The organism is Mucilaginibacter gotjawali (genome assembly GCF_002355435.1).
Classification (GTDB): Bacteria; Bacteroidota; Bacteroidia; order Sphingobacteriales; family Sphingobacteriaceae; genus Mucilaginibacter; species Mucilaginibacter gotjawali.
Map to the genome: position 1 here is coordinate 2244017 of NZ_AP017313.1, position 56805 is coordinate 2300821.

At 42.8% G+C, this 56805-nt stretch carries 56 protein-coding genes (2 of these 56 only partly in view); 22 read left to right on the plus strand and 34 right to left on the minus strand.

Annotated features, from left to right (window positions below):
* Together MgSA37_RS10225 and MgSA37_RS10230 are read right to left on the minus strand one after the other, a co-directional pair.
* Window positions 1-486: the 5' portion of an NAD(P)-dependent oxidoreductase gene (locus MgSA37_RS10225; RefSeq protein ID WP_096351691.1), read on the minus strand. It extends 156 nt beyond the left edge of the window; the window shows 486 of its 642 coding nt (coding positions 1-486); it begins with the start codon at window positions 484-486; its stop codon lies off the left edge, out of view.
* Between the two features lie 52 nt (window positions 487-538).
* A complete protein-coding gene (locus MgSA37_RS10230; RefSeq protein ID WP_096351693.1) occupies window positions 539-946 on the minus strand; it encodes an Rrf2 family transcriptional regulator in 408 nt (135 codons plus the stop codon).
* A gap of 576 nt (window positions 947-1522) precedes the next feature.
* Here MgSA37_RS10230 and MgSA37_RS10240 point away from each other — a divergent pair.
* Complete coding sequence (locus MgSA37_RS10240) at window positions 1523-1864, plus strand: helix-turn-helix domain-containing protein (RefSeq protein ID WP_096351696.1); 342 nt, start codon at window positions 1523-1525, stop codon at window positions 1862-1864.
* A gap of 18 nt (window positions 1865-1882) precedes the next feature.
* Here MgSA37_RS10240 and MgSA37_RS10245 read toward each other — a convergent pair whose 3' ends face one another.
* The 9 genes from MgSA37_RS10245 to MgSA37_RS10285 form a co-directional block, all read right to left on the minus strand.
* Entirely contained in the window at window positions 1883-3001 is a 1119-nt protein-coding gene (locus MgSA37_RS10245; protein ID WP_096357392.1) for an N-acetyltransferase, read from the minus strand.
* Between the two features lie 90 nt (window positions 3002-3091).
* A complete protein-coding gene (locus MgSA37_RS10250) occupies window positions 3092-3286 on the minus strand; it encodes a hypothetical protein (RefSeq protein ID WP_096351697.1) in 195 nt (64 codons plus the stop codon).
* Window positions 3287-3446: 160 nt separating this feature from the next.
* Entirely contained in the window at window positions 3447-4007 is a 561-nt protein-coding gene (scpB, locus tag MgSA37_RS10255; protein WP_096351699.1) for an SMC-Scp complex subunit ScpB, read from the minus strand.
* Window positions 4008-4149: 142 nt separating this feature from the next.
* Entirely contained in the window at window positions 4150-5274 is a 1125-nt protein-coding gene (locus MgSA37_RS10260) for a CofH family radical SAM protein (protein WP_096351701.1), read from the minus strand.
* Between the two features lie 262 nt (window positions 5275-5536).
* Complete coding sequence (locus MgSA37_RS10265) at window positions 5537-6262, minus strand: SH3 domain-containing protein (RefSeq protein WP_096351702.1); 726 nt, start codon at window positions 6260-6262, stop codon at window positions 5537-5539.
* 4 nt (window positions 6263-6266) lie between these two features.
* The gene (locus MgSA37_RS10270) at window positions 6267-7772 is read right to left on the minus strand and encodes an ATP-binding cassette domain-containing protein (protein ID WP_096351704.1); all 1506 of its coding nucleotides are present in this window, start codon (window positions 7770-7772) and stop codon (window positions 6267-6269) included.
* Between the two features lie 110 nt (window positions 7773-7882).
* Window positions 7883-8095: a hypothetical protein gene (locus MgSA37_RS10275; protein WP_096357394.1), complete on the minus strand. Its 213-nt coding sequence runs from the start codon at window positions 8093-8095 to the stop codon at window positions 7883-7885.
* Window positions 8096-8220: 125 nt separating this feature from the next.
* Window positions 8221-8442 carry a hypothetical protein gene (locus MgSA37_RS10280; RefSeq protein WP_096351705.1) on the minus strand — a complete coding sequence of 74 codons (222 nt, stop codon included), beginning with the start codon at window positions 8440-8442 and terminating at the stop codon, window positions 8221-8223.
* A 113-nt stretch (window positions 8443-8555) separates the two neighbouring features.
* On the minus strand, window positions 8556-8798 hold the full coding sequence (locus MgSA37_RS10285; RefSeq protein WP_096351707.1) for a hypothetical protein: 243 nt from the start codon (window positions 8796-8798) through the stop codon (window positions 8556-8558).
* A gap of 249 nt (window positions 8799-9047) precedes the next feature.
* On the opposite strand from MgSA37_RS10285, the gene MgSA37_RS10290 reads away from it, so the two are divergent.
* Together MgSA37_RS10290 and MgSA37_RS10295 are read left to right on the plus strand one after the other, a co-directional pair.
* Complete coding sequence (locus MgSA37_RS10290) at window positions 9048-9617, plus strand: RNA polymerase sigma factor (RefSeq protein ID WP_096351708.1); 570 nt, start codon at window positions 9048-9050, stop codon at window positions 9615-9617.
* 12 nt (window positions 9618-9629) lie between these two features.
* Entirely contained in the window at window positions 9630-10736 is a 1107-nt protein-coding gene (locus MgSA37_RS10295) for a S1C family serine protease (protein ID WP_096351710.1), read from the plus strand.
* A 197-nt stretch (window positions 10737-10933) separates the two neighbouring features.
* On the opposite strand, the gene MgSA37_RS10300 is transcribed toward MgSA37_RS10295, so the two are convergent.
* The 4 genes from MgSA37_RS10300 to pdxH form a co-directional block, all read right to left on the minus strand.
* Window positions 10934-12058: an NADH-quinone oxidoreductase subunit D gene (locus MgSA37_RS10300; protein ID WP_096357396.1), complete on the minus strand. Its 1125-nt coding sequence runs from the start codon at window positions 12056-12058 to the stop codon at window positions 10934-10936.
* A gap of 404 nt (window positions 12059-12462) precedes the next feature.
* Complete coding sequence (locus MgSA37_RS10310) at window positions 12463-13320, minus strand: cupin-like domain-containing protein (protein WP_096351713.1); 858 nt, start codon at window positions 13318-13320, stop codon at window positions 12463-12465.
* Window positions 13321-13485: 165 nt separating this feature from the next.
* The gene (locus MgSA37_RS10315) at window positions 13486-13983 is read right to left on the minus strand and encodes an NADH-quinone oxidoreductase subunit C (RefSeq protein WP_096351714.1); all 498 of its coding nucleotides are present in this window, start codon (window positions 13981-13983) and stop codon (window positions 13486-13488) included.
* A complete protein-coding gene (pdxH, locus tag MgSA37_RS10320) occupies window positions 13980-14627 on the minus strand; it encodes a pyridoxamine 5'-phosphate oxidase (protein ID WP_096351716.1) in 648 nt (215 codons plus the stop codon). The genes MgSA37_RS10315 and pdxH overlap by 4 nt, the downstream gene beginning before the upstream one ends.
* Window positions 14628-14855: 228 nt before the next feature.
* Between pdxH and MgSA37_RS10325 the strand changes: the two genes are divergently transcribed.
* On the plus strand, window positions 14856-15362 hold the full coding sequence (locus MgSA37_RS10325; RefSeq protein WP_311732842.1) for a YqgE/AlgH family protein: 507 nt from the start codon (window positions 14856-14858) through the stop codon (window positions 15360-15362).
* A gap of 213 nt (window positions 15363-15575) precedes the next feature.
* Here the strand turns inward: MgSA37_RS10325 and purE are convergent, their stop codons facing one another.
* Genes purE through MgSA37_RS10340 form a run of 3 tightly spaced genes read right to left on the minus strand, consistent with a single transcriptional unit; the run spans window position 15576 to window position 17931 of the window.
* Window positions 15576-16070, minus strand: coding sequence for a 5-(carboxyamino)imidazole ribonucleotide mutase (gene purE, locus MgSA37_RS10330; RefSeq protein WP_096351719.1), 495 nt, complete (start codon window positions 16068-16070; stop codon window positions 15576-15578).
* A gap of 4 nt (window positions 16071-16074) precedes the next feature.
* The gene (locus tag MgSA37_RS10335) at window positions 16075-16731 is read right to left on the minus strand and encodes a hypothetical protein (protein ID WP_096351720.1); all 657 of its coding nucleotides are present in this window, start codon (window positions 16729-16731) and stop codon (window positions 16075-16077) included.
* Between the two features lie 60 nt (window positions 16732-16791).
* On the minus strand, window positions 16792-17931 hold the full coding sequence (locus MgSA37_RS10340; RefSeq protein WP_096351722.1) for a 5-(carboxyamino)imidazole ribonucleotide synthase: 1140 nt from the start codon (window positions 17929-17931) through the stop codon (window positions 16792-16794).
* Window positions 17932-18287: 356 nt separating this feature from the next.
* Here MgSA37_RS10340 and MgSA37_RS10345 point away from each other — a divergent pair, with 356 nt between their 5' ends.
* Both MgSA37_RS10345 and MgSA37_RS10350 read left to right on the plus strand, forming a co-directional pair.
* Window positions 18288-18812: a fasciclin domain-containing protein gene (locus MgSA37_RS10345; RefSeq protein WP_096351723.1), complete on the plus strand. Its 525-nt coding sequence runs from the start codon at window positions 18288-18290 to the stop codon at window positions 18810-18812.
* Window positions 18813-19058: 246 nt separating this feature from the next.
* Complete coding sequence (locus MgSA37_RS10350; RefSeq protein ID WP_096357398.1) at window positions 19059-19535, plus strand: low affinity iron permease family protein; 477 nt, start codon at window positions 19059-19061, stop codon at window positions 19533-19535.
* An 8-nt stretch (window positions 19536-19543) separates the two neighbouring features.
* Here the strand turns inward: MgSA37_RS10350 and MgSA37_RS10355 are convergent, their stop codons facing one another.
* The 3 genes from MgSA37_RS10355 to MgSA37_RS10365 form a co-directional block, all read right to left on the minus strand.
* Window positions 19544-20446: an alpha/beta hydrolase gene (locus tag MgSA37_RS10355; RefSeq protein ID WP_096351725.1), complete on the minus strand. Its 903-nt coding sequence runs from the start codon at window positions 20444-20446 to the stop codon at window positions 19544-19546.
* 95 nt (window positions 20447-20541) lie between these two features.
* Window positions 20542-21060, minus strand: a complete 519-nt coding sequence (locus tag MgSA37_RS10360; RefSeq protein WP_096351726.1) for an NADH-quinone oxidoreductase subunit B — start codon at window positions 21058-21060, stop codon at window positions 20542-20544.
* Window positions 21053-21670, minus strand: a complete 618-nt coding sequence (locus tag MgSA37_RS10365; RefSeq protein ID WP_096351728.1) for an NADH-quinone oxidoreductase subunit A — start codon at window positions 21668-21670, stop codon at window positions 21053-21055. Before MgSA37_RS10365 ends, MgSA37_RS10360 begins: the two co-directional genes overlap by 8 nt.
* Between MgSA37_RS10365 and MgSA37_RS10370 the strand changes: the two genes are divergently transcribed.
* The gene (locus tag MgSA37_RS10370; RefSeq protein WP_096351730.1) at window positions 21669-22883 is read left to right on the plus strand and encodes a BaiN/RdsA family NAD(P)/FAD-dependent oxidoreductase; all 1215 of its coding nucleotides are present in this window, start codon (window positions 21669-21671) and stop codon (window positions 22881-22883) included. The genes MgSA37_RS10365 and MgSA37_RS10370 overlap by 2 nt on opposite strands.
* 304 nt (window positions 22884-23187) lie before the next feature.
* On the opposite strand, the gene MgSA37_RS28195 is transcribed toward MgSA37_RS10370, so the two are convergent.
* On the minus strand, window positions 23188-23898 hold the full coding sequence (locus MgSA37_RS28195; RefSeq protein ID WP_157750523.1) for a hypothetical protein: 711 nt from the start codon (window positions 23896-23898) through the stop codon (window positions 23188-23190).
* 41 nt (window positions 23899-23939) lie between these two features.
* Between MgSA37_RS28195 and MgSA37_RS10390 the strand changes: the two genes are divergently transcribed.
* The 3 genes from MgSA37_RS10390 (at window position 23940) to MgSA37_RS10400 (ending at window position 25733) form a co-directional block, all read left to right on the plus strand.
* Complete coding sequence (locus MgSA37_RS10390) at window positions 23940-24959, plus strand: threonine aldolase family protein (protein WP_232010834.1); 1020 nt, start codon at window positions 23940-23942, stop codon at window positions 24957-24959.
* A gap of 203 nt (window positions 24960-25162) precedes the next feature.
* Window positions 25163-25387, plus strand: a complete 225-nt coding sequence (locus MgSA37_RS10395) for a hypothetical protein (protein WP_096351736.1) — start codon at window positions 25163-25165, stop codon at window positions 25385-25387.
* A complete protein-coding gene (locus MgSA37_RS10400) occupies window positions 25380-25733 on the plus strand; it encodes a type II toxin-antitoxin system RelE/ParE family toxin (RefSeq protein WP_096351738.1) in 354 nt (117 codons plus the stop codon). Before MgSA37_RS10395 ends, MgSA37_RS10400 begins: the two co-directional genes overlap by 8 nt.
* A gap of 67 nt (window positions 25734-25800) precedes the next feature.
* On the opposite strand, the gene MgSA37_RS10405 is transcribed toward MgSA37_RS10400, so the two are convergent.
* Both MgSA37_RS10405 and MgSA37_RS10410 read right to left on the minus strand, forming a co-directional pair.
* Window positions 25801-26826 carry an aldo/keto reductase gene (locus MgSA37_RS10405; protein WP_096351740.1) on the minus strand — a complete coding sequence of 342 codons (1026 nt, stop codon included), beginning with the start codon at window positions 26824-26826 and terminating at the stop codon, window positions 25801-25803.
* Window positions 26827-27069: 243 nt separating this feature from the next.
* Entirely contained in the window at window positions 27070-27507 is a 438-nt protein-coding gene (locus MgSA37_RS10410; RefSeq protein ID WP_096351741.1) for a GNAT family N-acetyltransferase, read from the minus strand.
* A gap of 114 nt (window positions 27508-27621) precedes the next feature.
* On the opposite strand from MgSA37_RS10410, the gene MgSA37_RS10415 reads away from it, so the two are divergent.
* A complete protein-coding gene (locus MgSA37_RS10415; protein ID WP_096351743.1) occupies window positions 27622-28707 on the plus strand; it encodes a DNA topoisomerase IB in 1086 nt (361 codons plus the stop codon).
* Between the two features lie 70 nt (window positions 28708-28777).
* Here the strand turns inward: MgSA37_RS10415 and MgSA37_RS10420 are convergent, their stop codons facing one another.
* Together MgSA37_RS10420 and MgSA37_RS10425 are read right to left on the minus strand one after the other, a co-directional pair.
* On the minus strand, window positions 28778-30679 hold the full coding sequence (locus MgSA37_RS10420; protein ID WP_157750524.1) for a M56 family metallopeptidase: 1902 nt from the start codon (window positions 30677-30679) through the stop codon (window positions 28778-28780).
* A 4-nt stretch (window positions 30680-30683) separates the two neighbouring features.
* Window positions 30684-31046: a BlaI/MecI/CopY family transcriptional regulator gene (locus MgSA37_RS10425; protein ID WP_096351746.1), complete on the minus strand. Its 363-nt coding sequence runs from the start codon at window positions 31044-31046 to the stop codon at window positions 30684-30686.
* Between the two features lie 176 nt (window positions 31047-31222).
* Here MgSA37_RS10425 and MgSA37_RS10430 point away from each other — a divergent pair, with 176 nt between their 5' ends.
* The 3 genes from MgSA37_RS10430 (at window position 31223) to accC (ending at window position 34170) form a co-directional block, all read left to right on the plus strand.
* Window positions 31223-31696, plus strand: a complete 474-nt coding sequence (locus MgSA37_RS10430; protein ID WP_096351747.1) for a c-type cytochrome — start codon at window positions 31223-31225, stop codon at window positions 31694-31696.
* A 59-nt stretch (window positions 31697-31755) separates the two neighbouring features.
* Window positions 31756-32277 carry a GNAT family N-acetyltransferase gene (locus MgSA37_RS10435; protein ID WP_197706117.1) on the plus strand — a complete coding sequence of 174 codons (522 nt, stop codon included), beginning with the start codon at window positions 31756-31758 and terminating at the stop codon, window positions 32275-32277.
* Window positions 32278-32688: 411 nt separating this feature from the next.
* The gene (gene accC / locus MgSA37_RS10445; protein ID WP_096351752.1) at window positions 32689-34170 is read left to right on the plus strand and encodes an acetyl-CoA carboxylase biotin carboxylase subunit; all 1482 of its coding nucleotides are present in this window, start codon (window positions 32689-32691) and stop codon (window positions 34168-34170) included.
* A gap of 18 nt (window positions 34171-34188) precedes the next feature.
* Here the strand turns inward: accC and MgSA37_RS10450 are convergent, their stop codons facing one another.
* Entirely contained in the window at window positions 34189-34644 is a 456-nt protein-coding gene (locus MgSA37_RS10450; RefSeq protein WP_096351753.1) for an NUDIX domain-containing protein, read from the minus strand.
* Window positions 34645-34724: 80 nt separating this feature from the next.
* Here MgSA37_RS10450 and MgSA37_RS10455 point away from each other — a divergent pair, with 80 nt between their 5' ends.
* A complete protein-coding gene (locus MgSA37_RS10455; protein WP_096351755.1) occupies window positions 34725-35204 on the plus strand; it encodes an SRPBCC family protein in 480 nt (159 codons plus the stop codon).
* 71 nt (window positions 35205-35275) lie between these two features.
* Here MgSA37_RS10455 and MgSA37_RS10460 read toward each other — a convergent pair whose 3' ends face one another.
* Window positions 35276-35668, minus strand: a complete 393-nt coding sequence (locus MgSA37_RS10460) for a hypothetical protein (protein ID WP_096351756.1) — start codon at window positions 35666-35668, stop codon at window positions 35276-35278.
* Between the two features lie 122 nt (window positions 35669-35790).
* Here MgSA37_RS10460 and MgSA37_RS10465 point away from each other — a divergent pair, with 122 nt between their 5' ends.
* Window positions 35791-36375 carry a riboflavin synthase gene (locus tag MgSA37_RS10465; protein WP_096351758.1) on the plus strand — a complete coding sequence of 195 codons (585 nt, stop codon included), beginning with the start codon at window positions 35791-35793 and terminating at the stop codon, window positions 36373-36375.
* On the opposite strand, the gene MgSA37_RS10470 is transcribed toward MgSA37_RS10465, so the two are convergent.
* Window positions 36372-37520 (minus strand): tetratricopeptide repeat protein, encoded by a 1149-nt coding sequence (locus tag MgSA37_RS10470; protein WP_096351760.1) that lies wholly within the window; start codon window positions 37518-37520, stop codon window positions 36372-36374. The two genes, MgSA37_RS10465 and MgSA37_RS10470, sit on opposite strands and share 4 nt — an antisense overlap.
* 93 nt (window positions 37521-37613) lie before the next feature.
* Here MgSA37_RS10470 and MgSA37_RS10475 point away from each other — a divergent pair, with 93 nt between their 5' ends.
* Window positions 37614-37904, plus strand: a complete 291-nt coding sequence (locus MgSA37_RS10475; RefSeq protein ID WP_096357399.1) for a hypothetical protein — start codon at window positions 37614-37616, stop codon at window positions 37902-37904.
* A gap of 65 nt (window positions 37905-37969) precedes the next feature.
* On the opposite strand, the gene MgSA37_RS10480 is transcribed toward MgSA37_RS10475, so the two are convergent.
* Together MgSA37_RS10480 and hscA are read right to left on the minus strand one after the other, a co-directional pair.
* Window positions 37970-38953: a hypothetical protein gene (locus MgSA37_RS10480; RefSeq protein ID WP_096351762.1), complete on the minus strand. Its 984-nt coding sequence runs from the start codon at window positions 38951-38953 to the stop codon at window positions 37970-37972.
* 44 nt (window positions 38954-38997) lie between these two features.
* Complete coding sequence (hscA, locus tag MgSA37_RS10485) at window positions 38998-40854, minus strand: Fe-S protein assembly chaperone HscA (RefSeq protein WP_096351763.1); 1857 nt, start codon at window positions 40852-40854, stop codon at window positions 38998-39000.
* Window positions 40855-41036: 182 nt separating this feature from the next.
* Between hscA and MgSA37_RS10490 the strand changes: the two genes are divergently transcribed.
* Window positions 41037-43883, plus strand: a complete 2847-nt coding sequence (locus MgSA37_RS10490; protein WP_096351765.1) for a TolB family protein — start codon at window positions 41037-41039, stop codon at window positions 43881-43883.
* 178 nt (window positions 43884-44061) lie between these two features.
* Window positions 44062-45612: a long-chain-fatty-acid--CoA ligase gene (locus MgSA37_RS10495; protein WP_096351766.1), complete on the plus strand. Its 1551-nt coding sequence runs from the start codon at window positions 44062-44064 to the stop codon at window positions 45610-45612.
* 122 nt (window positions 45613-45734) lie between these two features.
* Here MgSA37_RS10495 and MgSA37_RS10500 read toward each other — a convergent pair whose 3' ends face one another.
* Window positions 45735-48173: an ABC transporter permease gene (locus MgSA37_RS10500; RefSeq protein WP_096351768.1), complete on the minus strand. Its 2439-nt coding sequence runs from the start codon at window positions 48171-48173 to the stop codon at window positions 45735-45737.
* A 213-nt stretch (window positions 48174-48386) separates the two neighbouring features.
* Between MgSA37_RS10500 and MgSA37_RS10505 the strand changes: the two genes are divergently transcribed.
* A complete protein-coding gene (locus MgSA37_RS10505; RefSeq protein WP_096351769.1) occupies window positions 48387-49094 on the plus strand; it encodes a dienelactone hydrolase family protein in 708 nt (235 codons plus the stop codon).
* Between the two features lie 65 nt (window positions 49095-49159).
* Here MgSA37_RS10505 and MgSA37_RS10510 read toward each other — a convergent pair whose 3' ends face one another.
* Both MgSA37_RS10510 and MgSA37_RS10515 read right to left on the minus strand, forming a co-directional pair.
* On the minus strand, window positions 49160-50227 hold the full coding sequence (locus MgSA37_RS10510; protein ID WP_096351771.1) for an OmpA family protein: 1068 nt from the start codon (window positions 50225-50227) through the stop codon (window positions 49160-49162).
* Between the two features lie 181 nt (window positions 50228-50408).
* On the minus strand, window positions 50409-51740 hold the full coding sequence (locus MgSA37_RS10515) for a sensor histidine kinase (protein WP_096351772.1): 1332 nt from the start codon (window positions 51738-51740) through the stop codon (window positions 50409-50411).
* 268 nt (window positions 51741-52008) lie between these two features.
* Here MgSA37_RS10515 and clpB point away from each other — a divergent pair, with 268 nt between their 5' ends.
* A complete protein-coding gene (clpB, locus tag MgSA37_RS10520) occupies window positions 52009-54615 on the plus strand; it encodes an ATP-dependent chaperone ClpB (protein WP_096351774.1) in 2607 nt (868 codons plus the stop codon).
* A gap of 431 nt (window positions 54616-55046) precedes the next feature.
* Window positions 55047-56805, plus strand: the 5' portion of a protein-coding gene (locus MgSA37_RS10525; RefSeq protein ID WP_232010835.1) for a SusC/RagA family TonB-linked outer membrane protein. Its footprint extends 1457 nt past the window's final position; 1759 of the gene's 3216 nt are visible here — the first part of the coding sequence; it begins with the start codon at window positions 55047-55049; the stop codon falls past the right edge of the window.

Genomic DNA, 56805 nt, shown 5'->3' on the forward strand with positions numbered 1-56805 from the left:
GGGGTGCAGGTTAATTGCGGGGCTTAAAAAAGTCCAGTCTAAATCATTTTCGTTATACAAAATATTTAAAAAGTCGCGGGCGGCTGTAGCGCCTGCTTTGTATTCGGCCGGAAATTGAGGCCCGTCTACCAATTGTGCGCCATTAATCCTGAGGCTGCCTGCACCACCGACAACCAACAAGCGTTTTATACCTGCTTTTTTTACGGCTTCGCGGATTGATTCAGAACCTTTTATAAAGTCGCTGTAGATTTCAGGATTGGTCCACCCCGGGTTGTAAGCGCTGATCACCGCATCGTTGCCTTTAATCAGTTCGGCTAATTGCCCGGTGTTAAATATATCAGCTGCTACGGTGGTTAAATTTTCACTTTTTGCAGCAATCTTATCCGGGTTGCGCACAATTGTGGTCACCTGGTGTCCGCGGTTTAATAATTCCCCTAAAACCGGGGTTCCTACAAAGCCTGATGCGCCTATTAATACTACTTTCATGTTGGTTTTTTTTAATTGTAATTAAATATGTTACAGTTTTATTTAAATTTTTTTAGTCAAATTGACCGGTAAACTCAGCAAGGGTTTTAGTCACCAGCTTTTCGGTCAGGGTGTCTTCAACTTCTTTATACAAAGTATCCAGGTGTTGGTTTATTTGCCTGCCAACCGGGCAGGCGGGGTTGGGCAAATTTTTGGCCTGCCCTAAAATGGATTGCTGTTTAACGGATTGGTAAATATCCGAAAGCCTGATCGACGTCGCATCTTTGCCAAGCGTATAGCCGCCTGTAGCTCCTTCTTTGCTTGAAATCAAACCATTGTTTCGCAAATTGCTCAGTTCCTTCCTCACCAAAGCGGCATTTGCATTGATACTGGAAGCAATAAATTCGGAGGACAGCAATTCACCTTCCGCTTTGGTAAGTAAGGTCATGATGTGAATTGCTATGGAAAATCTTCCGTTCATTTGTAATAAAAAAAATTACAGATCAAATGTAGTGTTTTTGCCTGTCTAAATCGATTTTTTTAATGATTTGTTTAATTTATTACCGGATGATGATATAACTCGGGCGCAATTCATTTATCAAAAGGCCAATGCCACCGGGTAGTGAATTTAACCAGGTAGAAAAATATTAAAGTTTGTCGATGATTAATTTCCATCCCATTTTATGAGTATACTGGATATTATTTGTACAAATATAAACTGTAATATGCTGGGCGCACAGCCGGATCAATTCAGGGCCATTATAAATCCAGGCACGTTATTGGCCAAACTATGTTTTGGAAAATACGGATTTGAACATAATTTTAGTTGGAAGCGCCTGATCGCAGGTAAAGTGCCGTGCCTTTCAAAAGAATAAGGATTTTTGGGTATCCTGGTGTTGTATTATAATACAAATATAGCTTAGTTAATTGCCTGTTAATAAAAAGATTGAGTGATTATAAAAAAATATTATTCAAAATAGTTGATAATTAGGTATATATTAAATATAATTGTAACTTTATTAACCTATGGGAAACCTATACCCTTAGTTAGACAGACATGAAGACACTAGGAAAAAAAATTCGGTTATTACGTCATCAAAAGGGATGGAGCCAGGAAGATGTGGCAAAGCGGTTAGATATATCTATTCCGGCCTTTTCAAAAATTGAAACAGGTATTACTGACATCAATTTATCGCGGCTTGAACAGATCTCCGCTTTGTTTGAAATGTCGGTAGTGCAATTGCTTACCTTTAGCGATGCTGAACAGGACCAGAAAGTTATTAATGAACTGGAGGTGATTAACAAAAAGTTAATGGACCGCGAAACGGAAGTGATTGACCTGCAAAAGAAAGTTATTGAACTTTTTGAAGAATTGCGCCACAACCGTATTATTGCTTAATACAGCTTTTTGCCGCTATTAAAAAATGCAGCGCATGGTTAAATGTTTTTTCCCGAAAGCAACTCCCATGGCTGCGTGCATAGCCAGCATTTTGTCATTAAAGTCGCCCACCCATGATAATTCCAGTTCTGTGTATTTTTTCAATGGCAAAACGTAATCGCCCAGGGTTATAAATAACGCCGATTCGATACCGTGATTCTGGAATTTTTGTTTTGTGCCCATTACTATGGCCCTCATCCTGGTAACAGCGGTATATTTCATATACAAAAACTTAAGTTTCCCCAACAAATTCAGCTTTCCTTTTAAAGGTTTCAGCATTTGATTGGCATCCGGTAAAATGATCAGGAAAGACGCCGGCTCACCGTTTACATAGGCAAACCAGATCAAATTTTCGTCCATCAATGGCTTCATTTTCTTGAAGCTTTCGAGTATGGTGGCGTAGGTTATCGGTACAAAGTTTTCAAAATCCCGCCAGGCATCGTTGTAAATTTCCATAAAATCGGCCGCAAATTTGTCAATCTCTTTTGCTACCAGGTGTTTAAACTCATAGCCAGGCTTTTTTGTCACCCATTTAGCTATTTTATAAAAGCGCTCCGGAAATGGTTTATATACCTCCAGGTGATTAGTGATCTGGGTATAAAGAATTGTAAAGCCGTAGTTTTCAAAAAACGCCCGGTAATAAGGCGGATTATAATTCATGCCATAGGAGGGATGGGTGAATCCCTCCACCAGCAGGCCCCAAAAAGTATCGTTTTCGCCGAAGTTTATAGGGCCATCCATGGCCTGCATGCCATTTTGGGCAAGCCAATTTTTTGCGGTATCAAACAACAGGAAAGCAGCAGCTTCATCATTTATACATTCAAAAAAACCAATGCCACCGGTAGGCTGTTCGTAGTTGTAAGCTTTTTTATGATTGATGAATGCGCCAATACGACCGATCAGTTTTCCATTTTCATCTGAAAGGATCCAGCGGATGGATTTCCCGTTTTTGTGAAAATTATTTTTCTCCGGGTCGAACACTGCTTCGATATCATTGTCAAGCGGACAAACCCACACTTTGTCATTTTTGTAAATAACGCGTGCTACATCTAAAAAGGCCTTTTTGGTTGATTTATTGTTTACTTCGCTTATGGTCATCTGCTCCCCGGGGAATGTTTTTGATAGATAAAAAAAAGCATCCAGAGGCATAATCTGAATGCTTTACATTAGAATGTATGAATTAAATAATTAATAGTCGTCGTCGTCGTCAAAATCGTCAAAATTCTCGTACCCCAGATCATCTAAAGGCCCGTCGAAATCATCATCATCATCTTCAATCTTCTTTTTCGGTTTTTGATCAAGTGTGCTATCATCATCTTCTTCATCCTCGCCCGTGTTTTTAGAATCGACTTTCTTGTTTACAGGTTTTTTTGGAGTTCCCATTGCTATGAATATTTAATAAATTTTTTTCCAATTATAAATAAATGCGCCTGAAATGCAAACAAACTTTTTTTATTTACTTCATCTATTTATTAGTAAAAATAATCAAAATCATTTTCAGTAAAAACAAGATTTAAAAAAAAATAAATTAAAACTTTTTTAATTATTCCGACTGATCGCCGATTGATTGGCTGTTATCTGTAAAATCCTTTATTTGAGGTAGTTCGCTAATGTTGTTGATGCCGAAATAGTCCATGAAAACAGCACTGGTACCGTAAAGGATGGGTTTGCCAAGGGCCTCAGACTTACCGACAATAGAAATTAGCTCTTTTTCGAGCAACTTTTGGACTGAATAGTCGCAGTTTACGCCGCGGATTTGTTCAACGTCTGTTTTAGTTACAGGTTGTTTGTAGGCAATAATAGCAAGGGTTTCCAGCGCGGCCTGGGTAAGCTTCTTTTTTGAGCGCTGAGCCTGCAGCAGGCTGATGACCTGGTGGTATTTTTTCTTGGTTAAAAACTGGTAGCCATTGCTTAGTTTAACCAATTCAATAGCGAAGCTTTCGTCCTGGTATCTTTTGCTGATATTGCCGATGAAGGTGTTAATTTCATCAATCGTAAAATCCTGTTCAAAGGCCGACTGCAAACAATAGATGATCTCCTCCGTACGGATGCTTTGTTCTGATACAAATATTAACGCTTCAATGTATTGTTCTATGTGTTCCATTTACTCTGAGGGTCGAAAGTAAAGAAAATTGTCTGAACCCGAATTTATAGAATTAAAGAATTAATAGAATTCTCTTAATTGAACAATTCAGAAAAATTCTGGCAATTCCGTAAATTCGATCAATTCGAGTTCAGACACTCTTCTAATAATTAATCACCTGTTCCTCAATTTCTACGGGCATTTGGCGCCATTCGTATTTTTGGGTGCGGAGCTGGGGTTCAAAACCGGCTTCTATGATAGATTGCTGGATGCCTTTGGCGGTAAATCTGTGCGGAGCACCAGCAGCGGATACCACATTTTCTTCGATCATAATGGAACCGAAGTCATTAGCGCCTGCATGAAGGCAGAGTTGTGCCACCGGTTTGCCAACCGTAAGCCATGAGGCCTGGATATTTTTGATATTGGGCAGCATGATGCGGCTCAGCGCTATCATCCGGATATATTCGTCGCCGGTAACGTTGTTGGTAATGCCGCGCACTTTACGCAGCAGGGTACCGTCATCCTGGAATGGCCACGGGATAAAGGCGATAAAGCCGTAATGCCCCTCAGGCTTTTCGGATTGCACCTGGCGGATCCATACCAAATGCTCAAAACGTTCGTCGATAGTTTCAATATGGCCGAACATCATGGTGGCGGATGTTGGCAGGTTGAGTTTATGCGCTGCGCGCATTACATCCAGCCATTCCTGCCCACCGCATTTGCCTTTGCTGATGAGCCTGCGCACACGGTCGTTCAATATTTCGGCACCAGCGCCGGGGAGTGAATCAAGGCCGGCGGCTTTCAGTTCCCGCAATACATCAATATGGCTCATGCCTTCCAGTTTGGCCACGTGTGCAATTTCCGGCGGGCCTAATGAATGTAGTTTGAGGGTAGGGTATAGCTCTTTAAGTTGCCTGAAGGTATCAGCATAAAACTTTAAACCCAGGTCCGGGTGATGGCCGCCCTGTAATAAAAGCTGGTCGCCGCCCAGGCGGAAGGTTTCTTCAATTTTTTGTTTATACGTTTCAATGTCGGTTATGTAAGCATCCTCGTGGCCGGGACGGCGGAAAAAGTTACAGAACTTGCAATTGGCGATGCAGACGTTGGTGGTGTTAACATTGCGGTCAATCTGCCAGGTAACCTTGCCATGCGGCACCTGGATCTTGCGCAGTTCGTTAGCGGTATACATCAAATCGGCCGTTGAGGCATTATGATACAGGTAAACGCCTTCTTCCTGGCTTAAAAATTCAAACCGCAAAGCGCGTTGCAACAGATCGGCAGTATTCATGGTACAAAGATACGATTTGGTAGATTGATTTTAAATGGGATTGAATAATTGACAATCAGATGTGCAGATTTTGTAGAGGCGCGATGCTTCGCGTCTCCTGTTGTGTATATTGGGCTTTAAATCCGGGGAATAATTAAATTTTAGAAGAAAAATTGCTATCTGTGCGCCGTCGCAGAGACGTGATGCATCACGTCTCTACATCACCTATTTATAAATCATTTGATAATGGTTTATAAAGATGAGCGTGCAATGTTGCATGGTCTTAATCCAAACTATCGTCGATATACCGGGTGTAATATTTGTAGTCCTTAAAAATCCATACGATGCCATATGCCCCTGCGCCATCACTGTTGGACATACTAACGTAAATAGTATTTTCCGGGCCATAACAAACACTCAATGTCTCGAAATTAGGCTCATATAGGTCATTGAAAGCACCGGCGGGTATAATGATAGATTTGCCGTTTTTTACCACCATTAATTTAGAAATTGATTTTTTTGGTATTTCCCCATCCGTACCCCAGAAACCTTTGCCATCAATCAGCTCCAGTTCCTGTTTCGCCTTTAATAATTTATGTTTGGCAGGATTAAAAGATTTCTTTTTAACAGATACAATCAAACTATCAGTTTTGAGGACACAATTGTCAGGATGGATATTTTTTCGATTGATCTTTTTCCAGGTAGAAAGTAATGTTACCCTATTATTGTATATATAACCTTCAAGCCAACTGGATTTATGATGATTGTCATATTGAACCTGTAAAACTTTCCACCAATTTGTTTTATTCACTTCACAGTTAAAAACATTGTATTTGTAAATTTTGCCAACAATAGGTGACGAGGTATTTGGCGACTTTCTGATGTTAACATAGCCATCGGTGTCTTTAATAACAGCATATGTTAAGTCATCACCTAAAGTAAATTCGGTTTGTGCAAATGCGACATATTTCAGGCCTGATAGTAATATCAATAAAAATATCTTTCTCATAAAACTAAGATATATTTTTTCCTCTTTCCAACCTCAACACCTTCGTCACGCTTTCCGGTATCTCCTGCTGGTAATGGCTTACGTAGATGAGCGTAACATTGCTCATGCTGCAAATGGTATCCACCAGGGTTTTAAAATGGTGCTGCTGGTGCGCATCGAGGCCCTGGCAGGGTTCGTCGAAGATCAGCAGGTCGGGGTTTTTGATGAGGGCACGGGCCAGCAGGCACAGGCGCTGCGCGCTTGCCGGGATGTTTTTCAGCAGTACACGGGCATATTGCTCAATTTCCAGGGCTTTCATCCAGCGCAGCGCGGTATCGGCTTTCGTTTTTTGTGAAAGCCGGAATAGGCCAAGGGTGTCATAATAGCCGGATTCAATCACCTGCAAACAACTGTTATCTGTCGGGAAGTATTGGTGCAGCTCGGGCGAAACGAAGCCGATTTTGCTTTTAATATCCCAGATACTTTCGCCGGTGCCGCGTTTTTTATCAAACAAAATAATGTCATTGGCATAAGCCTGCGGATTATCGCCGTTGATTAAACTGAGCAAGGTTGATTTGCCGGCGCCGTTGGGGCCCAGCAGCGCCCATCTTTCGCCGGGTGTTATTTGCCAGTTAATGCCATCAAGAATAACCTTTTCGCCGTACTGAATGTGTACCTTATTCATCTTAACGATGAATTGATACGGTATTTTGTTTGTGCCTTCATTTAATAAGGCTTTTAGTTCCTTATTATCTACTTCATCTTTATCATTCTGCAAAAACAGTTCGGCGTTAAACAGCTCTTTCGGCAGCGCTTGAATGATGGCGCCATTTTTTAAAACAGCCACATGGGTAATGGCCGCCGGGATCTCGTAGGGGGACGTAGCCATAATTAAGGTAACCCCGGATGCAATGATTTCATCAATAACGGCATTAAAAGCCGCCCGCGTTTGTACATCCAGCCCGGTTAAAGGGCTATCAAGCAATAACAGCGCAGGGTTTTTTAGCAACGCGGCGGCGATCATCAGGCGTTTGGTTTCGCCGTTTGATAATTTAATAATCTGTTTTTGCAGCAGTTCACCCAATTTTAACAGGGTGGTTGTTTTTTCGTAGGTCCAATAAACGGGTTTGCCATGCGTAGGTTTTACGGTTGCCAGGTATTGTTCAACCGTTAACGCATCTTCCGAATCGGAGGAGTTATAGCGTTGCTGGTAGTAAAAATCGGCAGTGTTGGACAGGTTCCTGAAATGATGTTTGGGCTCAACCAGGGCCACCAGCTGGTGATAGGTGAGCAAGGTTTCGGGCTGGCCATGATCTTTTACAAATTCATCAAAGAAATAATGGTCGACAGCGCCGCCGGTAATATTAAACCTGCCGGCTATGGTATGCAGTAAAGCACTCTTCCCCGAACCACTTTCGCCAATGAGCGCCCAGTGTTCCCCTTTTTTTACTATAAAATTTAAACCGGTAAAAAGGGTGTTGTTTAAATATCGGACGGTGATGCTATTTATGGAAAGAAAAGAATGGGGCATGCTTGCGGGTTTGCCGGCAAAAATAAATTTTTATGCTGAAAGGAGGGCAGATAAAACAAAAAAGCTCCGGGTGGATACCCGAAGCCTTTTTGTTTTTCGCTAAGAAAAAATTATTTTTTCTTAGTAGTGTCTTTTTTAGTTGTGTCAGCAGCCATTTTCTTAGAAGTATCTTTCTTAGAAGTATCAGCAGCCATTTTCATTGAAGTGTCAGCTTTTTTAGTGGTATCAGAATCAGAGCTACCAGCAGAACCTTTACCTTTGCAAGCCGCGAAAGAAACAGCGATAGCTAATGCTAATGCGCCAACTTTGAAATAATTTTTCATGTTAATTTTTTTTAAGTGATTAAATAGTTTGGTAGTTAATACCGCAAACAACAAAAGGTAACCCAAATTTTTAAAAAAAATTTAAAGTTACCTTTCGAAAAAAAATTAACAGAAAAACCTAAGAATTATTTTTTCTTGGTAGTGTCTTTTTTGGTTGTGTCAGCAGCAGCTTTCTTAGAGGTATCAGCAGCTACTTTTTTAGATGTATCAGCTTTAGCAATAGAATCTTTTTTCAAAGAATCAGCTTTTAATGAATCAGCAGCACCAGTTTTAGCAGCACCACCACAAGCTGCAGCAGAAACAGCAATTACTAAAGCAACAAAACCTAATTTGAATGAATTTTTCATTTTTATATTTAATTAAATGTGAATGTTTAGCTTTAATACTGTTGAAGTAAAAAGGTAACCCAATAATTTAAAGAAATATAATTTTCATGTTAATTGCAGTTGTTGATCAAACGTTATTCAGTTTTTTTAACTGCTTTTTTTACTTCGGTGCTTTTGGTAACCACTTTAGTGGTGTCTGTTTTAGCATTTGTTGTGTCAGTTGCTGCCTTTGTGGTATCAACTTTTACAGTTGTATCCGTTGAGGTTTTCATTGAACTGGAGGAATCGGTAGAACCGCCTGAATTGTTACCTTTGCATGCCGCGAAAGAAGCCGAAACAGCCAAAGCCAGGAACATAAGTTTGAATGAATTTTTCATATTTTTTTTATTTAATGTTGTAGTGTAACAAAGATTATATGATAATGTTTCGATTAAGCCGGGGCGCCCGGTTTTAAATATATTGACGAAGTAGTTAACACAACATATTGTTTTAAGTTACAAAAATGTATCTTTCGGGCTTTTACGGCCAGGCCAGCCACGGGCAGGGTGGAGGCCTTGATGGCCGGAAGTGATGAAATATTTTTTTATTTACATTGGGTTACAATTTTGCATAAATAGTATTAAGTAGTGAGTAAAGAGTTGAATACGGGAATACCGACAGATAGTGAAGTGATTCTGGGCATCCTGAATAATTCGGAAAGTGTATTAAAGCGGTTATATATTGCTTACTTCCCGATGGTGCTGCAGTTGATTGTTAACAACAATGGCGATGGGGATGATGCAAAAGACGTTTACCAGGAAGCCATTATTATACTTTACAATAAGGTTAAAACCGGCGATTTTGAGTTAAGCAGTAAGCTAAAAACATACATATACTCCATTTGCAGGAGGCTTTGGTTAAAGCGCCTGAGTCAGATGAACAGGTATGGTGGAGATATTAAGGATTTTCAGGAGTATTTAACAGTAGATGACGAAACTGAAAAGAATAATGAGCGGGATATACAGTTTAATAAAATGGGAGAAGCCCTTAAGTTATTAGGCGAACCCTGCAAAACAATTATTGAGGATTTTTATATCAATAACAGGTCGATGAAGGAGATCTGCGAGGAGTTTGGCTATACCAATGCGGATAATGCCAAAACCCAGAAGTATAAGTGCCTTCAAAGGCTGAAAAAATTATTTTTTCAGCAAAAATAAGGGGAAAATAAGATGAGCGATAATCAAGTACTTGAAGTTATTGAAAAGTACCTTAACGGGGAAATGACCAAGGATGAGCGTGCACGTTTCGAAATCCTCAGGAATGAGAATGCCGAAATAAACAACAAGGTAACCGAGCACAAGCATTTTACCGGCCTTATTAAACAATATGGTGAACGCCTGGAGCTGGAAAAACGCTTAAATGCCATCCATAACGAGATTGATGTGCATGCACTGGAAGATGAACTGATGATCCGGCCATCGTTTATTGTAAGGTTATGGCGCAACCATCACTCAAAAATATCGGTGGCGGCATCCATTGCTATATTCGCTGCTTTATGTACCATGTTTTTTACCGGCTATTTAAATAATCGCGGTGGTAACTACGTGCAATTAAGCGAGAAAATCAACAAAATAGGTGCAAAGACTGATCAGTTAGGCAGAACTGTTAAAAGCCTCAACCCTCAGCATGCCAGTGACGCTAATCCGGGCAATTTCAGGGGGACGGGTTTCGCAATATCTTCTAACGGCTATATTGTTACCGATAATCACGTTATAAAAGACGCTGATTCGATTTATGTGCAAAGCAGCGACGGTAAGTCCTACAAAGCAAAAGTGATTTATTCTGAACCGGCAACGGATATCGCTGTTTTGGCAATTAGCGATCCTTCCTTTAAAGCTTTAGGCCCGTTACCGTACAGCTTTAAAAAGGCGGAAACTGACATTGGCGAAAGCGTATTTACATTAGGTTATCCAAGGGACGCAATGGTTTTGGGCCCCGGTTTCCTTACAGCCAGCACCGGTTTTAACGGCACCAATACGGATAGTACTGCCTACCAGGTTTCAATACCGGTTAATTTTGGCAATAGCGGCGGTCCGTTACTGGATAGCAGGGGCGATATCATCGGTATTATTAATGCAAAACAAACCCATGTGGAAGGTGCCGCGTTCGCTATTAAGTCCAACTACTTGTTAAAAGCCATCCAGGATATCCCGGCTGACTCCTTAACTAAACCCATCAATACAAATACCAAAAATACGCTGGCTACTTTAGGGCGTGTGCAGCAGATCAAGAAATTACAGAACTTTGTGTTTATGGTGAAGGTTTATAATCAATAGCCCAAAATCAACATACCTATATATACAGGCGCTCCGGGTATTACCCGGGGCGTTTTGTTTTTAAGCCCCCTCTAAATCTCCCCCTGTAGGGGAGACTTTAGCTTTACTTGCGTTTAACTTGTTTTGAAGTTCCCTCCACCGGAGACTATTCATGTTGTTCTTTGCTTATTAGGGTTGCGCCTTTTTTAGATGGAGCCTTACCTGTCAACCTCGCCCAAAACAATATCAATTGACCCGATAATGGCTACCAAATCGGCTATCATTACGCCTTTTGCCAGTTCGGGTAGTACGGATAAATTATTGAAACTTGGGGCACGGGCTTTTACCCGGAAAGGTATTTCGGATTTTCCGTCGGCCATAAAATAAAAACCCAGTTCGCCTTTGGCGCCTTCGCAGCGTATATAATAATCCTGTGCCTTCGGTGTAATCTTTCGGGGCATTTTAGCGCGGGGATCAAAATCAGGGGTGCGTTTCAACTCTTTTTTCAGCCTTTCAAGGCATTGTTCAACCATGCGGAGTGATTGCGCTATCTCATCAACCCTCACCTTATAACGGTCCCAGCAATCGCCCACGGCGCCCATTTCGCCTTTGCCGATGGGGACATCAAATTCCAGTTCGGGGTAAACGGAATAGTTATCAATTCTTCTCAAATCCCTTTTTAAACCGGAGCCGCGCAGCATCGGGCCGGAGCAGCCGTAATTGATGGCCACATCCAGGGGCAACACGCCAATATTGGCGGTTCGGTTAATAAAGACCTGGTTGTTTGTTAAAAGTTCGTTCAGCTCCGCCATTTTAGGTTTAAAATAGGTGACAAACTCGCTGCAGCGTTCTTCAAAGCCAACGGGCAGGTCGTAAAACAAGCCGCCCACCCAGATATAATTGTACAACATCCTTGAGCCGGATGCCCATTCCAGCATGCCCATGATATGCTCCCTGTCGCGGAAGCACCAGAGGAAGGGCGTAAAAGCGCCAATATCAATGCCATAGGTACCGATGGCGATGAGGTGAGATGCGATGCGGTTCAGTTCGCAAACCAGCACGCGGATGTATTCTATCCGTTTGGGGATTTCTTTATCAATGCCCATCATGCGTTCAACGCCCATTACAAAGGCATGGCTGTTATTCATGGAGGCCAGGTAGTCCATCCTGTCGGTAAAAGGGATGGTTTGCTGGTAGGTTAATGACTCTGCGTGTTTTTCGAAACAGCGGTGCAGGTAACCGATATGGGGGATCACTTCTTTAACAATCTCGCCGTCGGTGATCAGCTCCAGCCGCAAAACGCCATGGGTTGACGGGTGCTGCGGGCCCATATTCAATACCATATCTTCGGTAGCCGCCGCCGCGATCTTTTGGTTATATTTGTTTAAGGCGATGTTATATTTTGGTTCGGTGACGTTCAATTTATTTCGGATGTCGGAATTTCGACCCGATAGCTATCGGGTTCGGATTTATTTACGAATTTTCAAATTTATTGAATTTAAAGATCAAATCGTGGAGACCGGAGAGGAAATAGAAATAAAACTTGTTTGTGCGGCAATTTTTAACACAAAGGGCACAAAGAATTTCACAAAGACCACAAAGGTGTTATATGAACGCCGGTTTTTAGATAAAAAAGCCCACGGTAATTAAACCGCAGGCCCGCTTTTATATAGTTTATATTACTTAGGCTAATTAATCATTCCTCATTCGGCAATCCCTGCCTGCGGCAGGCAGTCGAAATCCGAAATTACAGTGCTGCTTTTCCGCTTAACTTTTCGCTTAGCTTGCTGCTTTGGGTGGCCAGCCAGGCATAGCTGTACATGGCGATGGCTTTTGCTTTACCCTGCCGGCCTTTAAAGGTCCACACATCTTTCATAAATTCTTTGTGGTTTTTGCTGTTCAGCGTATCAAAAGCAACTGAAATGGTAGGCGTTAATGAATAGGCTGAATGCCATGTACCAAAAGGAATAAACAAAGTTTCGCCGGGGCCAACCACAAAATGAATAGGTGTGGCATCCTTATATTTGGGGAATTTCTCAAAATCGGGTTCAAAAATATTTAATTCCGAACGCCAAGGATCATCAGGGCGGGGGTAAAGCAGATCTTCCTGACCGCGCGGGAAAACGGTAAAACGTTTTTCGCCGTATAACTGGGTAACCCAGGCATTTAAATGGTAATAATCAAGATGCAGGTAAGGGAATTTACCACCCGGGCCACCGATAAATAATTCTGTTACCGCGCCCCATTTACCCAGGTTAAACATTTTGTTGTTCAGCCAGTTTGGCGAGGCATAATTCAAATCAAGCGGCTCTATCAATGGCATCAATTCCGGTAAGGTTTTCTTAATATCAAAAATAATAGGGTAGGGCGCGGGGTTTTCGGCCGTGCTCTTTTCCACCAGGTCCATAATGTCCTTCATCTTATAAGTGGTTCCCCTTACATCGGTTTCGCGCTCAGGATAATTTTCCCTGAACCAATCGGGTGTAAAAAGTCCGTTTGCTTTCCAAACTTTAGCGGCTTTGGTAAAAACTAAAGGAATACCGGGTTTGTAATGTTCCTCGATGAATTCTTCGTAAGAAATGTCGTCTCTCCTTATAATATCCATGGTTTTAATTGATGGTAAACAAGGGTCTTATACGTAAAGACGGGTAAAAGGTTAGGAATAGTTGATTGGGTTGATTAAGCTGAACAAGTTGATTGAGTTTGCTATTGAGTCATTTTTTAAGTCGTTTAAACAAATTAACTTAATCTAACTCAATCAACCCGAAACCTAATCAATCCTAATCCCCTTATAAAACTCAGCGTTCTTATAATCTTTTCTCAACGGAAAACCTTCCCAATCATCAGGGAGCAGGATACGGCGTAAATCGGGGTGGCCTTCGAAGAATATCCCAATAAGATCATATGCTTCGCGTTCGTGCCAGTCGGCCGTGCGGTAAACGGAGGTGATGCTCTGGAATTCGGGCAGGTCATTCAAGTCCCTGCTATTCTCCTTGCTTATTTTTATTGTTAATTGTGTTTGAAAAGGGATAGAGGCTAAATGATAAACCACGCCAAAGCGGCCCGATTCTACCCCGTAATCAACACCCGTAATGCTGGATAGGAAATCAAAATAGGTATTTGGATTATTGCGCAGTTCAAGGCATACTGCGGCAATTTGATCAGGATTTATCAGCAGTGCGGGTTGCATGCCGCCGGTTTCTTCACCAACAATCACTTCAGCGCCAAATTTCTCTGTTAGCAATAATTTAACTTCCTCAAAACTCATGGCGCCAAACGGACTTTTTTCCAGTTTTTGTTATCGATTTTTTTATAAACGATCCTGTCGTGCAGGCGGCTCGGGCGTCCCTGCCAGAATTCAAACAATCGTGGTTTCAAAATATATCCACCCCAGAATGATGGTTTCGGAACATCCTTGCCTTCATATTCTGCGGTTAGCTCATCCCATTTATTCTCGATGCTTTCGCGGTTGGGGATCTCCTGGCTTTGCGGCGAGGCTAATGCACCCAATTGGCTTTCCCTGGGCCGCGAATGAAAATATTTTTCAGATTCTTCTTTGCTTACTTTTTCCAAAATACCTTCGATGCGGATCTGACGTTCCAGCGAAGGCCAGAAAAACGTTAAAGCGCCCAGTGGGTTTTTATTGATTTCTTTTCCCTTGCGGCTAAGGTAATTGGTGTAAAAAACAAAGCCGCCTTCATGGTATCCTTTCAGCAATACAATACGGGCCGATGGCCTTCCGTCGTGGGTGGCCGTAGACAAGGTCATTGAATTTTTTTCAGGAACATTTACTTCCTGGGCCTCATCAAACCAAATGCCGAATTGTTTTATCGGGTCGGCTTTTACCGAATTTTCTGATAATTCAGCGGAGGCATAATCCTCGCGCATATTTTGTAAGTTATCCTGGTTCATCGACGCAAACTTACGATTAAAAGGAAAGAATCAAGAGGAAAGAACCAAGAATCAGGATGGAAAACAAAAATAGCACGGTCTGTCTTGGCTCCTGATTCTTTCCCGACTCTTTTTTCCCAAACACAACATATTTTTATAAAACTTGTTATATTAACAAAAATTTTTGGCGCTATGCTTAGTTCTATTCCGGCGGCCTCGGGGCGCATCTTAATATCGGAGCCTTTTATGATGGATCCCAATTTTAAAAGATCCGTAATTTTATTGACAGAATACTCAGAAGCAGGGGCTATGGGTTTCATTTTGAACCATCCCGGAGAGTTTTTACTGGGTGATATTCTACCTGATGTATCCTATTCGGAACTGCCGGTTTTTATCGGCGGTCCTGTAGCCAATAATACGTTGCATTTTATTCACCGCTGCCCCGAAAAAATTGATGGTGGTATTGATATTGGCGAGGGCCTGTTTTGGGGAGGTGATTTTGAAACAGTAAAGCAACTGATCACCAGTTACCAGTTAAAAGAAGACGAGATCAGGTTTTTTACCGGGTATTCCGGCTGGACGCCCGAACAACTGGATAATGAAATAAAGGAAGATAGCTGGATTGTTGCTAATCGCATAAAACCCGAAACAATTTTTAACGGCAATGAAGAAAACCTCTGGCGCGAAGCCGTAATAGGCCTTGGGCAGCGGTATGCGCATATTGCTAATTTCCCGGAGAATCCGGAGCTTAATTAGAGATTAGAGATTAGTTGTTGGAATGTTGCAAGGTTGGAAAGTTGTAATGTTGATTAAGCCGGTCTCCGGTTATTGGCCGTGTACCAGGAAGGGAATAAATAAGGTAGTTAATAGCTCCATAGGTGCCCCCCGGATAGGCATTAATTTAAGAAAGCGATTTCCGCGTTGTACAAGGAGCCCGTACTTGCAATTTTTTTTTCTAATCTCCAATCGCTAACCTCTAATCTCTAACGCCGACTCTTCCACCTTTTTCTTCAAATTTTCTTTAAAAGCGATGAGGTTTTGAACAATCTGGTCATCTGCCGTAGATAAGATCTGGGCGGCCAGGATACCTGCGTTTTTTGCGGCATTAAGGGCAACAGTAGCCACCGGAATGCCATTCGGCATCTGGAGGATAGATAATATCGAATCCCAGCCATCGATGGAATTACTTGACTTTACAGGAACCCCAATCACGGGTAAGTGCGTTAATGACGCCACCATGCCCGGTAAATGCGCTGCACCGCCGGCACCGGCGATGATCACTTTTAATCCACGGCCTGCGGCTTCGCGGGCATAGGTAAACATACGGTCGGGGGTGCGGTGGGCAGATACAACGGTGATCTCGTAGGGCACACCCAACTCTTTTAACACATCGGCGGCATCCTGCATGATATTCAAATCAGATTTGCTGCCCATTATTATTCCTATTTTCGGTAAAACACTCATCAAATTACTTATATACTAATTTTTTTATGACAAAAACAACGCCTAAGCCCAGCAAAACTACTATTAATATCATTAAACCGTAGGCTATTAATTTACCAATCATTTGCCCGAGTTCTCTGGCGATCTCAGATGAGTTGTCTTGCCGGACATCGTCATCACTTAAAGTTACTTTAAAACTACTGAAAAATGCTTTTATATCCTTGTTATCTTTTTTCAGAGAATCGTTACACCACATGCTGCAGATGATCAGGCTGTCATTCAAATATAAGGCCTGGTAATAACGGTATTCCGGACCAAAAGCAAACTTTTTTTTATAGGAGAATTCAAATCCTTTCCAACCGTCTACTAAAGCCTTCCGTTTATAAATCAGTACGCCGTTGGCTTTACTGACCCAATCTTTTGCTACGTTATTATACACCGTATCAGCAATATCCCTAACAAACCTGTATCGCGGACCTAAGGAAATCTTCTCTGCCCTGATGATATAAGTAATGCTATCTGTTTCGAGCTGGTATTGTGAGCCGGTTATAAGTTTTATCGCTTTTGGAGTGTCCGGAAAGGTGATTTGAGCCAGGTTTGCCAGCTTTTGCGTAAACTTATGTTGTCCAAAAATGGCAATTGAATAAATGATTAAAATAAAGGTGAAGGTTAACTTTTTCATTATTTTAAAGCTAAACAATTTTAAATAATCTTCCGGACTCAATCTATCATGCGGGCCCAGCTATGCAATCACCTTCAGCGTCTTTTGCACAAACCTTGCTTTTTCAATTGCTTTTTCCCGGTCGGCATCCACTATGGTAACATGCCCCATTTTGCGGAAAGGTTTGGTTAATGCTTTGCCATACAGGTGGATGTAAACACCTGCACAATCCAGCACTTTTTCAATCCCCTGGTAAATAGCAGGCCCTTCGTAGCCCGCTTCGCCCAACACATTGATCATAATAGCATTGTTCAGGCACGCGGTATCGCCCAAAGGCTGGTTAAATATGGCCCTCAAATGCTGTTCAAACTGCGAAACTACATTACCTTCGATGCTTTGGTGCCCGCTGTTGTGCGGACGCGGCGCCAGCTCATTTACCAAAATTTTGCCGTGCTTATCCAAAAACATCTCTACAGCCAGTAATCCGACAATGTTCAGGTCTTCTGCTATTTTGGTGGCGATTTGCGCGGCATCCTGCTGGATCTCGAATGGCAGGGTGGAAGGCGAAATTAAAAACTCCACCAGGTTAGCCTGCGGGTTAAATTCCATTTCGACCAACGGAAAGGTTTTTACTTCGCCGTTCTCATTACGGGCGACGATAATACCGATCTCTTTTTCAAAATCTATCCATTCTTCTATCAGGCTTGGTTCGGTAAAGGCGTTTTTAAGGTACGATTCATCAATCACTTTGTAAACACCACGGCCATCATAGCCATCCCTGCGCAGTTTTTGGATATAAGGAAATGGGATATGGCTTTCAGCCAATTGTTTTGGAGACGATATTACCTGGAAAGGAGCAGTAGGGATGTTATTCTCCTTGAAAAACTGCTTTTGCAGGCCTTTATCCTGTATCAGCCGGATGATGCGTGGTTGCGGATAAACCAAAACCCCTTCTTTCTCCAATTGTTCAAGTGCGTCAACGTTTACCTTTTCAATTTCAATAGTCACCATATCGGCCTTTTTGCCGAAATTGTAAACCGTTTCATAGTCACTAAGCGAGCCCACTACAAACTCGTCGCAAAGTTTGCGGCATGGTGCTTCGCGGTCAGGGTCCAGCACTTTTACCGTTACATTATAATTAATTGCCTGCTGTATCAGCATACGGCCTAATTGGCCGCCGCCTAATATTCCTAGTTTAAGATCTCCGTAGAATGCTTTCATTGATGTGTGCAGATATGCAAATGTGCAAATTTTTGATCTGCAGATGTGCAGATGTGCAAATGTGCGGATTTTTTTGATGTTTGGATATGCAAATGTGTGGATGTTCAGATTTTTTGATGTTTAAACAGGTAGATGTACCCAAATTCAAACAGCGTTTAGTATATCAGCTCTTTTATTTGCACATCTGTAATCTGCACATCCGCACATCATTTCAGTAACAATTTCATCGTTTTTAAACAATTTTCTAAAAAAATGCTTGTTCTTATTTTAGGAAATTATTTTTTTTGGTATATATGCCAACGGGAATATAAGCGTTAAACTAACAATTAAATTATTAAATTTTAACTGAACAACGTATGATTAAGAAGTCAATTTTAATGGTAATAGCGGTATTAGCTATAGGTTTTTATTCAAACAGGGCGTTTGCCCAGGCTGCTGCAACAGCCCCAACAGGCGACCTGGTGGTAACTTTGTCAGGCAACGCTGATTACAATGTTACAGCTGCGCTGATAAGGGCTGCAAACCTGGGTGCAACATTAAAAGGAGCAGGGCCATACACTATTATTGCACCAAGCAATATTGCATTGGCTGCTTTACCATCAGGTAAGCTGGATAGCTTAATGGCCGATCCGGCAAAGCTTGCTGCGGTTTTAAAGGGACATGTGATTGTTGGAAAGTTTGACAAAGCCGAATTGATTAAAACACTTGGCAGCGGAACACCAACATTGCCAACCATAGACGGCAATAAACTAACCTTGTCTGTAACTGATAAACACCTTACGTTTACCGATGCACAGGGTAACCACGCCAAAGTGATTGCTTTTGATATTTTAGGTACAAACGGAGTGGTTATCGGGATTGACGGCGTGTTAACCAGGTAGCTTTTTTTGACAATACTACAGGCCCGGTTTAGTTTTAAACCGGGCTTTTTTATGTGGTACGGAGTAAGTAAAACTGAAAAACTGTGGGTGAAATTTAAATGCTAAAATCTTATTTTAACGGAAGTTAAGGGTCAATTAGCGACAATGCTTTTAAGGACTGCAAATTTTTAGTGTGAATTTTTGTATCGGTATGCTATTCAAATCAAACAATTTTTGTTTTACTGCCTTATAAATAAAAAAATAAATATGAGCAATCAATCAAATGATGATATCTCTGGATTTGAAAAAATAAGCAATACCATAACTACCTATAGCGGCAGCTCGCCGGTATTTTTGGCTGCAATTGGGTTCATTTTGTTATGGGCATTCAGCGGCCCGGTTTTTCATTTTTCAAATACCTGGCTGCTTATCGTTAATACCGCGACGTCAATTATTACTTTTTTGATGGTTTTTTTAATCCAAAAATCGCAAAATAAAGAGTCCATCGCGGTACAGTTAAAATTAAATGAACTGATTGCGGCCAATAACGGCGCCAGCAACCGTTTGCTTAATATCCAGGATTTGAGCGAGGAACAATTGAATACCCTTTATGAACACTATCGCACATTGGTTGAACTAACTCAAAAAGCAAAATCAAATACACAAAGTCATTCCGTTGAAGACGCTATTGAATCCGCAGAGGAGGATATTAAAAATGATTTCCTGAGGAATGAAAAGAAATAATGAAGTGCCTATTTCATGTATTTGTTTAAGAATGACATCAAGTCGCGTTTGATAAAATCGGTATCAAACATTACGCCATAATGCGGCGCGCCTGGTACAATAGTTAGCTGGTTGGCCACATGAGCGCTTTTTAACCGGGTACTTAGTAAGATGGATTGATCAGGGTTAACAGATTCGTCTTTTTCACCTTGTACAATAAAAAAAGGAGGGTCTTTTTTATCGATATATGTTATCGGGCTGGCCTTTTTGGCCAATTCGGGCTTTTCGGCTACGGTGCCACCCAACAGTAACGTTATAGGGTTTTTCAGATCCGGGCTGTCGTGGCCTTTCAGTGTTGAAAAATCAGATGGTCCGTAAAAATCCAAGACTACAGTAATTTTGAATTGGGGTTTCTTGCCATTGTAGTAAAATGATTTCTCCGTATTATTATTCGATAAACCGATTAGGGATGCCAGATGCCCGCCGGCTGAAAACCCGATGAGGGCGATTCTGCTTTCGTCGATGCTGTATTGTGCTGCATTATCATATAAATACTCAATAGCCCGGTTGCAATCCTGTATTTGCGCCGGGAAGGGGGCCGTTGTACTATGGCGATAATCGATAGAAGCCAATACATAGCCGGCGTTTAAAAACGCTTTGATGGTATTGGTCATATAGCCCATGTCGGCATGTTTATCATTCGACATCCAGGCGCCTCCGTGGATCCACACAATCAAGGGATAGCCAAGGCTTTTCACCGGCGGCATATAAATATCGAGTGTGTGCTTTTTCAGCGTGTCGTTGGCATAGGGGATATTTTCGAGGACGGTAGTGCCCGCCGGGAAAATATCTTTATTAGCGGCGATTTGGGCGCCTGCAAAATGGGAAATAAGGAGAAAAAAGATGACGGGTAGGGGAAACGTTTTCTTCATGGCAATTTAAAGGATGAATTAACTGCTGTTGTTTTTAAGGCTATTAAAGATATGGTTTTTATATTAATAATCACCGATGCCGATAATTGCGCTGGTTAAACAGCCTCCGGACCTTCGGATTTTGCTGAATTCCGGGCGCCCAGCAGGCTTTCACCTTCGATCTTCTTCTGGAGTTCCAAAATAGCGCCGATAAGGGATTCAGGACGGGGCGGGCAACCCTGCACATACACATCAACAGGGATCACCCGGTCTACGCCCTTAACCACGTGGTAACCATGTTGCCAGTAAGGCCCGCCGCAGTTAGAGCAGGAGCCCATGGAGATCACGTATTTGGGTTCGGGCATTTGCTCATATAGTCGCTTGATGCGTTCGGCCATTTTAAAAGTAACCGTACCTGCAATAATGATCACGTCCGCCTGCCGGGCTGATGGCCGCGGGAAAACACCAAAACGGTCGAGATCGTAAGTGCTGGCGAAGCCGCCCATCAGCTCAATAGCGCAGCAGGCAATACCAAAACTTAGCGGCCACAGGGATGACAACCTGGCCCAGTTGAGCAGGTCATCTATTTTGGTGACCACCACACCGCCGCTTTCGCTGGTTAAATCGTTACTCATTGCCGGGTTTTTTAAAAGTTGGTTTAAACATGGGTTTCCTTATCGGGGGCGGGGCAGCAGTAGCAGTAGCAGTAGCAGCGGCTTGTTCTTGCTGGGTTGATGACAGGTCAACAGTAAACGCTTTTACTTGGTAGGCGCTTTGTTCTTCGTTCAGCTTATCGTAAAGCGAGGTTGGGATATTTGTTCCGGAGACAGGCCTGATCGGATCGGGCTTTATCCAGTTCAGATCGCCCTTGGCCCAAACGTAGGCCAGGCCCAGGATGAGGATGCCCAGGAATACGAACATTTCAATTAATGACAAAACACTCCAGCGCGGGTCCATCTCGTTCATGGCATGACTTCCAAATACTATTGCCCAGGGAAAAATGAAGACCATTTCTACATCAAACAACAAAAAAACCAGTGCGATGACGTAAAAACGGGTGTTAAAAGGCAGCCATGCATTGCCGGTAGGTTCTTCGCCGCATTCGTATGAAGTAAGTTTTTCGGCGTTGGGTTTATTGGGGGCGATGAGGCGGGTAATAAAAAAGGTAAAACCCACCATAATTATTCCTGTAATAAGAAAGATAAGTATCTTGCCAAATTCTGATATTTGCGGAACACCTGCCATGACAGCAAAAATAAACAAACAAACCCATTTTGATGCAATAATTATTGGCGCCGGCGCCTGTGGTTTAATGTGCGCCGTACAGGCAGGCTTTTCAGGCAAGCGTACACTTATATTGGAAAAAAACGATAAACCCGGCGCCAAGATCCTGATCAGCGGGGGAGGGCGTTGCAATTATACCAACCTGTATGCCTCGCCCCAGCAGTTTATATCGCAGAACGAACATTTTTGTAAATCAACCCTTTCCCAATGGACGGTGGAGGACACCATCAGTTTTTTTGAAACTTATGGTATTGTGGGCAAAGAGAAAACACTGGGGCAGCTGTTTCCGGAGAGTGACAAGGCCAGGGATGTGGTAAAGGTATTTACTGATTTGTGCCGCGACCTGGGCCAGGAAATTATTTGCAATGCCGATGTGAAGAATATAGAAAAGGTGGAGGATAGTTTCATTGTGTCTGTCGAAATTGACGGTATTCCTGAAGAAATATCGGCTTCGAAAGTTGTGATCGCCTCAGGTGGGCTACCCATCCCAAAAATGGGTGCCACTGACTTTGGCTTACGGACTGCACGTAAATTTGAACTGAAAATAAATGATACTGCGCCGGCACTGGTGCCCCTAACCATAACCGGGAAGGACCAGCCCTGGTTTGAACAGCTATCGGGCAACAGCATCTTTTGCAGGGTTTGGAATGACAGGGCCAGCTTTGAAGAAAATATCCTGTTTACCCACTGGGGGCTGAGCGGCCCGGCTATCCTGCAGATCTCCTCGTACTGGCGCCCCGGCGAATATATTTACATCGACCTGCTGCCCTATCAAAACATTGCTGAACTGATTCAGCAGGAGCGGGAGGCCAACGGTAAAAAAATGTTACTGGCTTACCTTGCAGGTTTGTATACCCGCAAATTTGCAGAGGCTTTAAGCGACAGGCTGCCCGTTGAAAAGAACCTGGCTTCGCTTACAAAAGCAGATATCGAACATATCACCAGCCTGATCCACGGGTTCAAAGTAAAACCGGCAGGCGATAAGGGCTATGACAAAGCCGAAGTAATGCGCGGCGGCGTATCCACGGATGAGCTTTCGTCAAAAACCCTGGAAGCTAAAAAGGTACCTGGCTTGTATTTCGGCGGCGAATGCGTTGATGTTACCGGCTGGCTGGGTGGCTACAATTTTCAATGGGCCTGGGCCAGCGGCTTCGTAATAGCGCAGGGGATTTAAGCTGAAATCTTTTTCATTGATCTTTTCAACAGATTTCGCCCTTTTGCTTTAAGGTCTGGCGTTGTGTCAACCATAAATTTATTAATCGTCAATCTACAAGTTTACTGAACGCAAAAAAGCACAAAAATGGTTTACACCGGGTTTACACATTTTAAAATTTACATTTTATAAATATATGATAATAAGTTAGTTATGTGCTTTTGCAAAAAAATGGGGTTTACACTATTTTACATAACCCCTCCCTGTAATTTTAAGCTGTTTTGATAAAGCCTGACCGTCAATTTTAGATGGACATCACACCAGGTTATTTTGGGCTTTCCGCTTTTGGCTTTGAGCTTTCCGCTCCTTTTACTTGTTTAAAATACGCTATCAGCCTGTCAACGTTTTCGAGTATATAAACTTTGGCGCGTATTTTATCAACGACGTCGGGGTAGTCGCCCATTATGTCGCACATAATATCCTCAAAGTTTTTATCATTCAGGCGCTTCATATTCGCGGTATTATTGCCGTAATAATAAACCAGTTTTTGGTAGGTGCCGCCCCCGCCGCCCCCTATTGGGATAGATACTCCGCCTCCAACACCGGCACCCACGCCTCCGGTACCCACGCCAGCCCCGATACCAGGTTCCACGCTTAAGCCACTGCCACCCCCGGTTTTTACACCACCTGCTGCATACAGTTTAATATCTTCATCCAATACAACCCGCACAAAGTCAAAATCATTATGAGCCCAGGTTTCAATACCTGGTGCGTGGGCCACTACAAAACTATCACGGGCAATAACAAACGATTTTAAATCACTGGCGCTAAGTTTAAACGGTTCGGCTTTTTTGTCTTCTTTAAATTCAATAAAAGCTTCGCCCCTGATGGGGGCCTTGCCTGAACCAAAACGTATCAAACCGGTTTCAATATTGCCTTTAACGTCTGTAAAGCGGCCCGGCTGCCATTTTTGGCCGTATGATTTTGCTGATACAATGGTCAGTATAAAAAATAAAATGATTAAAATTGAGCGCATAATAATTGAAACAAAAATAACGCATTTTTAGCCTGTTTAATATGATGAATGTTGATTTACGCAGTGATACAGTTACCAAACCTACCCCGGGAATGATGGACGCTATGATGAACGCGAAAGTTGGGGATGATGTTTTTGGGGAGGATGAGACTATTAATGCACTGGAACAAAAAACTGCTGATCTATTTGGTATGGAAGCCGGGATCTTCTGCCCTTCAGGCACTATGACAAACCAGATCGGCATCAAATGTTTTACCCAGCCGCTGGATGAACTGATCGCCGATCAAACGGCGCATGTTTACCGTTATGAGGGCGGCGGTATCGCTTTTAATTCTTCGGTTTCAACCCGGCTTTTAAATGGATACAGGGGGATTATTACGGCAGAAATGATTGAGCCGGAGATCAACGCCATTAATGACCATTATCCGCGTACCAGTTTGGTGGTACTGGAGAATACGGTGAACAGGGGAGGCGGTAGCTGTTATACATTAAATGACATCAAACCAATAGCAGACCTATGCAAGGCAAAGGGGCTGAAGTTGCACCTTGATGGCGCCCGCATATTTAACGCATTGGCTAAAACCGGGGATAAGGCCGAAGGTTACGGCAAATATTTCGACGGGATTTCGGTTTGTTTATCCAAAGGACTTGGAGCGCCGGTGGGGTCGGTATTCCTGGCGAGTAAAGAAACCATCAAATATGCCCGAAGGGTTCGCAAAGTTTTTGGCGGAGGAATGCGGCAGGCAGGCTTTTTAGCGGCAGCCGGCATCTACGCGCTCGATCACCACGTAGAGCGATTAAAAATCGATCACAGCCATGCCCAAATACTGGCAGAAGAGCTTGCTAATTGTGGCTGGGTGGCCAATGTATTACCTGCAGAAACTAATATCGTGCTATTTGATACGGTTGAACCTGCTGCCATAGTTTTGGATAAATTGGCGGCACACGGGATTAAGGCGCTGTCAACGGGTCCAAACCGGATCAGGTTTGTTTTGCATTTGGATGTGCATCCCGACCAGGTGGAGTATGTTGTGAGCACCCTTAAAACATTTGAAGTTTGAGATAAGTCCGAAAGTCAGTAAACCTGCCTGCCGGCAGGGTCCGGAAGTCCGAAAGAAGCTGCAACTAACGTTTCGACAAAAATAAACTAAGTTATACAGCAGGAGGTTTAAAGCCGGGTTTTGCCGTTTGAGTATGCTGTTTGAACTGAAAAATGTGAATTATTTTATATTTATCTTTGTGTTGCGCATTAAGTGAAAGAAAAATGACCACTATAACTATTCAATTACCAGAAAATGAAACCGGCATCATTACAACTATAAAGGATATAGTGAAAAATGTGAAGGGTAGCCGGATTGATATTGATAGCGAGGATGATGGTTTTACTGATGGTGAATTTAAAGCATTAAAAAGAAGTTTAAAAGAAGCCTCGTTGATTAAGAAAGGCGAACTTAAACCTTTATCAATGAACGATCTTTGGGATGAGTAATACCGTAAAACCTACGCCTGAATTTAAACGGGATTTAAAACCTCTTCTGAAAAAATATCGAATCCTTAAACAAAGTATTTTAAATCTTGAAAGTGACCTGATAGAAAATCCCTATTTGGGAGAATCTTATGGCCATGGAATTTATAAAGTCAGGGTCTCTGATGAGCGTAAGGGAAAGGGCAAAAGTGGCGGATTCAGGGTATTATATTATCACCTAAATAAAACAGATGAAGGCATAGAAATGCTTTTGTTAAACATCTTCGATAAATCTGAAGCGTCAACAATTAAAAAAATTGATGCGGTTAAGCAACTAAGAGAAATATCGAAAGAATACTTTAAACAATAGAATTAATTAAAATCAAGCCCTAAGTCAAAAGTCGCAGACTCCCGACTTAGAACTTAAGACTTTCGACTCAGGACTTCAGCGCTCTATCAGCGGACTGCCTTTCCACCATCCAGCCGGGGTATTCGCGTGGTAAGGCGCTAACCTCATCTATCTTTTGCAGATCATCTGCGGAAAGTTCAACTTCTGTTGATTTGATATTAGCATTTAATTGGTCCGCTGTTTTGGCGCCAATAATAGTACTTGTTATCCCTTTTTGCTGGCGCACCCAGGCCAGGGCAATTTCAGCCACAGAAGCGTTGTGCTGTTTGCCAATCTCTGTGATCACGTCAATAATATCATAGGTTTTTTCTTTATTAATGGGTGGGAAATCGAAAGTAGCACGGCGCGAACCTGTAGCCGTGTCGGCGTCGCGTGAGTATTTACCGCCAAGAAAACCGCCAGCCAGCGGGCTCCAGGGCATTACCGCCAGGTTCTGATCGGCAGCGAGCGGCAATATTTCCCTCTCAATATCGCGGCCGGCCAGCGAGTAAAAATATTGCATACCCACAAATTTGTTCCAGCCGTTTTTTTCGGCAATGCCCTGGGCTTTCATTACCATCCAGGCGGGCCAGTTGCAAACAGCTACATAACGCACTTTTCCTGTTAAAACAATGTCGTTGAGCGCACGCATGATTTCTTCAACGGGTGTTTTTGGATCAACACCATGTACATACAGTACATCAACATGGTCCATTTGCAGGCGCTGAAGGCTTTCATCCACTGATTGGAAAATATGATAACGGGAAAGCCCAACATTGTTGAGCCCTTCGCTCATGCGACCACGTACTTTGGTGGCGATAACAAGGTCGTGGCGATTAGTGCCGAGGTGTTTTATCGATTGGCCGAGTAGTTTTTCCGATTCGCCATAAGAGTATACATTAGCGGTGTCAATAAAGTTAATGCCCGAGTCGACCACAACTTTCATCAGGTCGTTGACATCGCTTTGCTGCACTTTACCAATGGCCTCCCAATAACCTTTACCGCCGAAGGTCATGGTGCCAAAACATAGTTCGGATACCACCAGGCCAGTGTTTCCTAAAAAATTGTATTTCATAAGTTGGATGAGTTTTGTTATGAAAGTAAAGTTGAGGTTTTTAGTGGGAAAGAATGGTCAGTTGAGGGTAAAAAATAGTTGGCGCGAATAGTCACGAATGGGTTCGAATGTTCACGAATCCTATCAATTTGGCTATTTATATCGGTCTTGGTTCCTTCTTTCTTATTCCCGATAACTCGTAGTAGTCTTATTCGTGAACATTCGACCTCATTCGTGAAAATTAGTGCAGAACGCTATTGGTGTCTATTTCATATATTCCCATTCCCAAACTTCGCCGTCTTCAGGGTCAATCAACGGGCCTAAAAGTTTGAAGTTGTTTTTACGGAGGATGCGTGCGGAAAAGTTTTCTTCGGGTAAGGTTCTGGCAGTTATGATTAATGAAGGATCTGTTTCCAAAGCAACATCAATCAATTGTTTTGCTATTTGGGTGCCAATACCTTTTTGCCAATACTGCGGAAATACACCGTAGGCAATCTCGATCTTACCATTAACCGGTTTGCCTTTGTACCCTGCACAACCAACCAACTGGTTTTCCAGTTGGGCGTAATAACAGATCCAGGGCGGGTTAAAGCCAATCCTTTTATAAAAATTAACTGACATGGTTACACTTTCAATGCAATCCGGATCATCTGTAAATTCTTTGTTATCTTCAATATGTTCTTTAACCGGGATGAGTTCCATAGATGCTTGTTTTTTAGTGAATTAACAAATATATAGGATTCATGACGTGCAGGGGTAGTAATTTGTGGCTAAATATTTCAAACCCGGTATGCCTGTTTTTGTTGTTACCTGAAGATGGACCAACTAACCAAAAAACTTGAGAAAATTGGGCGGGACCCCAGGGTAACGGCCAAAGCAGTGGGGCTGCGCTATGTTTCAGATTCAACACCCGGCTACTCCCGTAAGAAAAAAGGTAAGGGCTGGAGTTATTATGATAAAGAAGCAAAATTAATTAAGGAGAAAGAATTGATACACAGGTTTAACAGATTGGTTATACCGCCGGCTTACACCAACGTTTGGATCTCCCCGTACGAAAATAGTCATTTGCAGTTTACAGGAACAGACGCCGCAGGGCGTAAACAATACCGCTATCATCCTGAATGGAATAAGATCCGTAACCAGTCCAAATACCACCGTTTGCAAACTTTTGCCGCCCATTTGCCTGCTATTCGTAAGCAGGTTGATAAAGATTTAAACCGAAAAAATCCCGATCATGATAAAATTGTAGCGCTGGTAGTAAGGCTGATGGAGCTGACGAGTATCCGGGTCGGAAATGAAGCTTACAAAAAACTCTATGGCTCCTTTGGCTTAACAACGCTGATGAACAGGCACGTAAAAATTGAGGGCTCAACAATCGGTTTTGAGTTTAAAGGAAAAAAAGGCGTTTACCATAAAATTGCTTTGCATAGCCGTAAGCTGGCCAGGCTGGTGAAGCAATGCCGGGATATCCCCGGCAGGGAATTGTTCCAGTATTTTAGAGAAGACGGGACAAAATGCCCGGTTGATTCGGCCGATGTTAATAATTACCTGAAGGGAATAACGGGTGAAGATTTTACCGCGAAGGATTTTCGCACCTGGGCGGGCAGCGTAAGCGCTTTGTATGCCTTTAAACAGGCCGGCGAATTTGAAACTGTTACAGAGTGCCGTAAAAAAATTGTAAACGTATTGGATGAAGTAGCCATCAATTTGGGAAATACCCGCACGGTTTGTAAAAAATATTATGTGCATCCTACGGTGATCAAAAGCTACGAAGAAAGAACCATTTTTAAATACATTGCCGGCCTCGACGAACACAACGACATCAATTCTGCTGAACTGAACACCGCCGAAAAAGCGCTGCTGGAAATCCTTGAACATGAAAAGCTGGCCATTGCGGGTTAATAAGCTGATAGCGTTGGATTGATCTGATTATTTACGATATCGTTCAATCCAACGCTATCTGCCTGGTTAGCTATTTTTTTGTGGTAATAAATACCACACCGTTCTTTGCCTTATCTCCATATTTTTTGGTTACTTCATCGCCTGATTTTACACTCATGCTTTCGATCCGGGCAGCCGAGAGTTTTTTCAGATCTTTTTCAGTAGCTTCCTTTCCGTCAATCATAATCATTTTAGCCGAAAGGTGTTCAATATTCGTTTCGTTATTACCGTTTGAATTTAACGTAAGTGTTTTTCCCGAAAAATTGCTAAAGGTTCTGCCAGTTCCTTTAAAACTATAAGCCATCCGGGGCTTTGCATCAAGTTTTAATTTAGGTGATATTGTATAAGCCCCTTTGTCAACTTTTAAATTCATTACCCTGATGGTATCCGGCTCTGCATATGCGTCTGCAATAACCACCGGTTCCCTGGTAACGGATGCAAGGGTATCGCTTTTTAACATTAGCGTACGCGATTTCCTTGGCCTGAATTTGTAAACTTTAGGAGCCGATTCCACAATAACAACATCTGATCCGGATGTATTGGAAGATCCTGTGCTTAAGTTGGCGCCGCTGCTATTGTTATCCGATGAAGAGTTGGTAACAGCCACTGAGCCATTGCCAGCCACCACGAGTTTTGCCATGTGATTTAATTTGTCAATCCTTTCTTTTAGCTTTTTTCCGGAATCCGAATCATCAGTGGTTACAAACAATACACTGTGTTTATTGCTGTTTTCATTTAACAGGGCGTTGGCTTGCTCCGCGGACACAAGATCTACACTGATAATATGATCGGGATCAAGCGCCTTAAAATCAGCCTTTGTGGACTTTACACCATTTATTATGTATTTCAATGAATCAGTAGACTGGCTGGTACTGAGAAAGAAGCCGCCGTTTCGTACAGTGTCCAAATCTTTTTTCGTTATTGAAATGATTTTATTAGCCGTATTTTCATTGGCTGCCATTGACGTATTTACCGTCATTTTTGTGACATTACCGGCGCCGATAGCTGACTTTATTTCAGCGGCCACTACTTTACCAGCATTACCGCTCTTTTTGATCAGAGCAGCCCTTGATATACCAAAAACGAGTAGTAAAGCAACAACTACAGGCACTAAAATTGCATAACGTGTCAGGTTAATTTTCGAAGATCTTTTTGCGTTCATCATGATAATTCTCTTTTTAATGGTTGAAATATTAAAGTGATTAACAATTCCCTGTGGCGCCGCCGAGAAACTTACATTCACCAGGCTATACTGGTATTGTTTTGTGTCGACGCCTTTAGTTAGTATTTTTCTGTCGGTAATAAACTCAATGTTTTCCCGTATCGCCTTTTTAATCAGCCAGATTCCGGGGTTAAACCAATAGAAAATAGCGCTCAATTCGCCCAGTAGGATATCCAGGGTATGTAATTCGCTAACATGAACCTGTTCATGCAGCAGGATGGAAGGCAAGTCGGTTGTGCTATGCATTTCGGGATTGATATAGATGTTTTTCCAGAATGAAAAAGGGCCCGAGTTTCCACTGATGATCCTAACCTCGTGCCCATTGATTTGGCCGGCTTTTGATTTGCGGTAAATCCTGAACAATGATATAAACTGGATAAACAGCCTGATGGCCAGTACTGTTGCGCCCAACCAGAAAACGATGCCGGCCCATTGCCAGTAATCGTGTTTGTCAAGAGGCTTTATCAAATGTTTTGCGGGTGCCTGCAGGTTATAAACGATGGCTTGAACAGGGTTGGCGATATTGCGGTGTAGTTCAAAAAAACCAGATAGATTTATTTTAGGGTAAACTGATGCAAATAATATCGCTGTTACCAGGTATATGCGATTGAGCGTATAGAAAGTGAGTTGCCGCAGCACCAAATAATAGCCTGCACAAAAAACCAGCAGCGCTATGTTCACTTTTAGTAAAAAAACAAATAATCCGGGCATGGCTTTAGGGTTTATGGTTTTCAATCAGGTTAATAATCTCTTTCAGGTCGCCGGCGCTGATCTTTTTCTCTTTGGCAAAAAATGTTACCAGGTCTTTATAGGAATTTTGAAAATAATCATTCACAAAACCGCTCATAAATTTCTTTTTGTATTCCTGCTCGTTAATGGCAGGTGCATACCTGAATGAGTTCCCCATTTTTTCGGCAGTTAAAAATCCTTTTTTTTCAAGGTTCTTTATAGTCGATGCCAGGGTGGTATAGGGCGGCCTGGGTTCGCTAAGCTGGTCGAGGAAATCTTTAATAAAACCGGTACCCGTTTGCCATACCGCCTGCATGGCTTCTTCTTCTTGAATTGATAGTTTTTCCATTTATTTACGATTGTTTCGTAAATCTACGAATATTTCGTAATAATCCAAATTTATTTTAATAATGTATAATAATTGTTACATCAAATTGCATCATATACAAATACATACATTACTTATACACAGGTTTGGAACATTCACCTGAATAAATTAATTTAGTTGACTAAAATCACAACGCTATGTTAATCAACCGGAAAATTTTGGCTACGCTGGCTATTACATCTGTAATATCTGTTGTAGCACTAACCTCTATGGCGCCTCAACAGGAGAAAGGAGGGTTTATGAATGTAAAAGTATTACCCAAAAACCTTACAGACAAGCAGCTGCATATGATTATGCGCGAATGGGCAACATCCCTGGGTGTACGATGCGATTTTTGCCATGCGCCGAATGCTGAAGGTAAAGGCCTGGATTTTGCCAGCGATGCCAAACCCGAAAAGGAAATGGCACGCCACATGTTCAAAATGATGAACAAAATTAACCAGAAATTTTTTGAAGCAAAAAAAGATTCCCTTGGAATGATGGCGCATACAGGTGTCAATTGCTATACCTGTCACCGTGGCGAATCTCACCCCGAAATAAAAGTCCCCGAAGGCAGAAGAGGCCCTGGTCCTGGTGGCCCTGGTCCCGGCGGCCCCGAAAATCATCAATAAAATAACAAACACCCTGCAGCAAGCCACTGCAGGGTGTTTCACTTTGTAAGACGATGACAATGGAAAAAGTAATATTGCTGGATGCCCGCGAGGAAGATCTGGAGGCCATACTGGCCATATACAATGATGTTATTATAAATACCACCGCCGTTTACAGTGAAAAACCTCACTCACTGCAAATGCGTAAAGAATGGTACCACGAGCGGGTGAATAATAATTTCCCGGTGTACGTGGCTGAAGTTGCCGGGAAAATAGCTGGTTTTAGCAGTTTTGGGCATTTCAGGGCCTGGCCCTGTTACCGGTACACCGTTGAGGTATCTGTTTATGTGGACCGGTCATTCAGGGGAAAGGGGATCAGCAAAATATTGTCGCTCGCTTTAATTGACCGGGCAAAAGCAATGAATATCCATGCCGTTATTGCGGGTATCAGCGCAGATAACTGGATCAGTATTCAGCTTCACCAGTCCCTGGGTTTTAAGGAGGTGGCAAATTTTAAAGAAGTTGGCTACAAATTCGGCCGTTGGCTCGACCTTAAGTTTTTTGAGTTATTAATTGATAATAATCCGGGGCCTATTTTTTGATGGTCTTTTTAAGGTATTTGTTATACAAATACTCCGCATATCCAACGCTGATATAGTCAGGGAATTTCCAATTGGGGAAATAGGTCCTTTTTAAATATTTAATATAGCTAAAGAATAAAACTCCGATAAATAGAAATACGGCCAGAGCGAAAAGAATTTTAGCAAATAAAATTAAAGTATCCATGCGGTTTGCTTTTTTGGGTGTTTTACGACAACAATGTGCATATAGTTGCGCTTATTTTAATTTTTATGAGAAAGTTTTATGCCGGAATTAAATAGGGTTGACAATTAACTGATAACCAGTTGTTAATACTAAGTATAAAGAAACCGCCTGTTCTTACGGCAATATCTTTGTTTTCTATTGCGGGTTTAGCGCTTTAACTTACCGGCTAATCCATTACATTTGTTTCTATGCAAAAAATTCTTGTTGCCAACCGCGGCGAAATAGCGTTAAGGGTAATGCGTTCCGCACGCGAAATGGGTATAAAAACTGTTGCGGTTTATTCAGATGCTGATCGCGATGCGCTTCATGTTCGTTATGCAGATGAGGCGGTTCATATCGGCGAATCGCCTTCGGCAAAATCATACCTTGCTGGAGAAAAGATCATTGCCGCGTGTAAACAAACAGGGGCCCGGGCAATACATCCCGGCTATGGTTTTTTGAGCGAGAATGCAGCTTTTGCACGAATGGTTAGGGAAGCCGGGTTGATATTGATAGGCCCATCGCCCGAGGCGATGGAAATTATGGGGAACAAGCTTTCAGCAAAGGCGGCAGCATTGAAATATGATATCCCGATGGTGCCCGGTACCGAAGAAGCGATTACAGATATTGAAGAAGCCAAACGCAGAGCCGTTGAAGTGGGTTTCCCGATCCTGATAAAAGCGGCTGCAGGCGGCGGCGGCAAAGGCATGCGGATAGTGGATGCTGCAGCTGATTTTGAAGAACAAATGGCCCTGGCGGTATCTGAAGCAACCTCTGCCTTTGGGGATGGTTCAGTTTTTATTGAACGGTATGTTTCATCGCCCCGTCACATCGAGATCCAGGTGCTTGGTGATACCCATGGCAATATCCTTCATCTTTTTGAACGGGATTGCTCTGTACAACGCCGCCACCAGAAGGTAATTGAAGAGGCGCCGTCATCGGTATTAACGCCGGAGATCAGGCGGCAAATGGGCAAATGTGCGGTGGATGTGGCCCGCTCAGTTAATTACACCGGCGCCGGCACTGTTGAGTTTATTATGGATGAGCAACTCAACTTTTACTTTTTAGAAATGAACACCCGCCTGCAGGTAGAGCACCCGGTAACAGAACTGATTACCGGGATCGACCTGGTGAAAGAACAGATTCGCATCGCAAGGGGAGAAGCCATCAGCTTTAAACAGGAGGACCTGGAAATAAATGGACATGCCATTGAACTGCGGGTTTATGCAGAAGATCCGGACAATAACTTTTTACCTGACATTGGCACGCTGCAAACCTATGTTACTCCAAAAGGGCCGGGCGTTAGGGTGGATGATGGCTTTGAGCAGGGGATGGAGATCCCAATTTATTACGACCCCATGATCGCCAAACTGATCACTTATGGCAAGGACAGGGACGAGGCCATTGAACGCATGCTGCGCGCCATTGATGAGTATAATATAACCGGTATTACCACTACGCTCGGCTTCGGGAAGTTTGTGATGCAGCATCCGGCGTTTACTTCCGGAAACTTTGATACGCATTTTGTAAAGAAATATTTTACACCCGGATCATTGCAAAACAGTACAGATGACGAAGCGATGATAGCTGCCCTGGTGATGGAGCGGCTACTAAGCGAAAAGAAAGTACAAACGATTGATGTTGCGGAGGCCGTTGCGGGTAACTGGTTGAAAAACCGAAAGGAGTTTTAACGCTATTTTACTTCGTTATTATTGTTTTGCTAAAAAATAATCGATCAAACTTGCCTGCCCGCCATTGATTTTGATTTTCGCTTCATCCGCATCAAACCAGTCCGCGCGGTCAATTTCGGGGAACGATTTCATTTTGCCTGATTTCGGCGGCCATTCCATTTCAAAAAGGTTACTGGTTATCTTTGCAGGGTCAATGTCCCCTTCCAGGGCCCATGCGTGAACGATCTTTCCGCTTTTTAGCGTAACAGGAGCTAAGAGAATAAAATCACCATCAACGTGCTGGCCCGTTTCTTCGAAAAACTCTCTTTTGGCGGCTGCCAGGGGTTCTTCATCTTCCGGGTATTCTCCTTTCGGGATCGACCAAACACCTAAGTCCTTATTTTTAAAATAGGGCCCGCCGGGATGAACCAAAAAAAATTCAAATTGCCTGTTGATTTTACGGTACAATAATATACCCGCACTTTTTTTAGCCATAAAGGAGATTTAAGGCAAGTTTACAAATTGCAAAACTATTATCGCTAATTTTACTTTGTTAAGGAAGAATAACAAATAAAATGATTGACAATAACTGGACGAAATTTAAAGTCATCGGCGACTTTAATACAGATATCAGGAGCCTGTACGAAGCCTGGGCAACTCCAGAAGGACTGGAAAAATGGTTTTTACGCAAAGCGGAGTTTTATACGATAGCGGGAAGGCTCCGTGAGCCGGAAGAATTTATTTTAAAGGAGGATGCCTATGAATGGTATTGGCATGGGTTTGATGACAGCGCGGTAGAAAAAGGACAGATCCTTGAAGCCAACGGCACCGATTTTATAAAATTCAGTTTCTCAGGTAACAGCATTGTAAGTATCAATATTTATACCCGTAATGGGGTAAGCATAGTGGAACTAACCCAGGTGAACATTCCTGAAGAAAGTGATCCTTCAAAAAATCTGTTTGTACAATGCCAGGTGGGGTGGACTTTTTACATGGCCAACCTGAAATCAATAATGGAAGGCGGCATCGACCTTCGGAATAAAAAGTGGAGCTAAGCAGTAATTTTAAATAGGGGCAGGCAGGCCCCCTAACTCCCTAAAGGGGGAATTTTAGCGTCAGGGTAGCTTTAAAATTCGTCAACTGTATCACGTGTGAGCTGATCGGTTATATAAAGTGTGAGTTTATTTTTTTCAGGGTCGATAATGAATTTACAGGTTTCGGTATAATCATCTGTCCTGAAAATATCAGCGCAGCCATAAGTAAAGGAGACTTTATAGGCCAGTTTTACTTTGCCAGAATGGGTGATACTATCGTATTCAGCCTCCGCAACTTTTATTTCCGAGGCAACCGGCGAACCGCCGTCCCGTTTGTGGAATTCTACCAGCCAGGGCGCTATTGCTGTAAAAGCGTTGCCGTTATCCTCCGATAATACGCCGTCGATAAAATGTTTTATAGTAATTTGTTGATGCTGAAGTCCGGATAAATGATCTTCCCTAATATCAAATGTCAATGCTGGCATCCGCAAATATATTTTATCTTTTTCAAAACCACTTTAAAATGACTTTCAATCACGAGTAAATAGTTAGTTTTGCTTGAAAATAATACCCTCGGCCCACAGGCGGAGGGCAGGGAGCCAGGCCAATGTTTACAGGAATCATCGAAACTTTAGGAAAAGTAACCGCGTTGCGGCACGATCAAGGGAATTTGCACATCACCGTGGAATCAGCAATTGCCACTGAATTGAAAATAGACCAGTCGGTTGCGCATAACGGGGTTTGTTTAACGGTGATCGCCCTTACCGATGGTACGCATACGGTAACCGCCATTGAAGAAACATTAAATAAAAGCAGCCTCGGTCAATTAAAGGTAGGCGACCTGGTTAACCTGGAACGCTGTATGCAAATGAACGCCCGCCTGGATGGCCATATTGTGCAGGGCCATGTGGATCAAACCGCTATTTGCACCGGTTTTGCAGCGTTGGACGGCAGCTGGGAATATACATTTGCATATGATGCCGCTGCCGGAAATGTTACGGTAGAAAAGGGTTCTATCTGCGTTAACGGCATCAGCCTCACCGTTGTAAATTCAAAAGCCAATAGTTTTTCGGTCGCTATTATCCCTTACACTTTCGAACATACCAACCTGCAGCAGGTGAGGGAAGGATCTGTAGTTAACCTTGAGTTTGATATTATCGGCAAGTATGTGGCAAGATTGATGCAGCGCTAACGGGATAATTCTCCAATCCGCTTTTTTGAATAAATGAGATAGGGCCTTTGATCTGCTGGCGGATCGCTTTTTGCATACTTTTTATAATACTGCAGTGCCAGCGCTTTATTCTTTAGCTGCATATCATACAAACCGGCAATATCATAGTAAGTTAAAGGCATTACACCATACAACAGGCTTTTTTGATAAGCGCTTACCGCTTTTTTAACCTGGTGTACCTGGCTGTAAGAGTCAGCCATCTCGCCATAGTACGAATTAACGTTATTCGAAATCGCTTCCTTTATCGCTTTTTCGAAATAGGTGATGGCCATTGGCTGGTCGCCCAAAGCTTTATAGCTCATGCCGGTACAGTAATACGATATTTCTGTGGCTGTATTGGTTTCTTCCAAAAGTTTAAAAGTATGGATACAGTTGTTGTAATCTTTTAGTTCGTAATAGGAGGTGCCAAGGGTACTGATTACTATATTTTGCCGCTGCCCGTAATTGATGAGTTTGGTGCATTCCAAAACCGTTTCCGGATATTTTTTCAGGTGATAATCCACCTGGGCCTTGCTCATTAATAGCAGTAAATTTGCGGTATCGGCTTTCAATGCCCCGCTTACAACGGTATCTGCTTTTTGATATTGTTTCGCATTGATATAAAATGAAGAAAGGTCATAGGCCACGCCCGGTTCGCCTGGATTGATCTGGTTTGCCTTTTCATAATACTTTAGGGCATCTGTCACGTTACCCGCGTTTAACGACATACTGCCCATTTGCTTGTAAACGCTGAAATTGGTGCTGTCCTTCGCAAGGATCTTTTTATAATAAAACAACGCCTTAATATTGTCGCCCCTTCGTGCCATGATGTTACCCAGGCTGAATATGACGGATGTATTGGTAGTATCCGCAGAAAAAATGCGCCCGTAATAAGCTTCAGCGTCAGGTAACCTGCCGGCCATTTGCGATGAATAGGCCAAACTATTCAATATTTTGAGATCAGTTACAGGCTCCGGATATGTTTTTTTGAGGTAATCGGCTGCATCCGCAAAACGCTGGTTTTGATAATATTCCAGCAGCAGGGCGTCATCGGCTTTTGCGCCTTCCTGCCCGTACACTGCCGGAATAAAACATATGATGATGAGGCTTATGTATAGCGATTTCATTCAACTAAATTATTAGTTATAAATCATAAATCCAAATTTTTAAACTTTTTGAGTGTATTGGTGTTGTACATGTATAAACAAAAACACAACATTATGGATAAGTTAAAGAAATTCGGGTTGATGGAAAAAATTGTCCATGAATTGGAGGATTTAAAGAATAGTCAGCAGGCCATCATTGTAAAGCTGGCAAAAGTTGAGGTTGACAATATAGAATTGGGCAACAAACGACTGGAAAAGGATCTGCCGGACATGCACCAGCGCGTTACCGACAACCTGGATACCATTACCGGTTTGCTGGAAGATTTTGCTGCCCAAACTGATCAGTACAGTGATAAAAATAATATCACTGCGCTAAAGGAACAGGAAGCGATTGACAACGTATAAGAAAATTGATCCCCGGAAACGGGGATTTATTTTTTATACTTTAATTTTAACGGCGATCAATTGCACTATTGGTACTGAATATAGATCGGTCTTGGCTTCAGCTGCAAAATTTCTTTCGGTGTTAACATCCGGTGGGTATCTTTTTTAATGTCGTTTTTATAAAACAACTTAAAGCCGGTAAACTGTACCGGTTCGCGGGCCACTATCTGGCGGTAGGTGCCCTGTTTTAAACTGGTACCACCCCAGCCGTCCATGTCCATAACAAACTGCACTTCGGGGTGTAATTTAATCTTCTGGTAATTGGTTACCATGCGCTGGGTAAACCGGTGGATGATAAATATTTTTGGCGGCAGGTTGTACTTTTTCACCAGGTCGGCCAGGTATTTGTTCACATAGTTAATGTCTTCGGCATCTAAAGTCCCTATCCGTTTGCCCGGGACACTGCCTTCTTTCATGGAGAACTCGGGGTCAATCCCCAGGTGAACGTCCGGCATCTGCAAATATTTTTCCAGCCTTGGAATCTCGGTTTGTACCGTACTGAAACCATTCTGCACATCAAGAAAAATGATGGCATGGATTGACCGCGCCATATGGATCACACTATCTATCTGTTTAAATGGCATCCGCAGGTTATGCAACCCGTTGCTGCCGGCATCGGCCTGTGCTGTAACGCAGATGTAATGCAATGCAGGGATCACCGGCGTGGTGGTATCGGCCTTCTCCCAAACTTTTACTTCTGCCTTTAATTTAGCCAGCATTATTTTAGGCGGATATTGACCCAATACCCCCATGTTTTTGGAGTACATATTGCCATAATAAGCCACAATGCGGTTAAATGGCAAAAGCGCTCCCGGCAAAGGTTTGGGCGTATTTTTAACCGGCCACCTGCCTGTTTTATCACCATTCGCCAGTTGATGCATCAGCGAATCGTATAAAAGGGTATCAATTCGCTTAACTGTGATAGTATCGGTAATTTTCGGCCGATCAGCGGCTTTTACGGACAGGTAAAAACAAAAAAGGGCGATGAACGCAATTGTCGTTTTTTTCAAAATAAACTTTTTTAACTAATCTCTAATCAACCAATCTCTACTCACTAATCTATACTCTTTCCCTTCATAGCCACACTTATAGCATGATCCATCAGGCGCTCGGCAAAGGGGCGGGTAAATTCGTTCAGCTCGTCAATTGCTTTATGAATTTTATCCTTATCGCCACCGGCCAACACTTCTTTTAAAGCGTTTGTATAGCTATTTGTTTTGCTAAGTTCATCTTCTGATAAAAAGTTGCCGTTTTTCCGCAAAAAGCTTTCAACGGTTTTCACCATTTGCTCGCCCTCAACGCGCGCTTCGATCAGCATGCGCTGGCTTACATCTTCTTTGGCGTGGGTGATGCTGTCCATCAGCATTTGTTCCACCTGGTCGTCGGTTATGCCATAGGTTGGTTTTACTTCCACTTCCTGTTTTACTCCCGAACGCAACTCCATCGCCTGGATCTTTAGGATCCCATCCGCATTCAGCAAAAAGTTAATATCCACCTTAGGGAAACCAGCCGGCATGGATGGTATGCCCTTCAAATCAAACTCAGCCAGTTTACGGTTTTCTTTGATCAGGTCGCGCTCGCCCTGGTAAACGGCAATTTTCATGTTCACCTGCCCGTCAATACTGGTGGTATACTGCCTGCCGGCTTTGGTAGGTACCTTGGAGTTGCGGGGGATGATGACATCCATCAAGCCGCCCATGGTCTCAATACCCAATGAAAGTGGGGTAACGTCGAGCAACAATATATCAGTGCGGTTACCAGCCAAAATATCGGCCTGTATGGCGGCGCCAAGGGCAACTACCTCGTCGGGATTTAATTCATCATGTACGGGGCGGCCAAAAAATTCAGCCACCATTTTTTTAACCAGGGCCGTACGGGTTGAGCCGCCTACCATAATTACTTCATCAATCTGGCCGATCTCCAGTTTAGCATCCTTTAAAGCATTTTTGCAGCAGGTAATGGTTTCTTCTACCTTTGGTAATATCAGCTCATTAAAAGCTTCCCTGGTAATGGTACACCAGATGTCGCCGATCTTGTCGTTCACCATGCTCTGGTGCGCAAACGCTTTTTTGGCTTCTTCGGCCTTTAAACGAAGTTTTTGGGCCAGTTTATGATCAGCCAATACTTCCGCTTTGTCCAGGTTGTTTTTTTCGATCCAGTAATCCACAATGGCCCGGTCGAAATCATCGCCTCCTAAAAAGGTATTGCCATTGGTTGAAAGTACCTCGAAGATACCGTTTTGGATTTGCAGGATGGAAACATCAAATGTACCGCCGCCGAGGTCATAAACAGCAATGGTCTTGGTTTCTTCCGGGTTAAGGCCGATACCATAGGCAAGGCTCGCTGCGGTGGGCTCGTTGACAATGCGCAATACATCCAGCCCGGCCAGTTTACCCGCATCGCGGGTGGCCTGGCGCTGCGAATCATTAAAGTAAGCCGGAACGGTGATCACCGCACGGTTAACCGGGGTTTTTAACGCATGTTCGGCACGGGTTTTTAATTCTTTTAGTATCAGGCCCGATAGTTCAATCGGCGTATAAAATTTATCGCCGACTTTTATTTTTACCAGGCTGTCGCTGTCGTCGTCAATTACTTTATAGGAAAAGAAATCTTTATAATTCTCAATGTCTTTGTAGGAACGGCCCAATAAACGTTTTACCGAGAAAACGGTATTTTGCGGGTCGGTGATCAAATATTCTTTTGCTTCGTTGCCCACAGTAATATCCCCGGTTGGCCCGAAATGCACCACAGAAGGTACCAGAACACCTTTGCCGGTATCGTTTATCACCTGCGGGTCTTTATCCGGGTTGATAAAAGCCACCAGTGAGTTGGTGGTGCCCAGGTCGATGCCGACGATTAATTCTTCTTTTTGTATAGAACCTGTTGCCAGGTTGATAGAAACTTTAGCCATGTTTACGTATAACAGCGGCAAATGTATGAAGTTTTAAAGAATGGTGTGTCATTGGAGTGTATGTCCGAATCAGAATTTGCAGAATTAGAGGATTTTAAGAATAATGCAATCAAGGCCGAATTCTACTCATTCTAAAATTCTGCAAATTCTGATTCAGACAAATATTCCTTATTTTCACCCCAATGAAAAGCCCCTTCTACCTGCTGTTACTGCTACTTATTACTGCCACTGCTACTAAAACAATTGCCCAGGAATTCGGCGGCAATCCGCCATCCATTAAATGGAAGCAGATCGATCTGCCTGCGGCCAAAGTGATTTTTCCTTACGGGTTGGATTCCGCAGGGTTAAGGGTTGCCAATATCATCAGGCAAATGAACGGCTCTATCCAGCCTACCATTGGTTTTAAACAGCGGCAGATCAGTATAGTCTTACAAGATCAAACTACTATTTCCAACGCCTATGTAGGGCTAGCACCCTTCCGCAGCGAATTTTATTTAACACCCGAACAAAACAGCTTTGAACTGGGCAGTCTTTCCTGGCCGGAGCAGTTAGCGATCCACGAATTCAGGCATGTACAGCAATATAATAATTTTAATGTCGGGTTTTCGCACGCGCTCAAAGTGCTTTTTGGTGAAGGCGGGCAGGCATTAGGTAATGATATTGCCATCCCCAACTGGTTTTTTGAGGGCGACGCCGTTTTTAACGAAACCCATGTGAGCGAACAGGGCAGGGGCAGGTTACCCTACTTTTTCAACGGTTACCGGGGCCTTTGGGCTGCAGGCAAGGAATACAGTTATATGAAATTGCGCAATGGTTCGTACCGTGATTACATTCCTGACTGGTACCCCCTGGGTTATATGATGGTGAGCTATGGTCGTGAAAAATATGGTGATGATTTTTGGAAAAAGGTAACGCATGATGCGGCGGCATATAAAGGCGTATTCTTCCCGCTTCAAAAGGCGATTAAAAGATATACAGGTAAAGATTTTGATCAGTTCAGAAATGATGGGTTTGATTTTTATAAAAAGCAATTCGGCATTCCGCAAACTGATAACAATTCACTAAATCTCCCCCTCACTAATTCATTAAATAAAAAGCATTTTGATGCGGACCGGGAATATCCGGTTTATATAAATGACAGTACGCTCATTTATATGAAAAGCACCTACAATCATATCCCGGTATTCGTTGAGAAAACCGGTAATCATGAGCAAAAGATAGCGGTCAGAAGTGTTTCACTGGATACTTATTTCGCCTATCATAACGGAAAAGTTGTTTATCCGGCTTATCGCCGTGATCTGCGTTGGAATTACCGCGATTATAGCGAACTGATGTTGTTGGATGTTAATACCGGTGAGGAACGCCGCCTTACAAAAGGCGCCAAATATTTTGCGCCCGATTTTAGCCCCGACGGTAAAACCATTGTCGCGGTTAAAGAAGGAACCAACGGTAACTGCGATCTTCATTTGATAAATGCAACTGATGGCAGTTTAATAGCGATCGTTCCGAATAAAGAGAACTTATTTTATACCTACCCAAAGTTTTATGGGGATAACCAGCTGATTGCTGCGGTACGAACCCCCAAAGGCGAAATGACCTTAGACCTGGTCGATATAAAAACCGGGCAAAACAAATATTTGCTGCCGTTATCCTACCAGCCAATCGCCTTTCCGGTAGTGAAAAATGATACGGTTTATTTTTCGGCAACGCTTGGTATTGACGATCGTTTGTTTGCATTCAGTTTAAAAACCGGCAAATTATTTGAGTTGAAGAATTACAACCTGGACGGCTCCATTGGTAATTATCAGCCCGCTGTCAGTAACCACAAATTTGCCTGGGTGGGTTTTACGGCTTTTGGCTACCGGCTAAACGAATGGGATAAAAGTAAACTTGATTGGGCCGATATAGAACCCGCCGCAGCCCGTGGTGGTTTATCAGATTTTGGCATCAGCGCATTAACCCGAGATGGCTCAACCGATCTGCTGGCTAAGGTGAAAAACGATTCCCTGCCTGTCACCAAATATCGCAAATCGCATCATTTGCTGAATTTCCACAGCCTGATCCCCAATTTTGTTGACCCTGATTATACCATTAGCCTGGCCGGGGAAAATGTATTGAATACCCTGCAAACTCAACTTTCGTTCACCTATAACCGGGATGAGGGCTTTAAAGAATTTGGCTTTGATGCCGTCTATGGCGTCTTATTTCCATATATTTCAGCGGGCTCGGATTATTTTATCGGGCGGCGCGGGTACCACAACGGCAACAATGTTTATTGGAATGAAACAGACATGCACGGCGGCTTTGAACTGCCCTTAAACCTAAGTGAGGGTAAAAATTTCACCTATTTACGGGCCGGGAGCGATCTGTATTCCACCTCTGTAAATTTCCAGCAACCTTACCGGGGCCTTTTTGCCGACAGGGCTTATACCTACCTCAACTACTATCTCAGTTTCAGCAACACCATTCAGCAGGCTAAACAAAATATTTACCCGCGTTTCGGGCAGAGTATTTATCTGAATTATAAATCGGCAATTTCCGTGGCATCGTCAGCGCAATTCCTTGCAAATGGGTTTTTATACCTGCCGGGTTTTATGCTTAACCATAACCTGGTGGTCAATGTGGCACACCAGCAGAAAAATAAAAACGAGGTGATCAACTTTTCAAACGGTTTCCCCTTCTCGCGTGGTTACACCGCCGAAAACTTATATGATATGAATAAGGCCGGGGTAAACTATCATTTTCCAATTGCTTATCCGGATGCGGGTTTTGCCAATACTTTTTATATTTCAAGGATCCGCGGTAATGCTTTTTATGATTATACCCATGCCACTGATTTTTATACCGATGGCAGGAACTTTAAGGCCACTTTCCGCTCGGCGGGCGCTGAGATCTATTTTGATTCAAAACTATTTAACCAGGGAAATATCTCTTTTGGTTTCCGTTACAGCTATTTGATGGACCCGGATATTTTTGGCGGCGCAGGTCGTAACCGCTTTGAAATCATTGTACCCGTTACCCTGTTTTAACTACCTGATTGAATGTGTTATTTTACGGCTCGCAAAATATTTGGTGTCTCCGCTTCTTTTTAAATATATTTGAGATAACCAATTATTTCCTGGCACCCCATTTTTTACTGCAGACAGTTTAAGTAACGGCAGGGGCTATTAGATACAGGGATTTTTTTAAATTCTAAAGGAGAAACAGATGTTAAACCTTTCGGTCATCCTGGAAGACAGCGCAAACCGGTATCCGGTAAAACCAGCCTTTACTTTTATGGATACTTCGCTAACTTACAGCCAGGTTAACGGTTATGCCAACCAGGTTGCCAACGGTTTAAGGGCCATTGGGATCCGGGCCGGCGACAAAGTAGCGCTGGGGTGCCCTAATTTGCCTTATTTTCCGATCGTATATTTTGGTATTTTAAAAGCAGGGGCTGTCGTTGTTCCGCTGAATGTTTTACTCAAAAAAGAGGAAATTGAATATCACCTCAGGGATAGTGATGCAAAAGCTTATTTCTGTTTTGCAGGGACAAATGATTTCCCGATGGGCGAAACCGGTTATGCGGCTTTTAACAAAGTAACCGGTTGCGAAAACTTTATAATGATCATGCCCAAACCGGGAATGGCATCGGGTATTGAAGGCGTAACAACTTTGAGCGATTTTATGGCTGATCAACCGGCCTCATTTGAAATGCACCAAACCAGTGCCGAAGACACTTGCGTGATTATTTATACATCAGGCACCACCGGGCAGCCAAAAGGAGCGGAGCTTACCCATTCAAACCTGCTTTTAAACGCTATTGCCATCTGCGACCAGATGGACAATGATGAGGATGATATCGCTCTTATTGTGTTGCCGCTGTTCCATATTTTCGGAATGACGGTGATGATGAATGCAGGGGTGTATAAAGGGCGTTCGGGTGTTATGCTTATCCGTTTTGACGCTGAATCGGTTTTTGAGGCGATGCAAAAACATAAAGTGACGTTATTTGCCGGTGTACCTACAATGTACTGGGGGTTATTGAACTATACCGACCCTAAATTTGACTATGAAAGCATTGCGAAAACATTAAAAGTATGTTGTTCGGGCGGCGCTTCTTTGCCGGTTAAGGTATTGCAGGATTTTGAAAAACGGTTTAATGTGCCCATTGTTGAAGGGTACGGTATGTCGGAGGGTTCGCCGGTGGTTACCTTTAACCAATTGAAAACAATCAGGAAACCCGGGTCAATCGGAAAACCATTCTGGGGTGTTGAAGTGAAGCTGGTTGACGATGATGGGGCAGAGGTGCCCATTGGTGAAAAAGGGGAGTTGCTTTACCGCGGGCACAACGTGATGAAAGGTTATTATAAAAAGCCCGAAGAAACGCAAAAAGCATTGAAGAACGGCTGGATGCACTCTGGCGACATTGCCATAAAGGATGAAGACGGTTTTTTTTATATTGTAGACAGGACGAAAGATATGATCATCCGTGGAGGAATGAAAATATACCCCCGCGAGGTGGAAGAGTTAATGATCAAACACGAGGCAGTATCTCTGGTAGCTGTGGTAGGCACTCCGCATGATGAAAAGGGCGAGGAAGTTAAGGCATTTGTGGTGTTAAAGGGCGGCTATACCATTTCAGAAGCCGAACTGATCGCCTGGACAAAAGAACGGATCGCATCTTACAAATATCCCCGAAATGTTGAATTTATTGATGCCCTGCCCATGAACGCCACGGGGAAGATATTGAAAAGGGAATTGCGGGGCAGAGATTAGTTAATTGGTGATTAGTTAATTAGAGATTAGTACGAAAATCATTAAAGTCCGAAAGCTATCGTGATTCCCGACCTCCGAACAATAAAACTAATCTCTAATCACCAATTAACTAATCAACTAAACTACTCCGTTCTCAAACTCTTCACCGGGTTGGCGGTAGCCGCTTTTATCGCCTGGAAACTTATCGTTGCAATTACAATAATGGTTATCACAGTGCCGGCCGCTGCAAACACAAGCCAGCTGATGTTGATACGGTAAGCAAAACCCTGCAGCCACTGGCTCATCAACAGCCAGGTAACTGGTATGGAAATCACAAAGGCAATCACCACCAAACGCAAAAAATCGTTTACCAGCAAAGCCAGCAGCTGCTGAACAGATGCGCCGATCACTTTCCGGATCCCTATTTCTTTTCTTCTTTGTAAAATATTATAGGCAGATAAGCCTGCAAGTCCAAAGCAAGCAATAAGGATGGCGAGCAGGGCAAAAATGTTAAAGATTTTTCCGAATAGCTCATCCGATTGATATTGATGGTTAAAAGATTCATCCAGAAAAGTATAATTAAATGGATCGGATGGGAAATTCTTATCCCATATACTTCTAATCGATGCAATGGTAGCGCTGATATTGTTAGTTCCAACCTTGACAGAGTAAAAATCGCGGGTGTTTGGCTCCAATAAAATGATTATTGGTTGAACACTTTTTCTTAAGCCTTCCTGGTGGAAATTAGCGACCACGCCAATAACTGTTAATGTATCGCGTGGGATAACTTTTTGGTTGATCGCACTTTTGGCATCCTTAAAACCCAGGAGTTTTGCCGCATCTTCATTTAACAATACGGCTTTTTTATCAGTGGCAAATTCCTTTGAAAAATTGCGGCCGGCCTTCATTTCAATCCCGAATGAAGGGATAAAATCATAGTCGACCCCTAAATTGTAAAGCGTAACTTCGGACGCATTCGGCGCGGCGCTTTTTATTCCCCTTGTCCAGTAAATTTCCTGGCCCATTACGTTTGATGAGGCGGTTACATTTTTTACACCTGTGACATTCAGCAAGTCCTGTTTAAAAGGTTGAAAAGCTTTTGAATATACGCTATCACGAAGTGATGTGGCCCCTTGAATAACCAGGGTTTGATTGATGTTTGTACCCAGCTTCTGGCTGCGCATATAGCTTACCTGCTGATATACGATAATAGTACCTGCAACCAGCACTACCGAGGTGACAAACTGCCCTGTAATCAGCGTCTTCCGCAGTAGTACACCGCTGCTGGTGTTCTTAAAACTACCCTTTAACACTTTTACGGGCTGGTATCCAGATAACACAAAGGCAGGGTAGATCCCCGCTAAAAAACTTCCTCCAAAAAACAACGCTAAAAAACCGGTTAAATAATCCCAGGGCAAGACGAAACCCGTGGTGATTTCTCGGCCCACAAAATGGTTGAATGCAGGCGTAAGCAAGTACGCGGCAAAAAAAGCAATTATCAGCGAAATGAAATTGAGCAAAAAACTCTCGGCCAAAAATTGCCTGATCAACGACGAACGGCCGGCGCCAAGCACTTTACGAACCCCAACCTCTTTAGCCCTTTCAACCGACCGCGCAGTGGCAAGATTGATATAATTTACCCAGGCAATAAGGATAATAAAAATACCGATCAAAAAAAGAAAAGAAACCACCTGGCCATTGCCGTTCACCTCGGCCTCCTGGTTGGCATTGGAATATAAATGGATATCAGTGAGCGGGATTACGTGCAGTTCATCCCTGACATTGTTTGCTTTATGTCCCTTTTCGATATTCACATGCGCATCGCAAAAAGGCCCTAGCTTTGCATCAAACTTTTTCACGTCGGTGCCGGGTCTGAGTTTAAGATAGGTGTAAAAATCATACCATCTCCACCCGGTCTCTGTTGAGTTTTGGGTATCGCCTTCCAGCCGCCTGATCTTACCAAACGTTGCGTAGGAAATAATATAATCGATCACAAGATGGGAGTTGCGGGGGTAATCTTTATAAATACCGGTAATCTGGTATGCCTCTGTAAAATGCGGGTCTTTCGATACCAGCGTTTTGCCGACCGGGCTGCTGTCTCCAAAGTACTTTTTTGCGAATGATTCGGAGATGATCATTTTATCGACGGCATTGAGCACCTCTTTCGGGTTGCCTTTTACCATATTAATCCCAAGCATATCAACTGCCGAAGGGTCGGCATAGTAGCCTTTCAACTCGTTGAACTTTACATTTTTTTGTTCATTTACCAATAACTGTTGCACGTTGTACAAACGGCAAAAATCTTCCACATCAGGCAATTCTTTTTTTGCTGTTGGGCCAATTGCCGGATAGCTGGTCGCCGATTTATAGGCAAGCTTACCCTGCTGGTAACTATCTAAACGGATTCTTACAATATCTTTGGCAGCCTTATTGAATTTTTCATAGCTTTTTTCAAAAGCCACATATTGAAAAATAATCAGGCAGCAGGTAATACCAATTGCCAGGCCGAAAATATTTAACAGCGCATAACCTCTGCGCCTGTTAAGGTTTCGTAATGAGATGGTTAAATAGTTTTTGAACATAGTGGCCTCCCGAAAATTAATTAGCTAAGAAGGTGCCATTGTTGTAAATTATTGTAAATCAATAATATGTGCTGAAATTTATGAGGATAGATGTACGGTTTTGATACATTTGGGTGTCCGGTTTGCTTACATAGTGACAACTGAATTCAATCAATCTTTGTAAAATTTAAAGTACCGTCAACCAATCATCAAATACAATGTTTAACATTGACTATGGAAAAATATGTAAGCCTGAAAGTTGAAGATGGCACCGATATGGAAGCCTACACCGCAATACCTGCGGATGCCGCAGGCCGGAATGCACCCGGACTGATATTATTACAGGAAGCTTTTGGCGTTAATCACCATATTAGGGACGTTGCCGATCGTTTTGCAGCGCAGGGTTTTGTTGTTGTTGCGCCTGAGTTATTTCACCGTACTGCGCCGCCATATTTTGAGGGTAATTATGCTGACTTTCCATCGCTGATGCCGCATATGAATGGTTTGACGATTGAAGGCAACCAGGCAGATGTGAAAGCCGCTTATTATTTTCTGAAGCATCACGAACTGGTAAACCCGGCAAATATTTTCAGCATAGGCTATTGCATGGGCGGCAGGGTTTCGTTTTTGGCTAATGCAACAGTGCCGCTTAGCGCCGGCGTAACTTATTATGGCGGCAATATTAAAATCCTGGCGGATAAAGCGGCCGATGTGAGCGGCCGGCATTTATTCTTTTGGGGCGGGCTGGATAAACATATTGGCCAGGACCAAATCGATCTCATTACCGGCGAATTGGATAAAGCCGGGAAAGCATATACCAATGTGAAATTTTCTTATGCCGATCATGCTTTTGCCTGCGATGAAAGGCCTGCTTATAACGAACAAGCTACTAAAGAAGCCTGGGCCATGACGCTGGCTTTTTTCAGGAATAATATGAAATAATGGATCACGACTGCAACAGCATGACCCATCATTCATCTAAATTAAATGGGTACGCATTAATTCCTTTATAATTTTATAAACTCAACCCGCCTGTTTTTTGCCTTGTTTACCGCGTTGTCATTCAGCGCGATGGGTTGGGTTTTACCCATACCATCCGTTTCCATGCGGGCAACGGCTATATTAAAAGTTTGGTTGAGTTGAGTTTTAACAGACGCCGCTCTTTGTTTTGAAAGCTCAAGGTTAGAGGCGTCATTGCCGTCTGCGTCGGTGTGTCCAACTATTTTAATTTTTAAGGATGGATTGTCAGTTAAAATCTGTGCTATTTCCTTTAAAGTTGCAAATGATTCGGGTTTTATTTTGGCTGAATTAACATCAAACTGGATGCCATAGCTGATAAGTTTACCCTCGGTAACCAACTTGTTCCGCATATCAGGCAATCCCACAGCTATCCTGAAGTTGCTGATGATAGGGCTCACTTCATCCGTCGTTTCCATTCTGAAAATATTATAGGCGTATCCTGCGATCATCCCCCTGGGCAGGTCGAGCACTTTGTTTTCATTGGCGTACATCCTTAAACGCTGTTTTTGTACCCAAAAGGCCACATGGTATTTTTGTCCCGATTTAAACTGGAATGTGCTGTTTCCATGGTCTTTATAACCCTCGTCCTTTTGTGAATAATTAGTCCAGTCGATCTGGTCATAACCAGCGGTAATTTTGGTGCCTGCTTTTCCCGGAATCGCGCCACCCTCATTGGGGTTATCCAATGTCCCGCACACAATGTAGAAATCAAGCCCGTACATGTTTTCTGAATTGTTGGCGGTGATCGGTACAAAATCAAACTCAATGGTGAAATTATCTGTGAAGCTTCCTTTTGCCTCGGGAATAAAAAAACCGCCCTTTGTTAGCTGCAGCCATCTGCCCGGGTATTTAGCCATGGTTACTATTTCCCCGCTGGAATTGGTGTTCCACGAGGCCGGGAAATCACCGACGTTGCCCGAAGTGAAATCATCGAAAAAAATTATTTTTTCACCGGGGATAAAATCAAATTTCGACACCGTTTTATTCTCGTCCTGGGCATAAGCCGCAACCGAAAATAACAGCATCGCTGCAATCATTAGGTAAAGTGTTTTCATGGCTTAAATTTTCCCTAAATTAGGCCAGGCGGTAAAAAAGCTAAATGATTTTGCTCATTTAAATAAATGAAAGTTATCATCTATTTATTTGATAACGAATGGGGTAGTATAGTTAGGGCGGCTATTTTTGTTTACTATGAACCATGAACTATGATCCATGAACCATCAACTATGAACTTCTTTACAGTCCATCTTCAGGTAAATTAACACGGAAAATTGACCCACTGCCTTCTTCACTTTCCACTTCAATTGTTCCGTTGTGTTTTTCAACAATCTGTTTAACTATGCTCAGGCCCAAACCGGTGGATTGTTCACCTTTAAGGCCGGGCCGGCCTGCTTTGGTAAAGGCATCAAAAATTATAGGTAATTTGTCTTTAGGGATCCCGATACCATGGTCCTTCACTTCAATGATGATACGGAAATTCTTTTTGCTGATATCTATCTCAATAGTGCTTCTTTCTCTCGAAAATTTTAAGGCATTGCCAATAAGGTTGTCAATCACCCGTTGAAATTTCTCGTGGTTAAGCTGTACCCATGCAGGCACAACCCGGCAGTTTAAGGCTATGGTTTTACTTCCTTTTTGATTTTCCCATTTATTGATAATACCCGCCATAAACTGGTCAAGGTCGGTCCTTACCGTAATAAATTCAGCTGTATTCTGGTTCCGGGCAGACTCAAGCAATTCCTCAATGATCGTACGTGCCTGTACACACGATGCTTTTATCATATTCAGGTTTTCCTGTAATTCAGCGTCTATTTCGTCCATTTCCATCACCATGGCAAGGGTTTCAACCGCAGCTATCGGGTTGCGCAGGTCATGTGCCACGGTACCCAGCAATTGGCTTTTAAAATCACTGCTCCGCTCTATTTCCAGGTTTTTCTCTTTTATTTCGATCAACTGCAGGTAATAATTGAATTTGTATGAAAAGAAATAACGGGAGATTAAATAAAAGCCGCCCAGTAATACAAGGGAAATCAGTTCGTTATAAACTATTTCAGTAGGGTCGGTCTGTGCCCAGATCAATAGTGATGTGAATACCAGCGCCGCCATAATGATCAGCATGATGGTTTCATAATATTCAAATACAAATAAGATGCTTACCGTTGACAGCGCTATTAAATAAAGAATCAGGGCGTTTTTGGGATCGGATGTTGCGAGAAAACTGGAATACATGCCGCAAACGATCAGGTACATCGCAAAACCAAAAATGAATAAAGACAATATGGCAGTCGCTTTAGGTTTTTTGCGATAAATATTTATCATTAAATAGCTGAACGAATAAAATAAGGCACTTGATCCCAAAAATAGCCAGTTGGTGATATTGAATTCTGGAAAATTATCAGCCCTTGTGAGGCTTAAAGGAAATACCAGGTAAAGTACCCTGATAACAGCATTTAATATAAAGAATATGAGAGAAGCTACACGAACGGAAACCAGGTTTTGCCCGGTATAGTAGTTACGCCAGTCAAATTTATATTTATTACCTAAGTTTTTTAATTGGGCTTTGTTCAATTTGGTTAGCGTTTAAACGGGGACACAAAAGTATAAATTTTATGGTTCAACCTATAATCAAAAATCCTAAAAGCCGCTGTGACAAAATAACTTATTGAATTAAATTAAAAGGACATTTTAGCAGGATTCGGGTTGTGGCAGGAGATTTGATCGGTTAACACCGGTAGCGATGAATAGACTGAACGGGTGTGTTATTTGCTTGTAATCGATGGTAATCCTTATCAAAACACTCAATCGGCTATAAAGGTCTATCCTAAAAACAAATATCATGAATTTTAACAATTTTACCATAAAAGCACAGGAGGCTGTACAAAAAGCTTCTGAAATAGCTGCCGGGAACCAGCAGCAGGCGATTGAAACCGCACACCTGCTTAAAGGCTTGTTGCTGGTTGATGAAAATGTAATTACTTATTTGCTAAAGAAGTTAAATGTAAACGTTAACCGTTTAAATGAAACACTTGACGCGCAGATCAACTCGTTCCCTAAAGTAAGCGGCAGCAATATTTACCTGGCTTCGGGTACCAATTCGGCTTTACAAAAAGCGCAATCCTATTTAAAGGAATTTAAGGATGAGTTTGTATCGGTTGAGCATATATTACTCGGTATTTTATCAGTAAACGATAAAACCAGCACCGCATTAAAAGACTACGGTGTAAACGAAAAAGACCTTAAAAAGGCAATCGTTAGCCTGCGCGGCGATAATAAGGTGACCGATCAGAATGCCGAAGCAACGTATAATGCCCTGAATAAATATGCCCGCAACCTGAATGAGTACGCGGAATCAGGAAAACTTGACCCGGTGATTGGCCGTGATGAGGAGATCAGGCGGGTAATCCAGATCCTATCCCGCAGGACAAAAAATAACCCGATATTGGTTGGCGAACCAGGCGTTGGTAAAACAGCCATCGCAGAAGGTATTGCATTTCGTATTATTAAAGGGGATGTGCCTGAGAGCCTGAAAACAAAAACAGTTTATTCACTGGATATGGGCGCGCTGATAGCCGGAGCCAAATATAAGGGAGAATTTGAAGAGCGTTTAAAGGCAGTAATAAAAGAAGTAACGCAGGCAGATGGCGAGATCATTTTATTTATTGATGAGATCCATACCCTGGTAGGTGCAGGCGGTGGCGAAGGCGCCATGGATGCAGCAAATATTTTAAAACCTGCCCTTGCGCGTGGCGAATTAAGAGCCATAGGCGCTACCACGCTGAACGAATACCAGAAATACCTTGAAAAAGATAAAGCGCTGGAGCGCCGTTTCCAAATGGTAATAGTGGATGAGCCGGATACTGCTGATGCCATTTCTATTTTGCGTGGCCTAAAGGAACGTTATGAGACTCACCATAAGGTACGTATAAAAGATGAGGCTATTATTGCTGCGGTTGAAATGTCGCAACGGTATATATCCGACAGGTTTTTGCCGGATAAAGCGATTGACCTGATGGATGAGGCCGCATCAAAACTCCGTTTGGAAATGGACTCAGTTCCCGAAGCTGTTGATGAACTGGACCGCCGCATTATGCAGCTGGAAATTGAGCGGGAAGCGATCAAGCGCGAAAAGGATGATAAAAAAGTAAAGGAACTGAGCGAAGAGATTGCCAACTTATCAGCTGAAAGGGACTCGTTGCGTGCCAAATGGCAGGGCGAAAAAGACCTTGTGGATGGCATCAACATTAAGGTTGAATTGATAGAAAACTATAAGCTGGAAGCGGAGCAGGCCGAACGCGCAGGTGACTACGGTAAGGTAGCTGAATTGCGCTACGGTACCATCGTGAAAGCCCAAAAGGAAGTGGAAGAACTTAAGGCGGCGCTTTTGGAAAACCAGAGTGATAGCCGTATGCTGAAAGAGGAAGTTACGTCGGAAGATATTGCAGGGGTAGTTTCGCGCTGGACCGGGATTCCGGTTTCAAAAATGATACAAAGTGAGCGTGAAAAGCTGCTGCACCTGGAAGATGAATTGCACAAACGCGTAGCAGGGCAGGAGGAAGCGATTGAAGCGATAAGTGATGCAATACGCAGAAGCCGCGCAGGCCTGCAGGACAAGAAAAAGCCAATCGGGTCCTTTATATTTTTAGGGACTACCGGTGTTGGTAAAACAGAGCTTGCGAAAGCTTTGGCAGAATACCTGTTTAATGACGAAGGTGCTTTGGTGAGGATAGATATGTCCGAATACCAGGAACGCCACTCGGTATCAAGGCTGGTTGGTGCGCCTCCGGGATATGTTGGTTATGATGAAGGCGGGCAGTTAACCGAAGCCGTGCGCCGTAAGCCTTACAGCGTAGTATTATTGGATGAGATAGAAAAGGCCCATCCTGATGTATTTAATATCCTGTTGCAGGTTTTGGACGACGGCCGGTTAACCGATAACAAGGGCAGGTTGGTGAATTTTAAAAATACCATCATCATCATGACATCGAATATCGGTTCAAACATCATCCAGGAAAATTACCAGGATTATAGTGAGTTTGACAAAGACGAGATCATGTCGAAAACTAAAAATCAGTTGTTTGAACTGTTAAGAAAAACAATCCGTCCGGAATTTTTAAACCGGATTGATGAGATCATCATGTTCACACCTCTTGGCAGGGATGAGATTACCGATATTGTTAAAATGCAGTTTAAACAGGTGCAACAAACTCTGGCCGAAATGGGAATAAGCATCGAAGCATCGGAGGAAGCATTGGACTGGCTGGCACAATTAGGCTACGATCCGCAATTTGGTGCCAGGCCTTTAAAAAGGGTGATCCAGAAAAAGATCCTGAATGAGTTATCCAAACAAATATTGGCGGGCAAGGTGGATAAAGACAGCAAAATAAAGCTGGATATGTTTGATAACCAGTTTGTGTTTTTAAATTCTCCTGAATTGGTGGGTTAACTATCCCCGGAAATACCGGTTTAATAAATAGACTTGTTTTTAGTAAATATGCAAGGGCCTCTGCTGTTAAGCAGGGGCTCTTGTCGTTTTCGTGCATTTTTAATGCTGAGTTATAGTCTTTTTACCCTAAAAATGAAGCCGGGAAATACCTCGCGTAATTCCCGGCTTTAATTAACTTATTAACTGTCATCTTATTAACTACGATTTAATTTCTTTTCATAGGTAATAATTTGCTAGTTTTTTAAGGACGCCAAAAATGAGATTTAATTTTATAATATAATCGTAAAAAAATCGTTACAGTTAATAAAATTAATTGTAAGTAAGAAGTTACACGAAATTAGTGAAATTTCCGAAAGCAGGCGTTAGCTTTATCCCCTCAATTATTATTAACTAAAAAACAATTTACATTATTTATGACAAAAAATCTACTTATGATTTTGTGCATATTGCTATTAACTGGAAACCAGTTATTTGCTCAAAATCTAACCGTAACAGGTAAGGTTACGGGGAAGGACGATGGGTTGCCCTTACCAGGCGTAAGTGTAAGCGTTAAAGGAAGCCCATCCATCGGTACGCAGACAGATGTTAATGGTAAATACTCGCTTACGGTACCGGCAGGCGCAACATTATCATTCAGCTTTATCGGTTATTCAACACAATTTTTGCCGGTTAACGGTGGCGTGTTAAATGTGGTTTTGGCGCCGGCAAGCCAGCAACTGGGTGAAGTTGTGGTTACTGGTGCGCTCGGTATCACGCGTACCCGAAATCAGCAAAGTTATGCCGCCCAACAGGTAAGCGGCGACGAAGTCAGCAAGCAGCGGTCAGATAATTTTATTGACGGTTTATCCGGAAAGGTATCCGGCCTTGAAATCAAGCAGAATAACGCGCTGGGTGGTTCCACTAACGTTGTACTTCGGGGTGTAAAATCCATTACAGGAGATAACCAGGCTCTTTTTGTTATCGACGGGGTGCCCGTAGGTAATGAAAATACAAATGGCAGCAACCAGCAGCAGGGGGGCGGAGGATATGATTATGGCAGCCCGGCATCAGACCTTAATCCCGATGATATAGAAAGTATTACGGTGTTAAAAGGCGCTGGTGCATCAGCTCTTTACGGTTCACGCGGAAGCAACGGTGTTATTTTAATAACTACTAAAAAGGCAAAAAAAGGTTTGGGTATTGTTATTAATTCAACCGTTAGCGTTGGTGAAATTGATAAGTCAACTTTTCCGCAATACCAAAAACAATATGGTGCGGGCTATGCTCAATATTTTAATAGCGGAAATATTTTTGGCAATGCAAATGCGCAGGTTGCGCCAACCGCTGATGACGCCTCCAACGGAACGGCCTTTAATCCAAATTTAAAAATCTATCAGTGGGACGCATTTGATCCGACCTCGCCTAACTATGGCAAAGCAACACCATGGGTGGCAGCAAAAAACGACCCTTCGACATTTTTTGTGAAGCCGGTATCTACTAATCAAAGTATCATGATTACCAGTGGCGGCGAAACAGGCACCTTTAAATTAGGGTACACCAAGAGTATTGAAAATGGGGTGATTCCAAACAGTAAACTTGACAAAAATCAGGTTGATTTTGGCGGCACTTATAATATCACGCCGAAGTTAACAGTTGGAGCAGAGATCAATTTTTACAATACCAACGGCACTGGTCGCGGCGGTACAGGTTATGATGGCAGTAACTCCGATAACCGCAACGTAATGACTAATTTCAGGCAGTGGTGGGAGACAAACGTGGATGTGCAGGAATTGAAGGCGGCCTATGAAAGAACGCAATCAAATGTCACCTGGAATATGGCCGATCCGATTGACGGCAATACAAACCCCGCTTATTGGAATAACCCTTATTGGGTAACTGATCACAATTATGAGACCGATACACGTAACCGGTACCTCGGTAATATCAATTTAACTTACAAACCGACCTCATGGCTGAATATTACAGGCCGTACATCGCTGGATTCCTATTCGGAACTTGACCAGGAACGTTATGATGTGGGAAGTATAGGCGTTCCATATTATTCGAGATATAACCATTCTTATTCGGAAACGAACTATGATTTGTTGGCAAACGTAGATAAAAACATTTCGAATGATTTTAACTTGAAAGCCCTGTTGGGTGGAAATATTAGAAGAGACTACGAAAACAGCATTTTCGCAAGCACTAACG

What these genes read in the sequence shown, in the direction of transcription:
- MgSA37_RS10230 (WP_096351693.1), bottom strand. Translation starts at nt 946, where the DNA reads ATGAACGGAAGATTTTCCATAGCAATTCACATCATGACCTTACTTACC.
- MgSA37_RS10240 (WP_096351696.1), top strand. Translation starts at nt 1,523, where the DNA reads ATGAAGACACTAGGAAAAAAAATTCGGTTATTACGTCATCAAAAGGGA.
- MgSA37_RS10245 (WP_096357392.1), bottom strand. Translation starts at nt 3,001, where the DNA reads ATGACCATAAGCGAAGTAAACAATAAATCAACCAAAAAGGCCTTTTTA.
- MgSA37_RS10250 (WP_096351697.1), bottom strand. Translation starts at nt 3,286, where the DNA reads ATGGGAACTCCAAAAAAACCTGTAAACAAGAAAGTCGATTCTAAAAAC.
- scpB (WP_096351699.1), bottom strand. Translation starts at nt 4,007, where the DNA reads ATGGAACACATAGAACAATACATTGAAGCGTTAATATTTGTATCAGAA.
- MgSA37_RS10260 (WP_096351701.1), bottom strand. Translation starts at nt 5,274, where the DNA reads ATGAATACTGCCGATCTGTTGCAACGCGCTTTGCGGTTTGAATTTTTA.
- MgSA37_RS10265 (WP_096351702.1), bottom strand. Translation starts at nt 6,262, where the DNA reads ATGAGAAAGATATTTTTATTGATATTACTATCAGGCCTGAAATATGTC.
- MgSA37_RS10270 (WP_096351704.1), bottom strand. Translation starts at nt 7,772, where the DNA reads ATGCCCCATTCTTTTCTTTCCATAAATAGCATCACCGTCCGATATTTA.
- MgSA37_RS10275 (WP_096357394.1), bottom strand. Translation starts at nt 8,095, where the DNA reads ATGAAAAATTATTTCAAAGTTGGCGCATTAGCATTAGCTATCGCTGTT.
- MgSA37_RS10280 (WP_096351705.1), bottom strand. Translation starts at nt 8,442, where the DNA reads ATGAAAAATTCATTCAAATTAGGTTTTGTTGCTTTAGTAATTGCTGTT.
- MgSA37_RS10285 (WP_096351707.1), bottom strand. Translation starts at nt 8,798, where the DNA reads ATGAAAAATTCATTCAAACTTATGTTCCTGGCTTTGGCTGTTTCGGCT.
- MgSA37_RS10295 (WP_096351710.1), top strand. Translation starts at nt 9,630, where the DNA reads ATGAGCGATAATCAAGTACTTGAAGTTATTGAAAAGTACCTTAACGGG.
- MgSA37_RS10300 (WP_096357396.1), bottom strand. Translation starts at nt 12,058, where the DNA reads ATGGTATTGAATATGGGCCCGCAGCACCCGTCAACCCATGGCGTTTTG.
- MgSA37_RS10310 (WP_096351713.1), bottom strand. Translation starts at nt 13,320, where the DNA reads ATGGATATTATAAGGAGAGACGACATTTCTTACGAAGAATTCATCGAG.
- MgSA37_RS10315 (WP_096351714.1), bottom strand. Translation starts at nt 13,983, where the DNA reads ATGAGTTTTGAGGAAGTTAAATTATTGCTAACAGAGAAATTTGGCGCT.
- pdxH (WP_096351716.1), bottom strand. Translation starts at nt 14,627, where the DNA reads ATGAACCAGGATAACTTACAAAATATGCGCGAGGATTATGCCTCCGCT.
- MgSA37_RS10325 (WP_311732842.1), top strand. Translation starts at nt 14,856, where the DNA reads ATGGATCCCAATTTTAAAAGATCCGTAATTTTATTGACAGAATACTCA.
- purE (WP_096351719.1), bottom strand. Translation starts at nt 16,070, where the DNA reads ATGAGTGTTTTACCGAAAATAGGAATAATAATGGGCAGCAAATCTGAT.
- MgSA37_RS10335 (WP_096351720.1), bottom strand. Translation starts at nt 16,731, where the DNA reads ATGAAAAAGTTAACCTTCACCTTTATTTTAATCATTTATTCAATTGCC.
- MgSA37_RS10340 (WP_096351722.1), bottom strand. Translation starts at nt 17,931, where the DNA reads ATGAAAGCATTCTACGGAGATCTTAAACTAGGAATATTAGGCGGCGGC.
- MgSA37_RS10345 (WP_096351723.1), top strand. Translation starts at nt 18,288, where the DNA reads ATGATTAAGAAGTCAATTTTAATGGTAATAGCGGTATTAGCTATAGGT.
- MgSA37_RS10350 (WP_096357398.1), top strand. Translation starts at nt 19,059, where the DNA reads ATGAGCAATCAATCAAATGATGATATCTCTGGATTTGAAAAAATAAGC.
- MgSA37_RS10355 (WP_096351725.1), bottom strand. Translation starts at nt 20,446, where the DNA reads ATGAAGAAAACGTTTCCCCTACCCGTCATCTTTTTTCTCCTTATTTCC.
- MgSA37_RS10360 (WP_096351726.1), bottom strand. Translation starts at nt 21,060, where the DNA reads ATGAGTAACGATTTAACCAGCGAAAGCGGCGGTGTGGTGGTCACCAAA.
- MgSA37_RS10370 (WP_096351730.1), top strand. Translation starts at nt 21,669, where the DNA reads ATGACAGCAAAAATAAACAAACAAACCCATTTTGATGCAATAATTATT.
- MgSA37_RS10365 (WP_096351728.1), bottom strand. Translation starts at nt 21,670, where the DNA reads ATGGCAGGTGTTCCGCAAATATCAGAATTTGGCAAGATACTTATCTTT.
- MgSA37_RS28195 (WP_157750523.1), bottom strand. Translation starts at nt 23,898, where the DNA reads ATGCGCTCAATTTTAATCATTTTATTTTTTATACTGACCATTGTATCA.
- MgSA37_RS10390 (WP_232010834.1), top strand. Translation starts at nt 23,940, where the DNA reads ATGATGAATGTTGATTTACGCAGTGATACAGTTACCAAACCTACCCCG.
- MgSA37_RS10395 (WP_096351736.1), top strand. Translation starts at nt 25,163, where the DNA reads ATGACCACTATAACTATTCAATTACCAGAAAATGAAACCGGCATCATT.
- MgSA37_RS10400 (WP_096351738.1), top strand. Translation starts at nt 25,380, where the DNA reads ATGAGTAATACCGTAAAACCTACGCCTGAATTTAAACGGGATTTAAAA.
- MgSA37_RS10405 (WP_096351740.1), bottom strand. Translation starts at nt 26,826, where the DNA reads ATGAAATACAATTTTTTAGGAAACACTGGCCTGGTGGTATCCGAACTA.
- MgSA37_RS10410 (WP_096351741.1), bottom strand. Translation starts at nt 27,507, where the DNA reads ATGGAACTCATCCCGGTTAAAGAACATATTGAAGATAACAAAGAATTT.
- MgSA37_RS10415 (WP_096351743.1), top strand. Translation starts at nt 27,622, where the DNA reads ATGGACCAACTAACCAAAAAACTTGAGAAAATTGGGCGGGACCCCAGG.
- MgSA37_RS10420 (WP_157750524.1), bottom strand. Translation starts at nt 30,679, where the DNA reads ATGCCCGGATTATTTGTTTTTTTACTAAAAGTGAACATAGCGCTGCTG.
- MgSA37_RS10425 (WP_096351746.1), bottom strand. Translation starts at nt 31,046, where the DNA reads ATGGAAAAACTATCAATTCAAGAAGAAGAAGCCATGCAGGCGGTATGG.
- MgSA37_RS10430 (WP_096351747.1), top strand. Translation starts at nt 31,223, where the DNA reads ATGTTAATCAACCGGAAAATTTTGGCTACGCTGGCTATTACATCTGTA.
- MgSA37_RS10435 (WP_197706117.1), top strand. Translation starts at nt 31,756, where the DNA reads ATGGAAAAAGTAATATTGCTGGATGCCCGCGAGGAAGATCTGGAGGCC.
- accC (WP_096351752.1), top strand. Translation starts at nt 32,689, where the DNA reads ATGCAAAAAATTCTTGTTGCCAACCGCGGCGAAATAGCGTTAAGGGTA.
- MgSA37_RS10450 (WP_096351753.1), bottom strand. Translation starts at nt 34,644, where the DNA reads ATGGCTAAAAAAAGTGCGGGTATATTATTGTACCGTAAAATCAACAGG.
- MgSA37_RS10455 (WP_096351755.1), top strand. Translation starts at nt 34,725, where the DNA reads ATGATTGACAATAACTGGACGAAATTTAAAGTCATCGGCGACTTTAAT.
- MgSA37_RS10460 (WP_096351756.1), bottom strand. Translation starts at nt 35,668, where the DNA reads ATGCCAGCATTGACATTTGATATTAGGGAAGATCATTTATCCGGACTT.
- MgSA37_RS10465 (WP_096351758.1), top strand. Translation starts at nt 35,791, where the DNA reads ATGTTTACAGGAATCATCGAAACTTTAGGAAAAGTAACCGCGTTGCGG.
- MgSA37_RS10470 (WP_096351760.1), bottom strand. Translation starts at nt 37,520, where the DNA reads ATGAAATCGCTATACATAAGCCTCATCATCATATGTTTTATTCCGGCA.
- MgSA37_RS10475 (WP_096357399.1), top strand. Translation starts at nt 37,614, where the DNA reads ATGGATAAGTTAAAGAAATTCGGGTTGATGGAAAAAATTGTCCATGAA.
- hscA (WP_096351763.1), bottom strand. Translation starts at nt 40,854, where the DNA reads ATGGCTAAAGTTTCTATCAACCTGGCAACAGGTTCTATACAAAAAGAA.
- MgSA37_RS10490 (WP_096351765.1), top strand. Translation starts at nt 41,037, where the DNA reads ATGAAAAGCCCCTTCTACCTGCTGTTACTGCTACTTATTACTGCCACT.
- MgSA37_RS10495 (WP_096351766.1), top strand. Translation starts at nt 44,062, where the DNA reads ATGTTAAACCTTTCGGTCATCCTGGAAGACAGCGCAAACCGGTATCCG.
- MgSA37_RS10500 (WP_096351768.1), bottom strand. Translation starts at nt 48,173, where the DNA reads ATGTTCAAAAACTATTTAACCATCTCATTACGAAACCTTAACAGGCGC.
- MgSA37_RS10505 (WP_096351769.1), top strand. Translation starts at nt 48,387, where the DNA reads ATGGAAAAATATGTAAGCCTGAAAGTTGAAGATGGCACCGATATGGAA.
- MgSA37_RS10510 (WP_096351771.1), bottom strand. Translation starts at nt 50,227, where the DNA reads ATGAAAACACTTTACCTAATGATTGCAGCGATGCTGTTATTTTCGGTT.
- clpB (WP_096351774.1), top strand. Translation starts at nt 52,009, where the DNA reads ATGAATTTTAACAATTTTACCATAAAAGCACAGGAGGCTGTACAAAAA.